We start from the raw sequence: 56,418 nt of genomic DNA, 5'->3' as shown, positions 1-56,418 counted from the left end.
CGCGCCCGGGTGGCGGTGGCCGAAGCCGTCGTCACAGTCGCCCAGGCCCGTGCGGTGAACCCCAGCCGGGTCCCACCGCTGCGACCGTCGATATCGGGAGGCGTACGCCGGGTGGCCGACGAGGTCCGCCATATCGTGGCCGACCGGCCGCGCGCGGTGCTGCTGCGGATCGTGATCACCCTGGGCGTCAGCCTGAGCTTGGTGGCGTTCTATCACCTGACGGGTCTGACCCGCTACGACGCGGGCCGGCTCACCCTGTACCTGTTCGCCGCGGTGGTCGGCAGCGTGGTGTGCACCAACGCGTTGTGCTTCGAGGCCGACCGGGTGCGGCGCGCGCTGGTCGCCGGCGACCCGGTGTGGCGGGTGCTGGTGACCAAGAACCTCGCGATCGCCGCGGCGGTGCTCGGCGCGGGCCTGCCGGTGATCACGGTGCTGACCGTGGCGGGCGACGGCAATTTCGTCGCGATGGTCGACCAGCTGCTCACCATGGTCTTCATCTGGCTGGGTGCCGCCAATGTGTTGTCGGTGGTGTATCCGCTGCGCCACGAACCGATTTCGGCGCGCCTGCACGACGGAACCTGGCTACCGTTCGCGTTCTCCTTCGCCCTGTCCTACGGGGTCGGGCTCACCGTGAACCTGATGATCTACTGGCGGTTGTGGTCGCGCCAGACGGCTTCACGCGAGCTGGTCGGCGGGGACTGGGCGGCCTTCGCCCTGGTGCTGGGCAGCGCGCTGAGCAGTTGGGTGCTGCTGACCGTGTTCGCCGTCACGTGCAGTCGTCATCCCCGGCTGCGTGCCCGACTGTCCCGCGAGATGGTTGCCTACCAGAAGAATTGAGTTCAGTACTCAACACTGCAGGCCGGCAGGTGGCGGCGTCAGCGCGGTCAGGAAGTTCACCACGGCGGTGTCCACACACGCGTCGCCGTTGAACACCACCGTGTGCTGGGTGCCGTCGAAGGTGATCAGCGCGGCATTGAGTTCACGGGCCAGGTCCACACCGGCCTGATACGGCGTCGCCGGGTCGCGCGTGGTGGACACCACCACGGCCTTACCCGCCGGCAGGGGGGACGCGTCATGGGGCACGGTGGTCGGCGGCACCGGCCACAGCGAGCAGATATCGCGCGGCGCATATCCGGTGAACGTCCCGTACTCCATGAACGGCGCGGCCGCGCGGGCCCGCTGATCGGCCTCGGCCCACACCGCCGGATCCTTCGGGTAGGGCCCGTCCACGCAGCGGATGGCGGCGAACGCGTCCTGCTGGTTTCCGTAATGGCCGGCCGGGTCCCGGTTCCAGTACTCGTCGGCCAGCATCAGCAGGTCACCGGCGTCGGTGCCGCGGGCCAGCCCGAGCAACCCACTGGTCAGGTACTTCCAGTAGCGCTTGGTGTAGAGCGCGTTCGCGGTGCCGGTGATGGCATCGGCGTAACCCAGCCCACGCGGGTCCGAGGTGCCCCCGGGACGCAGCACCAACGGGTCGATCAGCTGGTGGTAGCGGTTGGAGAACTGGGCGGGGTCGGTGCCCAGCGGGCAATCGGGTGAGCGCGCGCAGTCGGCGGCGTAGTCGTTGAACGCCGCCTGGAATCCGGCCAGCTGGTTGATGTTCTCGTTGATGGGATCGGTGTCGGGGTCGACGGCCCCGTCGAGCACCATCGCGCGGACGCGGTCCGGATAGCGATCGGCGTAGGCGGCGCCCAGTTCGGTGCCGTAGGAGAACCCGAGGTAGCTGATCTGTTCCTCACCCAGTGCGGCGCGCACCACGTCCATATCCCTGGCCGCGGACGCGGTGCCGATATTGGCCAGGAATTGCGGACCCATCCGGTCCAGGCAGGACTGGGCAAACTGCCGGAAGACATCCTCGATATGCGCCACTCCGGCCGGGCTGTAGTCGGCCAACGGCTCGCGACGGTAGGCGTCGAACTCCGCGTCGGTGCGGCACCGCACCTGCGGGGTCGAATACCCGACACCGCGCGGATCGAAGCCGACCAGATCGAAACCCTGCGCTATCGGGGATCCGGCCAGGGCGACCGCCATCCCAGCGACGGTGTCGACCGCCGACGCGCCGGGGCCGCCGGGGTTGACCATCAGCGTGCCGATCTTCTGCCCGCTGGCCGGGACCCGGATCACGGCCAATTGCGCTTGTGCGCCTTGCGGATTGGCAGCGTTCGGGTCCAGCGCATTCCAGTCCACGGGCACCGCCACGTCGGCACACTGCGCCGTCGGCAGCAGTCGATCGATCTCGGGGCCGGCGCCGAGGAAGCGCTGACAGCTCCCCCACACCGCCGGCCGGCCGTACACCGGTTCGGGTGCCGCCACCGCGGGTGCGCACAGCACGCCGGCCACAATCGGGAGGGCCAGCAGCATTGCGAAAATCCTGCCCGCCAGCCACATGGCGCTCATGGTTGCACAGCCCGCGGGCGGGGTCGCCCGCAGTATCCCGCCGGTGATGATCAGCAACCAGACGGTGACGGGGCCGTTATCAAAGACGCGCGACCGGCGCGGCCCCCTAGCAGCGGCTGCCTTCCGGTGGCACCACCACGTCCACGAGGTATTTGGCGGCGATCCCGTCCACGCAACTGTTGCCCTGGAACACCACGGTGTGCTGGGTGCCCTCATACGTCAGCAACGTGCCGCCCAACTGCTTGGCCAGATCGACACCGGCCTCGTACGGGGTCGCCGGGTCGTGGGTGGTCGACACCACCAGGGTCGGCGGCAGACCGGACGCCTTCAACTCGTGCGGCGTGGAGGTCGGCGGCACCGGCCAGAAGGCGCACGTGCCGAGCGGGGCGTGCCCGGTGAACTCGCCATAGCTCATGAACGGAGCGACCTCGCGGGCCCGGCGGTCCTCGTCAATGACGGTGGCACGGTCGGTGATGGGCGGCTCGTCGACACAGTTCACCGAGATCCGGACATCGGTCGAGTTGTTGTAGTGACCGTCGGCATCGCGGCCCATGTACAGGTCCGCCAGCGCCAGCATGGTGTCGCCGCGGCCCTTCTTCAGCTCGGTCAGCGCCTGGGTCAGGTGGCGCCACAGGTTCGGCGAGTACAGCGGCAGGATGGTGCCGACGACGGAGTCGCTGTAGCTCAGCCCGCGCGGATCCTTGGTCGGGGCCGGCTTGTTCACCAGCGGGTCGACCAGCGAGTGGTAGACGGCGACAGCCTTGGCGGGGTCGGTGCCCAGCGGGCAGTCCGCCTTGGTCGCGCAGTCGGCGGCGTAATTGTCGAACGCGGTCTGGAACGCCTTCGCCTGGCGGATATCGGCTTCCACCGGATCGGCGTTCGGGTCCACCGCGCCGTCGAGAATCATGGCGCGCACCTTGTCCGGGAACCGCTCGGCGTACTCCGCTCCGATCCGGGTGCCGTACGAGTAACCCAGGTAGGTCAGCTTGTCATCACCGACGGCCTGCCGCATCGCATCGAGATCTTTTGCCACGCTTACGGTTCCGATGTTCTCCAGGAACTCGTCGCCCATCTTGTCCTGGCAGCGGGCGACGAAGGCCTTGGTCTCGGCCTCGATATGAGCCACCCCTTCCGGGGTGTAGTCGACCTGCGGGTCGGCTCGAATCCGGTCGTTGTCCTCATCGGAGTTGCACCACAGGGCCGGCTTGGACGACCCGACACCGCGCGGGTCGAAGCCGACCAGGTCGAAGCGCTGACGCACCGAGTCGGGCAGGGTGCCCACCATCGACACCGCGGCGTCCACCCCGGACTCCCCCGGCCCGCCGGGGTTGACGAACAGGGTGCCGACCTTCTCACCGGTGGCCTTGAAGCGGATCATCGCCAGTTGGGCGACCTCGCCGTCGGGCTTGTCGTAGTTCACCGGAACGGACAGGAAGCCACAGTCGGCACCCGACGGGATGCGCGCTTCACCCGAGCCCGCCTTGCACGGTGACCATTGCACCGGGCTTCCGGGCCGGGGCGCGGAGATCACCGCTCGCCCGTCGACAACATTGCTGCATCCTGCGACAAGGAGCAGCACCATGGCGGCCGCGACGACGCCGCGCGTGAGCTTCATGGCTGACCATGCTGCCATGCGCCGATATCGGCGCTGGTGAGCGCTACCTAGACGCGGTTGGTCGCGTCGAGCAACTCATCGAGGGCGAGGGCGAAGTCGTCGGCCATGTCCCACAGATCGGGCAGCAGCTCGGGACAGGAGATGATGCCGATGTCGAGCTTGCCGTTGAGCGACATGACCGTGATGTTCAGCCCCGACCCATGGAAGATCGGACCGAGCGGATACATCGCCTTGACCTCGCAACCGAGCAGATAGAGCGGAACCTGCGGGCCGGGCACGTTGGAGACCACCAGGTTGTGCACGGGTGCCGCCGCCGACAGGTTGCTGCGGGCGTAGACACGCATCGCGATACCGAACACGGCGGGCGCGGCGAACTGCGACCAGTCCTGCAGCAGTGTCGCGCCGATCGCGGAACTATGCTGCTTGGCAGTTGAATTGGCCGCCGAGATGGCTTTCAGCCGGTCCACGGGGTCTTCCACGTTGGTGTGCAGCGAGGAGAACATCCCCGACACCTGATTGCGGCCGGGCCGGTCGGATTTGTCGTGCACCGACACCGGGATCATGGCCACCAGCGAGGATTCCGGTAGTTCGTCGCGGTCGAGCAGGTAGCGGCGCAGCACCCCGGACACCAGTGCCATCACCACATCGTTGACCTTGACCCCGAAATGGGCTCGCACCTTCTTGATATCGCCCAGGTCGAGCTCGGCGAACGAGATGTTGCGATGCCCGGTGACATTGGCGTTGAAGGTGGTTTTGGGCGCGGCGAACGGCGCGGCCATGGTGAGCCCCTTGGTGGCCCGGCGCGCGGTGTCGATGACCGTGGACAGCGTGGAGGGCAGCATGTTCACCAGCTTCAGCGGCCGGGTGGCGAACGTGAGGGCGCCGTTGACGGCGATCTCCAGTTCGGATGCGCTTCCGGCCCCTTGCACGGGGTCCGGCGGCGGGGCGTCGGGTTCGGTGCTGCACAGCGTCGACATCAGATTGGCGCCGGTGACGCCGTCGACGGCGGCGTGGTGCACCTTGGTGAGCAGGGCCAGTTTTCCGCCGGCGTGCGCGTCGGTGCCCGCGATGTTCTCGATGACCCACATCTCCCACAGCGGCCTGCTGCGGTCCAGCGGCAGCGACGCGATATGCCCGCAGATCTCGGCGAGTTCGGCGCGCCCACCGGGTGCCGGCAGTCCGATCCGGTGCAGATGGCGCTGCACGTCGAAATCGTTGTCCTCCACCCACACCGGATGATCGGGGTTGAACCGGCTGTCGGCGAGCTTCTCCCGGAACTCCGGCATCGCCTTGATCCGCATCGCCAGCTCGTCGCGCAGCCGGCCGAAGGTGTAGCCGCCGGGCATCGTGGCGGTGTCCAGTTCCAGGATCGAGCAGACGTGCAAAGGCTGCGCCGCGGTTTCGAGGTAGAGGAAACTGGCGTCGAGACCGCTCAGTCGTTGAAGTGCGCGCCTTTGCATGACGCCGATGGTAGGTCCGCGCCGCGACGGTGTGAGGAAATCCACTTAACCCGGCGTTCAACTTCACGTGCCCGAGTGGCAGACTTGTCGCTGTCAGAAGACCCGGGGACCGCTCACGGCCTCGAGGATCTACCCGACAACACACATCGAAGGACAATGATGTCTGAGCAGTCCGTTTATGGTGGCACCAGCACGCCCGTGAAGGTCCGCACCCACCATCTGCATAAGTGGAAGTCCGAAGGCCACAAGTGGGCCATGCTCACCGCTTACGACTTCTCCACCGCCCGAATCTTCGACGACGCCGGTATCCCGGTGCTGTTGGTCGGCGACTCCGCCGCCAATGTCGTCTACGGCTACGACACCACGGTGCGGGTGACCGTCGACGAACTGATCCCGCTGGTCAGCGCCGTCGTCCGCGGTGCGGCACACGCGCTGGTGGTCGCCGACCTGCCGTTCGGCAGCTATGAGTCCAGCCCGGCCCAGGCACTGGCCACCGCGACCCGTTTCATGAAGGAGACCGGCGCCCACGCCGTCAAGCTCGAAGGTGGCGAGCGGGTGGCCGAGCAGATCGCCACGCTGACCGCGGCCGGTATCCCGGTGGTCGCGCATATCGGCTTCACCCCGCAGAGCGTGAACAGCCTGGGCGGCTACCGCGTTCAGGGCCGCGGCGACGCGGGCGATCAGACCATCCACGACGCGATCGCGGTGGCCGAGGCCGGCGCGGTCGCCGTGGTGCTGGAGATGGTGCCCGCCGAGCTGGCCACCCAGATCACCGGCAAGCTCACCATCCCGACGATCGGCATCGGCGCCGGTCCGAACTGCGACGCGCAGGTGCTGGTCTGGCAGGACATGGCCGGGATGACGTCGGGCAAGACCGCCAAGTTCGTCAAGAAGTTCGCTCAGGTCGGCGACGTATTGCGCAGCGCGGCAACGCAATACGCCGATGAGGTGGCCAGCGGAGTATTCCCGGCCGAGGAACACTCGTACTGAGTCAGGAAAACTCGGGCGCCCGCTTGCCCAGGAACGCCGCGATGCCTTCTTTCCCGTCGGCAGAGGAGGCATTGCCGGCGATATGGCGGGCCTCATGCTCCAGCTGGGCTTCGTAGCCGGCCGAGTACGTGCTCAACAGCAGCTTCTTGACCGCAGAGTTGGATCCGCGCGCACCGGCGGCCACCTTGGCGGCCAGCGCCTCCAGCCACTGGGGCAGCTCGGCGTCGGGCACCACCTCGGTGACCAGTCCCCACGCCAGTGCCTCGGACGCCTTGAGCACCCGGTTGGTGATCATCAGGTCCTGGGCGCGGCGCAGTCCGACCAGACGCGGCAGCACATACGACGCGCCACCGTCGGGGCTCAGGCCCGCCTTGGTGTAGGCCATCGTGAACGATGCCGATTCGGCGGCCAGCACCAGATCGCCCGAGACGCCGAGGGAGAATCCGGCACCGGCGGCCACCCCGTTCACGGCGGTGATGAGCACGGCATCCATCCGCGCGAAGGTGGACATCGCCCGGTGCAGGTCGTCGGCGATGCCCTTGACGAACACTCCGGGATCGGGCGCGGCGGCCATCGACTTGAGGTCCCCGCCCGCGCAGAAGAACCGTCCCGCCCCGGTGAGGGTGACCACCTTCGTCGCCTCGGTGTCGCACAGCGAGGCCGCGACCGCCAGCTCGCGGGTCATCGCGTCGTTCATGCCGTTGGCCGCGTCCGGCCGGTTCAGCACGATGCTGGTGACGGGCCCCGACTGAGCGAACTTCAGCGTTTCGAATTCGGTCATGTCGCACACCGTATTACGTCGCCACGGCGGCGTGTAACGCGAGGCGGGTTTCGGCGGCGGCCCGTAGCGCACCGAAATCACCGTCGTAGCCGAGCGTGCGCAGCGCACCGTCGGCGCTGATCCACGGTTGTTCGGGCGGGCAGGCCCCGTCATCGGACCGGCGGTTGATGGCCGATTCGACGAGCCGGAACGGGAGGTCGTCGGCATCGGCCGGACCGCCGTATTCGGCGATCACGGCCGCGGCCAGCGCCCGGTAGCGCTCGCGCAGTTCGGCGCGCCGGCGGCGGAACTGCGCGAACCGGTCCACGCGGAGCTCGGGCAGCAGATACAGGGCGCCCAGGTTCCAGGTGCCGCGGCACAGCTGCGCGACGTCGGACACCATCAGCGTGTAGAGCTGGTTCACCGCCGGGCCGCCCTCGGCGACCAGTTCGGTGGCCAGTTGCAGCGGCGCCTCCACCGTGCCGGCCAGCAGCGCATCGAGGATGTCGTCCTTGGTGGCGAAGTGGTGATACAGCGAGGCCTGGCGCATCCCGACGGCATCGGCGATCCGCCGCGTCGAGGTGTTGGCGTAGCCGTGTTCGGTGAACAGTTCCGCGGCGGCATCGAGAATCTCGTCGCGCGGGGTGCGTCCCGGGCGACGCGGTTTCTCGAGCCTCGGACGTCCACGACCCTCGCTGCTCATGGGGCCATTGTGGCATCCGCCGCTCGAGGTGCCATATTTCCTGTCATTTGATAGAAATAACTCCGAAGCTTGTACATGCGGACGTAACAGACCCGTCACCAGCACGGAATGCCCGCCATCAAAACTTTCAAGTGACAGTTAAGGAGGCCGAACATGGCAGACACGAACTCGACCGAAGGGGCACGGTCACACGCCCGCGCCCAGGCCGCGGCGGCGCAGCTGCGAGTGCCGCCGACACCCGCGGGCGTGACCGAACTGCGCTGGGCTGAAGCCGTCCCGGCCGGGTCCTATGCCACCAAGGTGTTGGGCCGGGGCACCCGGCTGCGACTGGCCGATCCGGTCGGCGGCGCGTGCGCGCACCTGTTGCTGTTCCGCGCCGACGCCCCGTGGGAGCGGCTCAACGTCGCCGACACGGTGAAGGTGCCGTGGCAGGCCTACCTCGGGGCCGGCCATCCCCTGCTCTCCGATCAGGGCCGGGTGCTGGCCACCGTCGTCGCCGATACCTCGGGCCACCACGACACCCTGTGCGGGCTGCCCCCGGCCGGGCAGGCCCAGATGCTGCTCGGCGTGCACAAGCACGGCCTGGACATCCGCGATGTGGCGCCCTCGGTGTCGTTCTTCAAAGGTGCTCGGGTGCAAGCCGACGGCGGACTCGTCTTCACCGGCAGCGCCGGGCCCGGTGGATCCGTCGACCTGCTGATCCATCTGCCCGTCGTGGTGGTGCTGGTCAACACCGCGCACCCGCTGGACCCCGAACCCGCGACCACCGACCTCGATGTGCTGGCGTGGCGGGCCGACGACGAACTGACCCGCCCGGTCAACGACGACCCCGAATATCTGCGCGCCCTGTTCAACACCGAAAGCGCCTGGGCCGCTGCACAGAACAGTGCCTTCTAACCGAGACGAGGACCGTATCACCATGACCACTTTCGACGTTGCCGCCTGCGCACCGTGGTCGGCCATCGTGCCCGCCGGCAAGACGTTGCAGATCATCGACCTGTTCGGCAACCAGGCCGTGGACACGCTGTTCTACGGGGTGACCGCCGGCCGGCCCGACCCGGCACTGCGCTACAACGCGCAGACCACCGTTGCCGCGCAACGCAATATCTTCCTGTCCACCGGTTCGGTGTTACGCGCCTCCGACGGCACCGCGCTGATGACCCTCGTCGACGACGAGGTCGGCAACCACGACACCATCGCCGGCGCGTGCTCGAAGGAATCCAACACCCTGCGCTACGGCCATCACACCGTGCACCAGCACGCGTGCGCGGAGAACTTCCTGGCCGAGGCCACCAGATGGGGAATGGGCAAGCGCGACATCGTCTCCAACGTGAACTTCTACATGAATGTCCCGGTGGACGACGACGGCACCCTCGGCATCGTCGACGGGCTGTCGGCACCCGGCAAGACGCTGACCCTGCGTGCCGAGATCGACACCTTGGTCCTGGTGTCCAACTGCCCGCAGATCAACAACCCGTGCAACGGGTTCAACCCGACGCCTGTGCAGATGGTGATCTCGTGACGATCGAGGTGCTGCGGCCGGGCATGCTGACCACGGTGCAGGATTGGCCGGGGCGAGTCGGCTACTGGCACATCGGCGTTCCGCCGTCGGGCCCGATGGACGATCTGTCCTTCCGGATCGGCAACCGGGTGCTCGGCAACGACGAGGGGCTGCCGGGCCTGGAGTGCACGCGCGGCGGACCGGCCCTGCGTTTCCCCGCGGGTGGCCGCGTCTGCGTGACGGGCGCACCGGTGCCGGTCACGCTCGACGGCGCGCCCGTGCCGCAATGGCAGTCGGTCACGGTGCCCGCCGGCGGACTGCTCGATGTCGGCATGCTCTCCGGCCCCGGGATGCGTTGTTATGTGCTGATTGCCGGGGGTCTGGTCGAGCCCGAGTATCTGGGCAGCACAGCCACATTCACCTTGGGGACGTTCGGCGGGCATGACGGCCGGCCACTGCGCGAGGGCGACACCCTGGCCACCGGAGTCGATCCCGGCCCGCACCAGGACTGGCCCGACCGCGATGCCAGAGCCGCCATCGAGGAGCAGCCCAGCATCGGGCAGCGCTGGGAGATCGCGGTCACCGAGGGCCCGCACGGCGCACCGGAGTTCTTCACCCGCGAGGACATCGACACCGTGGTGGGCACCGACTACACGGTGCATTTCAACTCCGACCGCACCGGCGTCCGGCTGGAGGGCCCCAAACCGCACTGGGCGCGCATGGACGGCGGTGAGGCGGGTCTGCATCCGTCCAACATCCACGACAACGCCTACTGCGTCGGCGCACTCGACTTCACCGGTGACACACCGATCCTGCTCGGGCCCGACGGTCCGAGCCTGGGCGGATTCGTCTGCCCGGTCACCGTGGTCGGCGGCGACCGGTGGAAGCTGGGTCAGCTGGCGCCCGGTGACACCGTGCGCTTCGTGCCGGTGCGGGCCGACCGGGCGCCGTCGCTGCGCACCATCGACTCGGACCGGCGGGCGTCGCTGCCGGCTGTGCTGTCCACCGGCGGTGACGGTGATGACGGCCTGCTGAGCCGGTTCACCGCCGCCGACGGCACCAAGGTCACCATGCGCCGCGCCGGCGACGGCGGGGTCCTGGTCGAATACGGCGATATGGTGCTCGACCTCGCCCTGCGGGCCCGGGTGCACGTGCTCTACGAGCACCTGCTCTCCCGGCAGATCGCCGGGATCACCGAGCTCACGCCGGGTGTGCGCTCACTGCAGGTGCAGTTCGACCCGGCCGCGCTGCCGATGGCCGAGGTGCTGGATCTGATCGCCCGGGCCGACGAAAGCCTGCCCGCGGCAACCGAACTCGTCGTGCCCAGCCGGACCGTGCGGCTGCCGCTGTCCTGGGACGACCCGGCCACCCGCGAGGCCATCGAGCGCTACATGCACGGCGTGCGCGCCGACGCGCCGTGGTGCCCGTGGAATATCGAGTTCATCCGGCGGGTGAACGGCCTGGCCGATGTGCAGCAGGTCTACGACACCGTGTTCGACGCCGACTATCTGGTGCTCGGCCTGGGCGACGTGTATCTGGGCGCGCCGGTGGCCACTCCCCTGGATCCCCGCCACCGGTTGGTGACCACGAAGTACAACCCGGCGCGGACCTGGACCCCGGAGAACGCCGTCGGGATCGGCGGGGCGTACATGTGCATCTACGGTATGGAGGGTCCGGGTGGCTACCAGTTCGTCGGGCGTACCACCCAGGTGTGGAACCACCGGCATCCGGCCGACTCGGCATCCTTCGAGCCGGGCACCCCGTGGCTGCTCCGCTACTTCGACCGGATCAGCTTCTACCCGGTGAGTGCGGACGAGTTGCTGGACCTGCGCGCCGATATGGCGGCCGGTCGCGGGCAGGTGCAGATCGCCGACGGGCAGTTCGACCTGGGCGGCTACCGCGACTTCCTGGCCGCGCACGCCGACTCGATCGCCGAGTTCCGCGCCCAGCAGGCAACGGCGTTCGGCGCCGAACGCCGGGCCTGGGACGCCGCCGGAGAGTTCCGCCGGGCGGGCTGAGACGTTTGTTCACCTCGATGTGGCACCCTGTTCACGACTTCCAGCCAGACCGAAGGTGAAAATGCCTGCTGCCAAGCCCAAGACGTCCCGCTACACCGAGGTGGAGCGCAAGTTCGACGTGCTCGAGACCACCGTGTCACCCTCATTCGAAGGGCTGGCCGCCGTGACACGGGTGCAGCATTCACCGACCCAGACACTGGAAGCGGTCTACTACGACACCGCGGACTACGACCTCGCCGCGCACAAGATCACGCTGCGCCGCCGCACCGGCGGCACCGATGCCGGCTGGCATGTCAAGCTGCCAGCCGGCCAGGACACCCGCACCGAGGTGCGGGCCCCGCTGGAGGACTCCGTACCCGAGGAGATCCGCGATGTGGTGGCGGCGATCGTGCGGGACCGGCCGCTGGCGGCGGTGGCCCGCATCTCCACGCAGCGCTCGGTGTCGCTGCTGTTCGGCGTCGACGGGACGCCGGTCGCGGAGTTCTGCGACGACAGCGTGACGGCCACGGCGCTGCGCCCGGACAGCGAGCCGCAGGCGTGGCGGGAGTGGGAGCTGGAACTGGTCGGCGACGCTGCGACCGAGGTGCTGGAGCGCTTGGCCAACCGACTGCTCGACGCCGGCGCCGCCCCGGCCGGACACGGCTCGAAACTGGCCCGGGTGCTCGACGTGGGAGCGCCGGAGAAGGCGCCGGCCCCGCTGGACCCGGTGCACCGCGCCGTGGCCGAGAACGTCGAAGCCCTGCTGGAGTGGGACCGCGCGGTGCGCGCCGACGTGTGGGATTCGGTGCACCAGATGAGGGTGACCACCCGCAAGATCCGCAGCCTGCTGGCCGAGGAGGCGGGCACCGACAACGCGTGGATCCTCGACGAACTCAAGGAGCTGGCGGCGGTGCTGGGCGTGGCCCGCGATGCCGAGGTGCTGGCTGAGAAGTACGAGCGTGCCCTGGATGCGCTGCCGGCGAACCTGGTGCGCGGACCGGTGCGGGAACGTCTGGTCGACGGGGCCAGGCAGAAGTACAAGGCCGGCTGGCGGCGCTCGCTCGCGGCGATGCGCTCGGAGCGCTATTTCCGTCTGCTCGACGCACTCGAAGCCGTGGTGGCCTCCCCCAGCACCACCGCGGAAGGCGAGCCCGCGCAGGTGACCGTCGAGGGCGCCTACCGCAAGGTCGCCAAAGCTGCCAAGGCCGCGAAGGTCGAGGGCACCGACGAGGCGCTGCACCGGATCCGCAAGCGCGCCAAGCAACTTCGCTACACCGCGGCCGCACACGGGGAGACCGCCGTCGCCACCGGCGCCAAGACCATTCAGACGCTGCTCGGCGATCATCAGGACAGCGTGGTCAGCCGCCATCACCTGCTCACGCAGACCGATGCCGCACACGCCGCGGGCGAGGACACCTTCACCTACGGGCTGCTGTATCAGATCGAGGCCGAGATCGCGCTGCACGCCGAGGACGAGATCGGCGCCGCCCTGAAGTCGCTGCGCAAGGCAGTGGGACGGTGACGGGGCGCCGATAGGGGCGGACGAGTTGGCCTGTAAGCCGGATTCTGTGCTCGGCTCCTCGTTGCCGAGGTGCCAAGCGGCGACCATCCATCTGGACACACCGTCGCCGGGTGCCTCAAGCGGCCTACCCGCAAGCTCGGGCGAGCAGCCCTCGAACGCTCGCGCAGCCGCAACCAGGTTGCGGCCTTCTTGGCCTTGCTTCGGGTGGGGTTTGCCTAGCCGCCCCGGTCACCCGGGGCGCTGGTGCGCTCTTACCGCACCGTTTCACCCTTACCGTCTCCGGCGGTCTGTTTTCTGTGGCACTTTCCCGCGAGTTTCCTCGGATTGCCGTTAGCAATCACCCTGCTCTGCGAAGTCCGGACTTTCCTCGAATTTCTCCGCGGTCGCCCGGCCAACTCGTCCGCGCGGGTTACCTTAGCAACATGGCGCAGGTACCTCCAGCCCGCTATTTACTGCGGGCTAAGGGTCTGGCCGATATGAGCGCGTTCGCGCGACCCTAGAAGGGTGGCGGATTCGCCTCGGCGCGGGCGCGATTGAGCGCCCGTTCGCGGGCGATGCGGTAGGCCCGCTCATGCGCCCGGGGTCGTGCGCGGGTGGGCATCGCCAACCCGCGGGTCGGGGTGGGTGGGGGCGCTTGGGCGCGGGTGAGCAAGCCGGTGCGGGCGGCCAGCTGCGGGAAGAACAGCGCCCCATCGGGTGTGCTCTGGTACACCCGACCGGCCGGTGAGATGAGTGTGAGGGAACCGTCGGGCCCCTGTATGTCGGACCACCCGGTGTAGAACGTCTTGACCAGATGATGGGTCCGGCAATACAGCTTGGTGTTCGACGGATGGGTGACACCGGCCGGCCACGGGACGGTGTGATCGATATCGGACACCTCCGCCGGCGCATTGCAGCCGTACCACCGGCACGTCAGATCCCGGGCCCGCACGAAATCGGCCAACCGCGCCGAGGGCCGGTAACCAGGTTCGGTGGGCAACGCCGGTGGCCGCGGCACCGGCGTGCACCGGGCCCGCGCCGCCATCTGGCGCACCTGTTCGGCCGGGATCGCCCCGTAGCCCGGCAGCAGCCCCGGCGTCTCACTGTCACCCTCGACGGTGGCCTGCTCGGCCAGCACATGGATGACGATGCTGCCCGCGGGCGCCTCAGCGGTACCGGCCGGGCATTCGGCCGAGCCGCACATGCATGCCAGCCGGGTCGCGCCTTCGCTGAGAGCACGCAGCGCGTCGGCGCGACGTTCGGCATGCGAACGGGGGTCGTTCGGGCAGACGGTGCGCGCCAGCTCATCAAGCCTCTTGTCGAACACGGCGGCATCGGCCGCGTCGGCAGTGCCGATAACGTCGGCCAGCCCGTTGCCGGCGGGCGTCACGTCGATACGGCGCTCGGCGCGGCGCTGTTTGGCCACCCGGATCGCCTCAGGGTCGACCTCCAGCACCAGCCAGTCGACCAACTCGGCGACCCTGTCCCGTGAACGCGCCGCCCAGCCCGGCGCCTGGGCGGCCACCCGCTCATCGACGATCCCGAGCAGATCGGGATCGACGATCAACGCGGTGCGCGCCGCGATCGCGGTGAAATGCCCGTACTCGAGATCACCGGCCAGGAAGACCTCAGCCAGCCGCGGCAGCCGTTCGATCAATGTCCGGCCGTGCGCCATCTCCGTGGAGGCCCGTTGCCGCCCGATCCCGAGCTCGGTGGCCACCTCGACGGCCACCAATTCCCAGTCGTCGACCACCCAGTCCTGGTGGGTGTTGCCCAGCTCAGCCATCCGAACGCCGGTGTAGCGACCCAGTGCGATCAACCGCCGCGCCGTCGCAGCCCGCTCAGCCCGCAACTCCCCGTGCGCGGTGACGAGATGCGAGTCGAACATGTGTTCGATGGTACTGCGACCCTATGACAAGTCCCCGCGCTCACGCGCGATCCGCACCGACACCCTGGGCAACCGCTGTCCGGGGCGCCGTGCCACCGCGTAGTCCCAGGCCAATCCCTGGCCGAGCTGCCAGCCACGCCACCGCGCCAGCAGGCACATCAAGGCACCCACCGCGGTGCCCACCAGCGCTCCGGCGGTCGACAGCCCGGCGTACCAGAAGCCGATGACCACCGCGCTCGCCACCACGGCACAGCTGGCGTACAAGGTGTTGCCACCGAAGATCTGCGGGATCCGCTGGACGAACAGGTCCCGCAGCGCACCTCCGCCGACCGCGGTGATGGTGCCGAGCAGCAGGGCCGGCAGCCAACCCAGGCCCAGCGACAACGTCTTCTGCGCGCCGACCGTCGCCCAGCAGCCCAGCGCCAGCGCGTCGATCAGCGGGAACGAGACGTTCCACAGCCGCCCGCGCACCGGCAGGACGAAGGCGACCGCCGCCCCCGCGATGGCCGTCAGCGCGTAGAGCGAATCGGTGAGCGCCACCGGCGGCCCGTGCTGCAGCAGTGTGTCGCGGATGATGCCGCCGCCGAGCCCGGACAGCAACGCGAGCGCCGCGAAACCCACGGGGTCCAAACGCTTGTCGCGGGCCACCATGCCGCCGAGGATCGCGTTGGTGAAGACACCCGCCAGGTCGAGGGCACGAAACAGTTCGACGAACACGCCTGAGGGTATCTACGACCGGCGCCGCAACACCATCACGTTGTCGACCAGGTGACCGTGCTCCCCGTCTGGACCCGTCGCCTCCCGCTCGACGGGTTCGGCCCGCAGCCGATCCCAGCCGTGGCCGAGGTCGAGCGCGGCCAGCACCTCCTCGACACTGGGGAACGGATAGTCCTTGTGCTTGGACCACGGCGGTGCGGCCCCGTGATCGACGATCACCAACCGCCCGCCCGGAGCGACGGCAGCGGCCGCCCGGCGCAGCACCGCAGTGCGGTCCAGCGGCACCGTCGAATGCAGGAACTGTGCCGACACCAGGTCGAACTCACCGGCCGGAAAGGTCTCGGTCAGATCATGACGCTGAAAGTCGATGCGCTCCAACAGTTCACCGGCGTCCTTGGCGGCCCGGTCCAGCGCCACACCGGAGATGTCGGTGGCCACCACCTGCCAGCCGTTGCGGGCCAACCAGATCGCGTCACCGCCCTCACCGCAGCCCAGATCCAGGGCGCGCCCCGGTGGCAGCGCGCCGGCGATATCGGCCAGGTGCTTGTTCACCCGACCGCTCCAGACCCGTTCGCGTTCCCCGTAATGCCGGTCCCAGTGCCGCTGCGCGGTCGAGGGGAACACCGGCCACGGCGTACCGGGCAGACCGACATCGTCGGTCATCAGGCTCTGCATCACCGCGGCCCCCGCCATCGATCCGGACGCCACCGCCGCGGACACCTGAGGCATGCCGGGACACAGGTCGCCGGCCGCGAACACACCGGGCACCGAGGTCCGTTGCATCGGATCGACGGCGACCGCGTCGACGGCCACCGGCGAGGGCGGCGCCAGGGCGAGCCCGAGCTGCGCCACCAGATCGCCGCGTTGGCGCAGGCCGACCGAGGCGAGCAGTCCCCGGCGCGGCAACCGGCCACCGTCGGCGAACACCACGGCGGCCAATTCACCTTCTTCGGAATGCAATTGCGCGATCGGTCGCTCGTCCACCTTGATCCCGGCACCTGCCAGCAGGTCGAGCTGACCGGTATCGAGTCCGGCGGGCCCGTCGGACAGCACGACGATGTCCTCGGTCCACCCGCGCAGCAGCAGCGCGACGTGCACGGCGCGGTCCCCCTGCGCGAGCACGGCCAGCGGTTGATCGCGCGCCTCCCAGCCGTGACAGAACGGGCAGTGGAACACCGACCGGCCCCACAGTTCCGCCATGCCGGGGATCTCCGGCATCTCGTAGTGCATGCCGGCGGCCAGCAGTACCCGACGCGCCCGAATGCGGCTGCCGTCGGCGGTGGTCAGCACGAAGTCCGCGCCGTCGCGGACCGCGGTCACCACCGTCGCCGACCGCACCTCGACGCTGGGGTACGCGCCGAGTTCGGTGCGTCCGATCTCATAGAGCTGCGCGGGCGGGCGGCCATCGTGTCCGAGCAGCCCACCGATCCCGTGTGCCGCGCGGTTGCTCTGTGCGCCGGCGTCCAGCAGCAGGGTGCGACGACGGGCGCGGCCCAGGACCAGCCCGGCGCTCAGTCCCGCGGCTCCGCCGCCGACGATGATGCAATCCCATGTGGTGTCCATGCTTCGAGCTTGCCGACACCCCGCATCGATGCCAAGCTGATTTGCCATGCAGGCAAAGTCTGTGGACGACACCGTCCGCAAACGGCTGCGGGATCTGCGCACCCAGCAGGGGCTGACCCTGCAGGACGTCGCCACTCGCGCCGCCATCGATGTGTCGACACTCAGCCGGCTGGAGTCCGGCAAGCGCCGGCTGGCGCTCGATCACCTGCCCCGGCTGGCCTCGGCGCTGGCGGTCAGCACCGACGAGCTGCTGCGCGAACCCGAGTCCGAGGACCCCCGCGTCCGCGGCAGCTCACATACCCGCCACGGCGTCACCTACTGGCCGTTGACCCGCAACGGCCCCACCGGCGGTCGGCACACGTACAAGGTGCGGGTCAGCGCCAGACGCAACAAGCCGCCCGCCGAGTTCCCCGTGCACGAGGGCCAGGACTGGATGTACGTGTTGTCCGGCAAGCTCCGGCTGATCCTCGGCGAACGGGATTTCACCATCGAACCCGGTGAGGCCGTGGAGTTTTCGACGTGGACGCCGCACTGGTTCGGCACCGTCGACGGCCCCGTCGAGGCGATCATGATCTTCGATGTGCACGGCGAGCGGATGCACCTGCATAGCTAGTTCAGGTAGGCCGTGCCTCGCGGACCCGTATCGCGGCCAGTGCGTTCTTCATCGCCTCACCGAGGATGCGCGTGTCGCCGTGGACGCGCGCCAGCATCACCGCGCCCTGCAATGTCGCCAGAATTGACCGGCTCAGGCTCTCGACATCGGCATCGGGGCGCAACTGCCCTCGGTCGGACATCCTGCGCAGCCCTGCTGCCAACAACGATTCCCAGCGATCGAACGCGCCGGCGAGGCTGTCGGCGTAGGCGTCATCACCCTTGAGCTCGGCAGCCATCGATCCCAGCGGGCAGGCGAACGGACCGCCCGGAGCCCGGTGCGTCTCGACGATCTGATCGACCCACCGCTGCAATCCGGCCCACGAGTCCACTCGGTGAATCTCCGGCTGCGCATCCAGTATCAGTTCCAACTGCCGGCCGATCACCGCGCGAACCAGATCCGCCTTGTCGGTGAAGTAGTGGTACAGCTGGGACTTACCGCAGCCGGCGGATGCCAGCACATCGTCAAGGCTCGTTGCGGCGACGCCCTTCTCGTACATTGCCGTCGCGGCCGCGTCGACGATCGCCGCGCGGCTGCGACGTCCTCGCTCGGTGGCCGGCAGCGCTGACCGCCCCGGCTCGCTCGTGCTCGACACCGAATGAAGATATCGCGCCGTCGCCGGCGCGAGGTGAGGAGTCGACGCGTACCGGCAGAGCGATGACGAAACAGTGACACTGCGGGCACGGCCGCCGAATCGCCGGACGCGCACCGATCAGGTCACGTACAAATGAACCGGACAGTACAGTCAGCCTCAGGGAGCCGCACTCCCTGCATCATCGAAACGAGTGCCATGTCAGTTGCCGTCGGTGCAAAGTTCCCGGTCGGGGTCGAAGTCGAGACATCACACGGTCCGGTCTCCATCTCACAGCTGTTGAGCAAAGGACCGGTCATCGTCGGATTCCATCGAATGTGGTGCCCATTCTGCCAACAGGCGGCCCGCGACCTCGTCGCGGTGAGTGACAGATTGGCGGCGATCAACGCGACCGTCGTCCTTGTCTACCGGGAAAGCGTCGCGGAAGTTGACGACTCATGCAGTGAGCGTGGGATTCCATTCCGCTGCGTCAGCGACCAGCATCGTGCGCTGGAGATTGCCGCCGACGTCGGACGGTTCTCACCCGCTCGGTACCTGGCGTTCTCCCCGATGAAGGTGTTACGCGCCCTGCAGTCAGGCAGCCGCATGGGCATGAGTTCGAGGTTCCTGCAAGGACGAGGAACGTTCGTCCTGGACAGCACCGGACGGGTGGCCTATGCACACCGCAGCGTGACCGCCGCCGACATTCCGAACATCGCCGATGTCGTCGCCGCCGCAGAAGCGGTCGCAGGCGGCCGCCCAGCCCCGTGATCGCCGCCTGAACATGCAATTATCCAGAATGTACTCAGCAGTACAACATTGATCGACAACACGTCAGCACCACCGAGCCAGAAAGGCACACCATGACCCCAGCGGAACAACCAGAGGCAGAGACGGCATCCGACGAGACCGCCGCACTTCTCCAGGTCTTCGTGACAGAACAGCTCGCCTTGGAGGCCTCGGGCACACCGACATCGGTGGCAGCGCCGGGTTTTCGAGTCCCCACGGTCTCGCTATTGGATGTCGACGGCAGGCAGGTGACATCCGACGCCTTGTTGGCCGGCACCCCCGCCGTCATCGTCTTCTACCGCGGGGCGTGGTGCCCCTACTGCAATATGGCACTGCGGACGTACGAAAAGGATCTGGTGCCGGCACTGCGGGCCCGGGGCGTGCGCCTCATCGCCGTCAGTCCACAGACACCGGATGGTTCGATGTCCAGCCGCGACATCAACGAGCTGAGCTTCACGGTCGTATCGGACCCGGGCAATCAACTTGCCGCCGCATTCGGGATTCTCACCCAGCCCAGCGCCGAAGCCCATGCGGCCCAACTGTCCTTAGGACTCGACCTCCGCGAGACCAATGCCGACGGTGGCCTCGGATTGCCGATGCCGACCGTCGCACTCGTCGACGAGGACCGCTTGCTGCGCTGGATCGATGTTCACCCCAACTACGCCAAGCGAACCGACCCTCGCGAGGTCCTGGATGCCCTCGACCGCACCCTGGCTACCACACCCCCCGCGAACGCGACCCCGGCACTGTCGTCTGTGACGTCTCGCATGGCCGATCTGGCCGAGACCCTCGGGGTCAAGTCCTGCCTTGTCATGCGTTCCGACCCCGGCTCGATGGTGGTGGCCGCAACGGCCGGACAGGGAGCAGCGCACTACCCCGTCGGAGCCGCCGGGCAGAAAGCCGCGCTCACCCCGGAGGCGGTCCCGCTGTACTGCGAACATGTCGTCGACAGTGGCGAGGCGGTGTTCATCAGCGACTCCCGCGACGATCAGGTATTCGCCGGCAACGAGGATGAAGTCGAGTTCGGCCTGACCAACTACCTGGGCTTACCGGTACGGAACGCCGCCGGCGAGGTCGTCGGCACGGTGTGCGTGCTCGACGACTCCGCCCGCGACTACGACGATCAGGCGCGACGGGCGCTCGACGCCCTTCGATCCGACGTGGAGGCGATCATGGCGCAGGACCCGTCGGCCCTGTCCACCTGATCCAGCGCTGAATTCAGAGCGGGTTCCGCCCGGCCAGCGCGACGAGCCTCTCGGTCGGCGTCGCGCTGGCCCCAACCTCCACCTCGGCACCGAAGAGGCCGTTCGGCCGCAGGGCCGGGACCAGCTGCGATCCAACGGCTTCTGCCAACGTGGCCTCGGGTGCGGTGAACTCGACCGTCGCGCCGACGGCGCCGGCCAGATCCCAACTGTGGATCAGAGTCGAGTAGGTGATGATCCCGATGGCCTGTTCGGCGGCCATCGACCCCAGAACGGTGCCGACCGGCTGCTCCCAGTCCACGATCGAAGCCCACGCCCGGTGCGAGCGCTCGACGGCCCGCTCCACCACATCCAGCGGGTCGGGGCCCAGGATGTCGATCCCACTGAAGAGCTCCTCCTCCGTCGGACCACCTTGGCCATCCACCGCCGCGGAGAAGGCGTCGATCGAGGCGACCGTATGGCTGACCAATGACCGCACATTCCAGTCGGCGCAGGGGCTGGGCCCATCCCAGTCGGCGGGGCCGAGCCCCGAAACCAACGTCACCAGACGCCGGTCGGCCTGTTCCAGCAATTCGATCGAGCCCATCTACATCTCCTTTATAACGGTAATCAGATTTGATTACCGTTAGTTTCTAACGCATCGCCCTAACGGTGTCAATGCTGAGATATCGTTAGCAAGGTGAGGGAACCGTCGAGGCTGGACAGCGCGCAGGCACTTGGGTTCCCCGTGGCCGATGAGCCCCTCGCGGTGGACCTCGCCGACACGCTCATCACCGCGACCGACCCCACCACGGATCTGCTTGCCGATGAGGCGACCTGCCGCCGCTGGTGGGACCTTCAACGTGATCGACTCCCCGAGGGCACCGGAATACCGTCGCTTTCGGCGACCACCGAACTGCGCCAAGCGGTTCGGGACATTCTCGACGCTCACGTCGGCGGCACCGCACCCAGGCAGACCAGTATCGACCGGGTGAACGTGGCCGCAGGCGGCGTGGCGTCGACGCGCAAGCTTGTGCGGACCGACAGCGGATGGGCGTCCGAGACCACGCTCGTCACACCCGACGAACCCCACCAACTGGCGTTGGCGGCGGTCGCCGAGAGTCTGATCGAGATTCTCGCCGGACCCACGCCACACCGCTTGCGGCGGTGCGCGAACCCGACGTGCAGCATGCTTTTTCTGGCGCAGGATGCCCGCAGGAGATACTGCACCCAGAACATCTGTGCCAATCGGGCTCGGGCAGCCCGGCACTACCGCCGCCACCACCACTGAGCGGCGCTACCGCGGGATCAGATGGTCGGCAGGTACGCCGTCTGGTTGACCAGCCGCACCGAGGCCAGCCCGTCGGGGTAGAACTCCGCGATGCTCAGCGAGGCGAGGTCCAGATGCAGCCGGTACAGAATGCCGGCGCTGCCGTCCAAGGCAAGGCGCAGAAGCGTTTTGATCGGCGTCACATGCGACACCACGAGCACCGTGGACCCGCCGTGCTCGGCGACGATCCGGTCACGCGCCCGGCGCACCCGGCGCGCGACGGCGTCGAAACTCTCCCCGTCCGGGGGTGTGATGCTGGTGTCGCGCAGCCACCGACCGTGCAGCTCCGGATCCCGTTGCACCGCTTCGCCGAACGTCAACCCCTCCCAGGCCCCGAAATCGGTTTCGATGAGGTCGTCGTCGACGGTGACGTCCAGACCCAACGCCTTCGCCGCGGCCGCCGCGGTCTCATGGGCCCGCTGCAGGGGTGAGGAGATGACGGCGGACACCCCGCCCTGCTCCCCCAGGTAACGCGCCGCCGCATCGGCCTGGGCGCGACCCAGTTCGGTCAACGGCGGATTCCCGCGACCCGAGTACCGCCGGTCCACCGACAGTTCGGTCTGGCCGTGCCGCAACAGCATCAGCCGGGTGGGCTCGCCGCGCGCACCGGTCCAGCCGGGTCCCGAGCTCGCCCCGGCGGGTGTGTCCGCCGGGTCGTCCTGCGCGGCGTCCATCGCCTCGTTGGCCAGCCGGTCGGCGTGGGAATTGCGGTCCCGCGGAATCCACTCGTAGCTCACCGCGTCGAACTGGCGGGCCGCCTGGGTGGCTTCGCGGTGCAGCTCCAGCAGGTCGGGATGCTTGACGCGCCAGCGGCCCGACATCTGTTCCACCACCAGTTTGGAGTCCATCGACACCGCCACCTCGGTGGCGCCGACCTCGGCTGCCGCCGTCAAACCTGCGATCAGACCCCGATATTCGGCGACATTGTTGGTCGCCATGCCAATCGATTCGCGGCGTTCGGCCAGCACCGCGGAATGGTCCGCGCTGAAGACGACCACACCGTAGCCCGCGGGTCCCGGGTTGCCCCGCGAACCACCGTCGGCCTCGACGAGAACCTTCACGGTTTGATCCGCAACAGGATCGCCCCGCATTCCGGGCAGCGCAGCACCTCGTCCTCGGCGGCCGCCGAGATCCGGGCCATCTCACCGCGGTCGATCTCGATCCGGCAGGCGCCACATCGCTTGCCCTGCAACAGACCGGCGCCCGGGCCCCCCTTGGCCCGCTGCTTCTCGTACATCGCGACCAGGTCGGCATCCAGACCGGAGGTCAGCTCGGTGCGGCGCAGCCCACCGACGTGACGGGCCTGGTCGATGGCGACCAGCGCCTCATCGCGCGCCAATTGCGCCGCAGACATATCGTTGTGCAGGGTGTCGATGCGGGCGAGCGCCTCGGACCGCTGGGCCTGCAACGCTTCACGGCGCTCCATCACCTCCAGCATCGAATCCTCCAACGCGGACTGGCGGCGCTCCAACGTCTCCAACTCGTGCTGCAGTTCGGAGAGCTGTTTGGGGTTCACCTCGCCGCCGTCGAGCAGCGACCGGTCCCGGTCCTCACGCTGCCGGACCCCGTCGATCTCGCTCTCCAGTTTGGCGACCTGGCCGTCCAGGTCCTCCAAGGTGATGCTCAGCACGGCGAGTTGGTCGTTGGCGGCCCGGTGTTCGGCCTGCGCCTCGTCGAAACGCTGCTGCTCGGCGAGGTTGCGGGCCCGGTGCTCGACTCGGCTCAGCTCGGCGTCCAACTCGACCAGCGTCAACAGCGAACGCTGTTGGGTGAGTGCAGCTTTCATCAATGGTGTCCTTCTTCGATATTCCATGGGTCGGTGCGCACCGTGCTCACGCGCACCGGAAGTTCAGCGCCGAAACGTGTGGTGAGCAGGGCGGCCGCCTGTCCGCACCACGGGTATTCACTGGCCCAGTGCGCCACATCCACCAGAGCGGTGCCGAACTTGCGGCGGTGCTCGTCGGCCGGATGGTGGCGCAGATCCGCGGTCACGTACACCTGGGCATCGGTGCGGGCGACCGTGTCCAGCAGCGAGTCGCCCGCGCCACCGCACACCGCCACCCGCGAGATCAGCGCTTCCGGGTCACCGGCCGCCCGTACCCCCCAGGAGGTGGCCGGCAGCCGGCCACGCACCCGGGCCACGAACGCCGACAGCGATTCCGGTTCGGGCAGGGCGCAGATCCGCCCGATACCGACCCCGGAGGGCAGCGGCGCCAGGGCGAACACATCGAAGGCGGGTTCCTCATACGGATGGGCGGCGCGCAATGCCGCCAGCACCCGCGCACGCACCGCCGACGGCGCGATCACCTCGACCCGGTCCTCGGTCACGTGTTCCAGGGTGCCGACGGTGCCGATGGCGGGATCGGCGCCTTCCCGCGGCAGGAACTGCCCAGTGCCACTGGAGCTCCAACTGCAGCAGGAGTAGTCGCCGATCTGGCCCGCCCCGGCCGCGAACAGCGACACACGTACCCGCTCAGCGTCTTCGGCGGGAACGAAGACGACCCACTTGTCCAGGCCGGAGCGGGACTCCGCCGGGGCCAGGACGTCCTGCACCACCAGCCCCAGGGCGTCGGCCAGCGCGTCGGAAACCCCGGGCAGCGCCGCGTCGGCGTTGGTGTGCGCGGTGAACAGCGATCGCCGCGAGCGGATCAGCCGGTGGATCAACGATCCTTTGGCGGTGCTCGCCGCCACCGTGTCCACGCCGCGCAGCAGCAGCGGGTGGTGCGCCAGCAGCAGACCGCCCTCGGGCACCTCGTCGACCACCGCCGCGGTGGCGTCCACCGCGATGGTCACCGACGTCACCGGCTCCGACGGGTCACCGCACACCAGGCCCACCGAGTCCCAGTCATGGGCCAGCGCGGGCGGATACGCGGCGTCGAGGACCTCGATCACGTCGGACAGCAGGACACTCACCGCAGGATCTCCCAAAAACCCGACACCAACGCCGGCCACTCCGGCCGGACCGCTGCGCGCAGATAGTCACCCTCGAGCCCCACGAAGGTGTCGCAGCGGCGCACCGCAATCCCCTTGCTGTCCAACTGTTTGCGGGCCAGTTCGGCGTCGGCGACGCGCATCAGGACGAACGGGGCGCTGCCGTCGACCACCTCGATGCCCGCCGCCCGCAGTCCGGACACCATCTCGGTGCGCAGTGCCGCCAACCGGCGGGCGCCGGCCTCGGCCTCGGCGACGGCCTCCGGTGCACAGCATGCGGTCACGGCTTCGAGCTGTAGCGTGCCCAGCGGCCAGTGCGCCCGCCGGACGGTCAACCGCTCCAGCACCTCGGGCGCGCCCAGCGCATAGCCGACCCGGAGTCCGGCCAGCGACCACGTCTTGGTCAGGCTGCGCAGCACGACGACGTCGGGCAACGCCAGCCCGGCCACTGATTCGGGCTCCCCCGGCACCGCGTCGGCGAACGCCTCGTCGACCACCACGATCCGGCCCGGGCGGCGCAGCGCCAGGATCTGCTCACGGGTGTGCAGCACCGAGGTGGGGTTGGTCGGGTTGCCGATGACCACCAGGTCGGCTTCGTCGGGCACTCGGGCGCCGGCCAGTGAGAACGGCGGCGCCAGCACGACGTGTTCGGTCGGAATGTTCGCGGCGCTCAGCACCGCTTCGGGTTCGGTGAACGACGGGGCGATCAGCGCGGCCAGGGTCGGCGCCAGCTGCGGCAGCAGCGCGAACCCCTCCGCGCCCCCGGCCAGCAGCGCCACCTCGTCCATCCCGCGGCCGTGCCGCTCGGCGACGGCACGCACCGCCCGGTCGGTATCGGCCGCGGTGGGATAGTGGCCCAGATCACCCAGCCGCGCACCCAACCGGTCCACCAGCCACGACGGCGGCCCCTCGGCGCGCACGTTGACCGCGAAGTCCAGCATGCCGGGCGCGACGGCCTGATCGCCGTGATAGCGCGCCGCCTGCCGGACCCTGTGAACCACAGCACGACAGTAGTGCGCCGCAGGACACCACAGGTACATCGGCGACAATGGACGGGTGACTGACACGGTGATCGAGACCCCGCAGCTGGTGTTGTTCGACCTCGACGGGACCCTCACCGATTCCGCGGACGGCATCGTGGCCAGCTTCCGGCATGCGCTGGACACCGTCGGCGCGCCGGTACCCGACGGCGACCTGGCCGGCCGGATCGTCGGGCCGCCGATGCACCACACGCTGAGCGAGATGGGGCTCGGCGACCGTGTCGAGGCGGCGATCTCCGCCTACCGCGCCGACTACACCACCCGCGGCTGGGCGATGAACAGCCTGTTCGACGGGATCCCGACGCTGCTGGAGGATCTGCGCGCCGCGGGCGTGCGCCTGGCCGTCGCCACCTCGAAGGCCGAGACGACCGCGCAGCGCATCCTGACCCACTTCGGCCTGGACGGCTATTTCGAGGTGATCGCGGGCGCCAGCTCGGACGGCAGCCGGTCCGCCAAGGCCGATGTGGTGGCGCATGCCCTGGCCCAGCTGAGCCCGCTGCCCGAGCGGGTGCTGATGATCGGCGACCGCTCCCACGATGTGGAGGGCGCCGGTGAGCACGGTATTGACACCGTCGTCGTCGGCTGGGGTTACGGCGGCACCGATTTCGACGGCCCCGACGCTCCCGCGCCCCTGCACCGGGTGCAGACCATCGCCGACCTGCGGGAGGTGCTGGGTGTCTGACCGGCGGGCAGGAGCGCAGCGACCGGGGGAACAGCTTGTGCATGTCACCTTCATCTGCTCGGGCAACATCTGCCGGTCCCCGATGGCCGAGAAGATGTTCGCCCACCAGATCTCCGAACGCGGCCTGGCCGAGGTGGTGCGGGTGACCAGCGCGGGTACCGGTGGCTGGCACGCGGGCGAGCCCGCCGACCGGCGCACCAATCAGATACTGCGCCAGCATGGTTACCCGACCTCACACAGTGCGGCCCAGATCGACGACGACCACCTGGCCGCCGACATGGTGATCGCGATGGGCCGCAACCATGCGCGCTTCCTCAAGGAGATGGGGGTGCCGCCCGAGCGGCTGCGGATGATGCGGTCGTTCGATCCCCGCTCGGGCGCCTTCGCCCTCGATGTGGAGGATCCGTACTACGGGTCGCTCACCGACTTCCAGGACGTGTTCGACGTCATCGACGCGTCGTTGGGTGGGCTGCACGAGTGGGTCGACGAGCGGTTGGGTTCTGGGCGATGAGGCGCTGGGCGTTCCTGTTCCGGCCCCAGTGGCTGGCACTGTTCGTCGTGGTGGTCGCGTTCGCGTGGCTGTGCTTCACGGTGCTGGCGCCCTGGCAGTTGGGCAAGAACACCAAGACCTCTCGGGAGAACTCGCAGATCGCCAGCTCGCTGTCCGCGGACCCGGTACCGCTGACCAGCGTTCTGCCCCATCAGGATTCATCGGCTCCTGATCAGCAGTGGCACCGGGTCAGTGCCACCGGGCACTATCTGTCCGAAGCACAGGTGGTGGCGCGGCTCCGGTCGGTCGACGGCGATCCCGCCTACGAGGTGTTGACCCCGTTCGCGGTGGACAACGGGCCGACGGTGCTGGTGGACCGCGGCTATGTCAAACCGGTCCAAGGCACTGCGTTGCCGCCGTTCGCCGCCCCGCCGGCCGGCCCGGTCACCATCATCGCGCGGCTGCGCGATGCAGAGCCGATGCTCACCGGCAAGGATCCGTTCCGGGCCGACGGTGCGCAGCAGGTGTATTCGATCAATCCGCCCCAGGTGTCGCAGGTGACCGGGGTGCCCCTGGCCGGTTCGTATCTGCAGTTGGTGGACAACCAGCCCGGCGGCCTCGGAGTGATTCCGCTGCCGCACCTGGATGCCGGGCCGTTTCTGTCCTACGGCATCCAGTGGATCGCCTTCGGCATCGTCGCGCCGATCGGGCTGGGTTATTTCATCGTCGCCGAGGTGAAGGCCCGCCGCCGGGAGAAGGCCGCAGACAAGGCCGACGCCCAGCCCGACGTGCCCGACCTCACGCCCCAGACGACCGAGGAGAAGCTCGCCGACCGATACGGGAAGCGACGCTGACCGCAGCCACGGTGGCCAGCGCCTGTACGGCGCGCGACAGCCGCACCGCCCGGCGCAGATCGCGCGCCTGGGGTGCGGGACCGTCACCGAGGGTGGGGCGCATCTCGAGGCGGTGCGCGTACTGGGTGGGTCCGCCCAGCTGCACGCCCAGCGCTCCGGCGAACGACGCTTCGGCGACTCCGGCATTCGGGCTGGGATGCTTACCGGCGTCGCGGCGCCACGCCCGCCACGCCTCGGCGGGCGCGCCGGACACCGCGACCACGCACAGCCCCGTCGCACGCGCCCCGAGATAGTTGACCGCGTCATCGAATCGCGCTGCGGCCCAGCCGAACCGCTCGTACCGCGGCGAATGGTGACCGATCATCGCGTCGAGGGTGTTGGCGCCGCGGTACACCAGCAGCCCGGGCACCCCGGCCACCGCGCCCCACAGGATCGGCGCCACCTGCGCATCGGAGGTGTTCTCGGCCACCGATTCCAGGGCCGCCCGCGCCAGGCCGTCGGCGTCCAGTGCGGCCGGGTCCCGGCCGCACAGGGACGGCAGTAAGGCCCGGGCGCGAACGAGGTCGTCCCCGCCGAGCCGATCGGCCATCTGCGCACCCGTGCGGGCCAGGGAGGTTCCGCCCAGCACCGCCCATGTGCTGGCCGCCGTGATCGCGAAGGTCCACGCCGGGCCGCGTCGCGCCGCGGCCCGTTCGGCCGCCACCCCGAGCACGCCCAGTGCGCCGAGCAGCACGGCAGTGTGGACGACGCCGGCGGACCGGCGGTCGGCGTAGGTGTGTTTCTCCAGGGCCGCGGCGGCCGTGCCGAAGGCTGCCACCGGGTGGCCGCGCTGCGGATCGGCCCAGCACAGGTCGGCGAGATAGCCGGCCGCCAGTCCGGCCGCACGGGCAGTGTGTTCAAACACGATGGGGAGCGTCTCACAAGGTGCTCTACTCGAGTACATGAGGCTGGGACCACCGCGCCGTCCGCGACGCGTCATCGACCTGCTCAATCCGGCCGCGGCGCTGGCGCCCGCCGCGAACGTCATCATGCAGTTGTCGCTGCCCGGCGTCGGCCATGGGGTGTTGGAGAGCCCGGTGGACAGCGGCAATGTCTACCTGCATCCGTTCAAACGGGCCCGCACCACCGGCACCTACCTGGCGGCGGCCACCTACGGCACCGACGCCGACCGCGCGCTGATCCGAGCCGAGGTGGACCGCGTCCACGCGCAGGTCCGGTCGCGCCCGTCAAGCCCGGTGCGCTACAACGCGTTCGACCCGAACCTGCAGTTGTGGGTGGCGGCGTGCCTGTACCGCTACTACATCGACCAGCACGAGTTCCTGTACGGGCCACTGGATGACCAGTCGGCCGACGCGATCTACGCCGACGCCCGCACCCTGGGCACCACGCTGCAGGTGCGCGAGGAGATGTGGCCGGCGGACCGGGCCGCGTTCGACGACTACTGGAAACGCACACTCGACGATCTCCGGATCGACGAACCGGTGCGTGAGCACCTGCACGGGGTGGCATCGGCGGCGTTCCTGCCGACGCCACTTCGGCAGTTGGCTGGGCCGCCGATCCTGTTCGCCACCAAGGGATTTCTGTCGTCGCGATTCCGCGCCATGATGAATCTGGATTGGACACCGGACGACCAGCGCCGGTTCGCCTTGCTGTTGATGGGACTGCGCATCGCCGATCGCGTCGTGCCGCGGGAGGTCTGGCAGTTCGGTTATCGGTTGTACCTGTGGGATATGCGGACCCGGGCGCGCCTGGGTAAACGAGTGGTCTGAAAGGGGTAGTCATGTCATTCGCGGCACTGAACCATGTGGCGGTCACGGTCAGCGATATCGGCGTCAGCGGCCCGTGGTACCGGGCACTGATCGGGTTCGATCCGGTGCTCGACGAGCACACCGACGCCGGCTTCCGGCATCTGGTGTGGGCGCTCGACGGCGGCACGCTGTTCGGTATTCACCAGCACGACCAGGCGATCGAGCCGGGTGAATTCACCGAGTTCCGGGCCGGGCTGGACCACGTGGGGTTCGGCTGCGCGTCGCGCTCGGAGCTGGAGTCATGGGCCTCGCGGCTCGACGGGCTGGGCATTGCGCACGGTGGCGTGGTGGATGCGCATTACGGGTCCGGGCTCAGCTTCCGGGACCCCGACGGGATCGCGCTGGAGTTCTTCGCGCCGCCGGAATAGTCCGCGCGCATTCCGTCGATGAAGAGTCCGACGAGCCGCCGGTTGTGGTCCATTGGCTCGGATGCGTGCTCCCGGCGCACATTGACCAGCAGGATCCGCGCGAACAGCGATGGTTTCTGCTAAGAGCCGACGTGCAGCCGAACCCGCACCTGGTCGCCATCGTCGATACCTTCGGGACGACGTAGCGCGATCTTCAGCGGTACCAGATAGACGCCGTCCTTCGGGATCAGCGATGTCGTCACCTCGGTGTCGCCGATGCGCACCCGCGCAGGAATGACACCCCAGCCGTAGGTCAACTCGCCGAGGTGAGCCCGCAGGAAGTCGTCGACACGTGCAGGTGTGGCGACGAAGAAATACGGTGCGGGGCCACGCCACTGGAACACCTCGGCCTCGAACTCCCAGTCCACGGCTCCACGCTAAGGCTGCGGGAACTTCGGCGCGCGCGGAACCGAACCGCCGACCGCTGGTGTGGCTATGGCACATGCCGCCGACGAGGACGCAGCACCACATGATTGCTTCCTGATGGGGCACCGTAGGGTCGGCGAGATATTCGTCTGTTGCGCGTCGGGGCCACCGTCGCTCCGATGGGCCGGGGGGCCACGATCACGATGACTGTGCTGCTGCTGACGTTGACGGGGTTCGCCTTGCTCGACTCCCTCAGCGTCCTGAACATCGGGGTCGTCTCCGCGGTGGTGTATGGGAGCCGGTTGAACCGTCAATCGGCCTTGCCTGGTGGCGTCAGCTTCATTGCCGGCGTCTTCACGGTGACCACCGTCTTCGGCCTGGGCGCCGTGCTTGGCCTGGGCCTGCTCACGGATCTGACCAACTTCAACCTGACGCCCACCCTGAGGTATTGGGGGGAGTTTCTGGTGGGACTGATCCTGATCGGCTTGGCGTTCTTCCCCCTGGTCGCCCAATCCACGGCACCGGGATGGGCGATGGCGGCGATGCGTCAGCGGCCCTGGTTGCTCGGGTTTGTGGGCGCTGCAGTGGGCTTAGGCCAGGCTCCCACGGCCGTGCCCTATCTGGCTGGGTTGGCCATGATCGCCGCACGCCAACCCCGACCACCGGAATGGCCGATCCTCGTGATCGCGTACTGCGTCATTGCGTTGCTGCCGTGCATGCTTGTTCTTGCGCTCTCGACCAGCCGAAGTAAACGGGCCGATCGCGCCCAGCGTCTCTTGGTGCGAACCTTGACCCGATACGGGCCCATCGGAGTCCGCGTTCTCTTCCTCGTTGCCGGGGTCGCGTTGATTTCCGACGCAATCGTGCACCGCAACCAGTGGTGGTAGCACTCCGGAAGCGTGAGTATCGACGCCCTGACGTCTCCGTTAAAGTCAGCGACGCCTCTGCTGGCGCTCACCTTGGCTTGCAGATCAGAGAGCGTCATTTGCCCGGCTGGCTGTAGATCATGAATCCGTAACGTTGCAGCGGCTCCAGCATCGGAGAAACTGACCAGCCGTTGCTTTGCACACGTTCCTCAGCACGGGTGGCAATAACCAGAAGCTGCCCACGATCAGCGCCGAAGCAGTACCACTGAAATCCGTTTCGTGCGAGGTCGCGCTGCATCGGCGGCTCCGAACGATAGCGAGCCACCAGCAGGAACGGGTCGCTGGACTCGCGATTTCGTGACCGGCACTGCGCGCTGAATGTTGAATCCCGCAATGTCAGTCCCTGCGTGGCAAACAGATACAGGTGGCCCAGTCCCTGGAAACGGCTGCCACCAATGCTGATTCGTCGAAGCTGTGGCTCGCACACGGAGGACAGCCATTCCGCCGGAGTCCCAGAGACGGCGTTCACATTCTCGAACCTCGGATCCTGCTTGGGACCGAAAATTACGGGAGTACCCGCGATTAACCGGGCGGGCATTGCGGTGACGATGGTGACGCTTGCCAGAAGTAAGCAGCCCAAAACCGCCGCCAGTCTCGCCGCCAGACGTGTCGCTGTCATCTCGAACTCCTCTGAGCCACAGGCTACGCCACCTTATCCGGAGTTTGCTGCGCCGCGGGGCTTGACCCTCGCACTGCGCCGACGAAGTCACCGTGGTCGCCGGGGGCGGACCGCTTACGCTGCTACAGCAAGAGATGGCCGATGCCCTGCCCGGTGTTGCACTTCGACGAGGCGATTGTTGTCACGAGCGGGGTTGAAAAGTTCCGCATCGCCTTCCCGCGGCGACCTTATGTTCGAGATCGCCAATGCTGCCGTAGTGCGTAACGAACGAAGGCGGTATCCAAGTGGAACTCGACTCCCGGGCCCAGAACAATCTGAAGACCTCCCCGGTTGATCTCTTCCCCACCGAGCGTTTCAATAACGCCATGCCTGCTCACACCGCCGTCCTGGTGACCGGAATGTCAGGCGTGGGAAAGACGACCGCCCTAGACGAGTTGGCGCGACGTGGGTACACCACCGTCGACACCGACGACGCCCACTGGATTGACATCGTCGATGGGGAGCCGCTGTGGCGCGAACCGCTCATCAACGACCTACTGAGTCGACCGCGTCAGACACCAATATTCATCCAGGGCACCGTCGCCAACCAGGGCGCCTTTTACCATCGCTTCGACGCGATCGTTCTGCTCAGCGCACCGCGTGACCTCATCTTCGATCGTGTCGCTAGGCGTACCAACAACCCGTTCGGTAAGACGCCACAACAGCGCCAGCGGATCGCCGACGACATTGCCGAGGTCGAGCCGCTACTTCGGCAAGCGGCCACACACGAGATCCAGACAACCCGGACGCCGGCCGAAGTCGTCAATTTGTTGATCGACATCGCAGTGGGCCAAGCAACAGCGCATTGAGGACATCAAGATTGGAATCCCCCGACTCGGAGACAATCGGGACATGCCCTCACTAACTGCCGACATCAGCGCAGCCAAAGTGCTCGCACGCCGACCACAGCCCACTCCGGCCAACCCATGAGTGGCCGAGAACTCACCCCAGCTGAGATCACCGGGCTTTGGAATGCGTGGACCCCGGCCGAAGTGTCACGCCAACTCTCCTCCGTCACTGCGCCGTGGTGCGTCACCGCCGGATGGGCGCTAGATCTATTCACCGAAGGCGCAAAACGTGAGCACGACGACATCGAAATCGCGGTGCCAGCATCACGATTCGGCGAGATCCAGGAAGCGTTACTCGATTTCGAATGGGACGTAGTCGGTGATGGCCGGGTCTGGCCGTTCCCTGAACAACGCGACACCCATTTTCAAACCTGGCTCCGGGAACCTGCAACGGGGATCTACCGCGTCGACGTCTTCCGTGAGCCAACAATCGCTGGCAGATGGGTCTGCCGACGCGATACCTCGATCACCCTGCCCTACGAACAAGTCATCCTTCGGAACCAAGATGGCATCCCATACGTCATTCCTGAGGTGGCATTGCTGTTCAAGGCTAAACATCTACGGGACAAAGACCAGACCGACTTCCGCAACGTGCTCCCAGCAATGGACGCAACCAGAAGAACTCGACTTCACAAATGGTTGTCTCAAGTTCACCCCAGCCACCCCTGGATCAAAACTCTGGACGCCCAGAGGTAACACCCAGGGACGGGCCAGTCTCGGAGAACCGTCCTGGATCAGCATCAGGAAACACCGAAGAGACGAATCCCGTTGATCGACTTCGCATGTTCAACGGCGTAGCCACAGAAGTCGCGAGATCACACCATCACGTCCAGTGTGGCTGCAAGCGCCCCGGACGGGAACGGTGTTTCAAGGTGGCCGCCGTGCAGGTGCCAGTAATGGTCGTTGATCAGTGCGGCCGTGGGCGCGAGTCGTCGGACGATGTCTGACAGTGGTCCCGCCCCTTCTCCGAGCGTATCGGCGCGGGGCAGGTCCCGAAGCCACGCGTTGCGGGCACGAGCATGCGGAAAAGCCATGGTCTTGCCCAGAATCGCGTTGGCCAGTTCGGCCGCACAATATGCGACGTCGTGATCGACGTGGGTGGCAAGGAAACGCCGCTCTGCGTCGTCAAGCTGAAAGTGAGCTGCCGCAGCAAGGCCAAAATCGGACACGATCAGGTTTTGACCCGTCGTCAAAATGTTGTCGAGGTGTACATCGAAATGCACCAAGCCACAGGCACGCATGCGTTGGGTAACGCCGAGCAGTTGATCCACAACACCTTTAGCAGACACGGCCACATCCATTGCGCCGCAATCCCATCTGCTGTCAATCCAGTCACGTAGCACCACCGCAGTCGCGCTTCGACCTCCGCCGTGCCCGTCTTCGACGATCCAATCGCTGACCATCTCGTGGGTCGCGACTTCTCGCCAGGCGTTGAATCCAGCCGATCCTTCTCCGACCCCGTAGCGGTACGACCGCGGAAGACCGAACAGGTTGCTCGTGTTGTCGGGTCCGGCATCCAGTTCACGATCGGACACACTGATTGCCTTCACGAGGTGGGCAGGTGGCGGGCACCGACTTCGGCGCAACCTCATCGCGATCGGGGCAAGGACCAACCTGCGAAGGCCACCGATCAGCTTCCGGGGTTCGTCCGCGACGTGCGCTCAACGCTCCCCTCGGGTGAGGGTAGAGTTCAACCGCCGCGGAAGACAACCGTCGGCTGCTGAATCCCCGTCGAACGGAAAATTGTGTCAGACCAACAAATTCCGATCGCGCAAGCCCGCGGCTCCGATGAGCCGAACATCTCGACACTGGTGGCGCTGAAGTCCCCGAGACGACTGAAGACAGAGGTACTTGCCGGTCTGGTCGTGGCGTTGGCGCTCATCCCAGAGGCGATCTCGTTCTCGATCATCGCCGGTGTGGATCCACGGGTAGGGCTTTTCGCGTCATTCACGATGGCCGTGACCATCGCCGTTGTCGGTGGCCGCCCGGCGATGATCTCTGCCGCGACGGGATCGATCGCCCTGGTGATCGCACCGGTGGCGCGCGAATACGGAATGGATTATCTGATCGCGACCGTCCTGCTCGCGGGCGCGTTGCAGATCGTGCTGAGCGTGCTCGGGGTGGCGCGCTTGATGCGGTTCATCCCCCGCAGCGTGATGGTCGGATTCGTGAACGCACTGGCAATCCTCATCTTCGTGTCGCAGCTGCCCCACCTGATCGGGGTGCCCGCTTTGGTGTACCCGTTCGTGCTCGTCGCCGTGGCGATCATCGTGCTGCTGCCCAAGATCACCACTGTCGTTCCCCCACCGCTGGTCGCGATCGTTGTCCTGACCGCGGCGGTCCTGGCGTTCTCCGTGCACATCCCCAACGTCGCCGACGAAGGAAAGCTACCCGACAGCTTGCCGGCATTCGTGCTGCCGCATGTCCCGTTCACCGTGCAGACGTTGTCCATCATCGCTCCCTACGCGCTGGCGATGGCTCTGGTCGGACTTCTGGAATCGTTGCTGACGGCAAAATTGGTCGATGACATCACCGACACCCACAGCGACAAGACCCGCGAGAGCACGGGGCAGGGAATCGCCAACATCGTCACCGGACTGTTCGGCGGAATGGGCGGCTGCGCGATGATCGGCCAGACCATGATCAACGTCAAAGTCTCAGGTGCCCGCACCCGCATCTCCACCTTCCTAGCCGGGGCATTTCTCTTGGTTCTCGTCGTCGGCCTCGGCGACATCGTCGGACTGATCCCGATGGCGGCGCTGGTCGCCGTGATGATCATGGTGTCGGTGGGCACGATGGACTGGCACAGCATCGCCCCGTCAACGCTGCGCCGAATGCCGCGCAGCGAGACGGTGGTCATGCTGGCCACCGTGATCGTCACGGTGGCCAGCAACAACCTGGCCTACGGTGTCATCGTCGGTACCCTGACCGCGATGGTGCTGTTCGCGCGTCGTGTGGCGCATCTGGCCACCGTCGAGAAAGTCAGCTCAACAAGTGATTCCGCCGATCCAAGCGCCGAGGGCACGGCGCACTATCTGGTGCGCGGCGAACTGTTCTTCGCCTCGAGCAACGACCTTGTCTACCAGTTCGACTACGTCGGTGATCCGCACCGGGTGGTGATCGACATGTCCGAATCGCACATCTGGGATGCCTCCAGTGTCGCCGCTCTCGACGCCATCACCACCAAATACCGGCGAAAGGGTAAGCAGGTCGAGATAATCGGCCTCAACCAGGATTCGGCCGATCGACATGACCGACTGTCAGGTCGATTCGGCGACGAGAGTTGAAGCGCCGACGATGCCGTGAGACGGACTCGCCGTCGTCAACCTGTGCCCGGGTTCGGTGGCAGCTCCCGTAGTGCGGCATCGGGGTCGGGGCGTCCAGCGGGCAGGTTGTCAGGGGGCTCTATTCGCAGCATCCGCGCAACCGGTACGTCAGTCGACGAGTGCAACACGATCGACAACGCGATGGTGACCGCAACGAGGTCGAACACCAGCTCACGATCTACGATCCCCGACTGGAGCGCGAGCAGCCCGTAAACCACCGATGCGAATCCCTTCGGTCCGAACCAGGCCGCGGTGAGGCGTTCGCTACGCGGCAGCTGGGTACGCAGCAACGAGAGCAACATCGCTGCCGGTCGGACCACCACGATGGCCACCGCGGCGAACAGCCATTCCTGCCAACCGAGATGAGACAGACGGTCCGGTGTGATCAACGCTCCGAATACCAGAAGAGCGGCGAATTTCGTCAACTCCGAGAGCAATTCACCGAATGGTTCGAAATGCTCAGCCGCGACATGGTCGAGGGTGGCCAGCGTCGACCCTGCAGCGAATGCTGCCAGGTATGGGTTGGCATGCGTCAGATGACATCCCGCATACACCAAGACGGCGATAGCCATCGGTCCCAGCGGTTGCAGACGCGGCTCGGCGGTGAGGATCTTGGTTCTCCAAGCCAATGTGACTCCGGCTGCCACCGCGGCACCCATGACGAGGCCCGACAACAGTTCGATGCCCACCTCGGCCAGATTTGAATGCTCATGTTGGGCCATGGCAAGGAAGATCAAGACGAATGGCAGGGCCAGACCGTCGTTGAGACCGGACTCGACATTGAGCAGCCGCCGAAGACGCAGCGGAACATCGGATCTACCGACCAACGCGGCCGCGAACACCGGATCCGTCGGAGAGAGTATGGCGCCGATGAGAAAGGCTGTCGGCCAATCCAACCCGGCGAGATAGTGCGCTGGAATCGCGATTCCGACCATGGTCAACGGCATACCGAAGCCCAACGCCCGGCCGGACAGTGTCCAATTTTCCTTCAACGCAGCCACATTGGCACGCTGACCGTCGGTGAACAGCACTGTGAACAGTGCTACGTCGGCGAGCAGAGAGACAATCGGGTCATCGGGGCCGATCGCCACGATGCCAAAGCCCCCGGGCCCGATCAATGCGCCGGCGACAAGGAAGAGCAAGGCCGTCGACAGAACTGTTCTGGCGGCTACACCCGAAAGCGAGACGCTGACCAAAAGGACCAGACCAAAGGCCAGCACAAGCACCACGTCGGACCCCCATGCTCATCGTTTCCCGCCGCCACCGACGGTGCGACTGCCGACCAGAATTGCCGGCGCCCCAGCAAAACCTTGCCGCACGTCGCCGCAGCAGGCAAACCCGTTCGACCGTCACCCGCGGATCCTAAGCATGCACGCTGGTGCAGCAATTGCACATTGCAATGATCATGGGCCGAACCACCCGCACCACCACAGCCAGCCGCATCGTTGCACCTCAGCGCGGCATGGGGCGGCTGGTGGCTGCGGGGAGCCGGGCGCCGACATGCTGGTCGGGGTGGCGTTGATGATGATCTTGATTGTCATCATCGCCCGGGTCGCGTCCGACGAGACTGAGCCAACCGTGCCGCGGCTGACGACGTTTGCGGACTGTGGTATCCGGGTAGCCGTACCACTATCAGCTCGCGGGAATTGTAGTAGCGCGATTGCGACGGCCCTGAGGACATCCACGACGCAGTCAGATCGGCCTCTGAACAAAGGAGTTCGCCATGCTCGCAACCATCCTCGGCGCCATTGTCGTCGGGTTGATCATCGGTGCGCTCGCCCGACTGATCATGCCCGGCAAACAGAACATCGGCGTCATCATGACCGTGACTCTGGGTGCGCTGGGATCCCTGGCAGGTACATGGCTGTGTTATCAGTTCGGCTACAGCAACGAAAACGGTGGCTTCGCAATCATTCCGTTCTTGGTCGGCATCATCGTCGCCGTTGTCTTGATCGCCATTTATCTGGGCGTCACCGGTCGCCGGGGTGCGCGACGGTAGCTCGACCACATCGCGGCAGTGAACGCGGGTCGATTACCATCTCCGGCAACGCTTCCGCGGTGATTTCATTGCGGCGGCCAGCGGCCGTCAAGGGCGTCCTCGACCCGTATCGCGGCGTCGCGCATACGGTTCCGCTCGGCAGCGTCAAACGTTTGGCGGGCGGCGACCGCCCGGGTTCGCTCGAGCTGATCGTGTATCGCGCTGCGATGCTCCGGTTGGTCGGCGCACCAGGCCAACTCCCGTAGCAGCGCGAACACCCGATCGAGGACCGCGACATCGCCCGCGCCGTAGTGCCTCGGCGCTCCGATGGCCAGCTCGAGCAGTTCGGCCAGGCCCGGGCGCCGCAACACGACCCGAACTCGGTCCTCGTCGTCGAGCAAGCACTTAGGTCCCAGCGTGTGTGCGGCGAACTCGCACAACAATGCCGCACTATGTCCCAGCGTGTGAATGGCGGTGGTGGGGTCGTTGATTCCCGGCGACAGGGCCTTGGTCGCGACATCGGTCAGTTGGCGCAGTCCATAGCCGAGGTCATCGACCGAAGTCCGCTCGAACCCCGTCGCCACCGCGCGCGCGACCCTCGCCTGCAATTCCTGGACGCGCTCCTTGTCCAGGACGGGCTGCGACGCGAGCGCCCACGCATACCCGATCGGCGTGCGAGCGATCAGCGAGCTACCCGGCTCGCGGTCGATCAACACCACGGTCCCGGTGTCCTGCGCAGCGGCCAGCAGCGCGACTTCGTCGACTCGAGTGAGAAACCCCGACGCGCCCGCCGTCAACAGAACCGCGTCAGGTGGTGGTGTCGGCGGGGCGCCGATCGGTATCTCGGCGGAGGGGTCCAGGAGGCGCCGCATCGTCGCGCCGGCCTCGACATGCACGGTGCTCACCATGGACTCGACGCGAATCTCGCGGACCAGATGCGCAAGGAACAAGACCAGCGTCAGCACGCTCGTCATGGCCAGCAGATAGGCCAGGGTGACCGACAGCTGTGGAACGAACTCCACGTCCCCGGGTCCGGCGCGGACGGTACGCAATACGGTCAGGGCGAAGGCGAAGGTGGCAAGCAGCAGCGCCAGGCTGCCCTGGACGAATCGGTCACCGGTGAAGGTGCGCAGCAATCGCGGCGAGAACTGGCTACTCGCCAACTGCAGTGTCAGCACCGTGAGCGAAAAGGTCAGCGACGTCACCGTCATCAGCGATCCTGCGATGACGGTCAGCACTGAGCGTGCCGCGTCAGCGTCACCGCCGAAAAGATGATCGCTCAGTGCTGGTGGCAGCCCCCGGCCGTACAGTTCCTCGAGATTCGTGAGCGCCACTCCGACCCCGATCGCGGCGACCACCGCAGCCGCCGGGATCGGCCACAGCCGGCTGTGCAGGGCATCCGCAAACGCAGCCCATCGACGCGTGATGGCGTTCACTTTCCGGACTCAGTCCTGGTGCGTGACAAGCCGACGGACGACATGCGCTTTGACCATCGCGGCATCTACCGGGTCCTCGCTGCGCTGGGAGCCGGGCCGGGCGGGCGGGCCGAGGTTCGGTGGGTTTCTTCTCTCTCCGCTGGAAGCTGGCGCTGCGGGGGCGACAGTATCCCGCGATCCGAAGCTAACGCCGACATAGAGCCCCCTGTTTGACACCCGCGTGATCCCGATGCCACCACCGTAACTTTCCGACGCGACGAGCAGGTTCGCTATGTTGCGATCGATGTGACCACAACCAGGTACATCCATTGAGCCCTAACGACTCTCGTGGTGGTCGGGTGCTGGCCGACAGAATCAGCCATCTCCTGGGCACGCACCCGGTCAGTCACACGATGCGCAATCGCCCCGATCAGGGGCCCAATGAACGTCCCGGAGCCGCCGCTTATCAGCCCGGTGACCTTCGACCACCTCGAGATCGTCCACGACCGCGCTGGTGGTCCGCCTGCGGGAGCGGATGAATCTGCCAACGCCGCCGATCAGAATGACCCAGATGGCACGCCGCCGTCCGGGGCCCCGGACGGACTTTCGATGGTGGGCGCGGACGGTATCGAACCGCCGACCGCTGGTGTGTAAAACCAGAGCTCTACCACTGAGCTACGCGCCCCGTCGCAGGCACGGTACACGCCCACGAAGGCCAGTACTAAATCCGCAAAGCGGCCAGCGCGTCCCGCCAGACGGCCGCGTCGCGCACCTCGCCGGGCTGCTTGCACTCGGCGAACCGGATGATCCCGGACCGGTCGATCGTGAAGGTGCCCCGGTCGGCGAAGCCGGACCCCGTATTGAACACCCCGAACTGCTCAGCGACGGCGCCGTGCGGCCAGAAGTCCGACAGCAGGTCGAAGGTGAACCCGCTCTGCTTGGCCCACACCTTGTGCGTCGGCGGCGGCCCCACCGAGACCGCGAGCGTGACGGTGTCGGCGGTGTTGTACACCTCGGGATGGCTCTGAATCTCGCCCAGTTCACCGGCACAGATCGGGGTGAAGGCGAGCGGAAAGAACACCAGCAGGACGTCGCGGCCGCGAAACCCCGACAAGGTGACGGGCTGGCCGTGCTGGTTCTTGAGGGTGAAGTCGGGCGCGGCGAGGCCCGCAGTCAGCATCGGTGCACCGCGAGATTGCGGTTACCGCGACGATGTGCGAGTGCGGGCCGCAATAACGGCAATCTCGGCGCCAACCGGGCTATCGGCTCTTCGCCTTGGACTTCGGCTGCACCAGCCGGCTGGCAATCCAATCGCCCAGGTTGGCCGACGACGTCTGCATCAGCCCGGCAGTGGGCGCCGACTCGGCGATCTCCGCGGGCTGCACGTGACCGGGCTTGCCCGTCTTCGGAGTGATGACCCAGATGACACCGTCGTCGGCGAGCGGCGTGATGGCGTCCATCAGCCGATCTACCAGGTCACCGTCGTCATCGCGCCACCACAACAACACCACGTCGACGACCTCATCGGCATCCTCATCGAGGAGTTCGCCGCCGGCGACGTCCTCGATATCGGCCCTAATATCGTCGTCGGTGTCTTCGTCCCACCCCAACTCCTGAACGACCTGATCCTTCTCGATGCCCAGTTTTCGGGCGTAATTCGGGTCAGAGTCCGTCCCCGCGACCACCGTCTGTCCTCCTTCAAGCTTTTAGCGTTTCCGAGTGCGCTCGGCCTATATTCGCACGCCGGGGCCTATCAACCGAGACTTGGCGGCAAGGTTTATCGATATGCCTTATCGCACAGGTTCAGCGCGGCGTCCTTCGCATCGTTGAGTCGGCCGACTCCGTCGTTGAACGCATCCGGCCCGACATCGCCCGCAATCGACGACGCCAAGGCCCGAGCCGCACCCACCCACTCTGTCAGAGCGCTCTTCAGGTCCGGACCCAGCGGGTCGGAAATGCTGTGTTCGACCGCGTCGGCGCTGTGATTGAGCGCGTCGATCGCCGGGCGCGCGGCGCCGGCGACGTCACCGTTCTCGTTGTACGCGCCGACGTAGTCGTTCACCGCGGAGATGGCGTCCACGCTGCTGGAGCTGAGCGCCTCGCAGGAGCTGTGGATGGCACTGGTCGTGACCGACTTCTGTCGCTCGGATTCCTTCGAGCTGGAACTCTCCGCCGACTCGGCGGCCGAGGCCGACACCGACGCGCGATAGACCGGCGCATCGGCCTTGTCCACCGTGGCGGTACCGCTGGTCACGCTGGTGCACCCGACCACGATCATCGCCAGAGCGGCCAGACAACCCAGCACCAAGGCGCCGATTCGTATCCGGACCAGCACCGAAGACCCCCGCCAACTGTTGCGCATTGCTGCCAGACGTTACCGGTTCGGGCCGTCAATCGCCGGATCATTCGGTTACCGAGCGGTAGGCCACCCTGCGCGGTGATGTGGGGCACGATAGAGGCACGATAGTGACGCCACAAGCAACCAAGCACTACGAAGCACCGCCAACCAAGGAGCCCAAGTTGACCACCGAGTTCGCGCGCCAAGACCTGGCCCAAAACTCTGGTACCACAGGCGAACCCGATCGCGTCCGCGTGATCCGCGAAGGTGTCGCCTCCTACCTCCCCGATATCGACCCCGACGAGACCGCCGAATGGCTGGAATCGTTCGACGCACTCCTGGAACGGTCCGGCCCGGCTCGCGCGCGCTACCTGATGCTGCGCCTGCTGGAACGATCGGGTGAGCAGCGTGTCGCCATCCCCGCGCTGACGTCCACCGACTACGTCAACACCATCCCCACCGAGCTGGAGCCCTGGTTCCCCGGTGACGAGGATGTCGAGCGGCGCTACCGGGCCTGGATCCGCTGGAATGCGGCCATCATGGTGCACCGTGCCCAGCGGCCGGGAGTCGGTGTGGGCGGCCATATTTCGACCTACGCCTCGTCGGCCTCGCTGTATGAGGTCGGCTTCAACCACTTCTTCCGGGGCAAGTCCCATCCCGGTGGCGGCGACCAGATCTTCATCCAGGGCCACGCCTCCCCCGGCATGTACGCCCGCGCCTTCCTCGAAGGCCGGCTGACTGCCAACCAGTTGGACGGTTTCCGCCAGGAGCACAGCCACGCCGGCGGCGGCCTGCCGTCCTACCCGCACCCGCGCCTGATGCCCGACTTCTGGGAGTTCCCCACGGTGTCGATGGGCCTGGGCCCGATGAACGCCATCTACCAGGCGCGGTTCAACCACTACCTGCACGACCGGGGCCTCAAGGACACCTCGGACCAGCATGTGTGGGCGTTCCTGGGCGACGGCGAGATGGACGAGCCGGAGAGCCGCGGCCTGATCCAGGTGGCGGCCAACGAGGCGCTGGACAACCTGACCTTCGTCGTCAACTGCAACCTGCAGCGCCTGGACGGGCCGGTGCGCGGTAACGGCAAGATCATCCAGGAGCTGGAATCGTTCTTCCGCGGCGCGGGCTGGAACGTCATCAAGGTGGTGTGGGGCCGCGAGTGGGACGCGCTGCTGCACGCCGACCGGGACGGCGCCCTGGTCAACCTGATGAACACCACGCCCGACGGTGACTACCAGACCTACAAGGCCAATGACGGCGCCTACGTGCGGGACCACTTCTTCGGTCGCGACCCACGCACCAAGGCACTGGTGGATCCGATGACCGACAGCGAGATCTGGAATCTCAAGCGCGGCGGCCACGACTACCGCAAGCTCTACGCCGCCTACCGGGCCGCGATGGAACACAAGGGCCAGCCCACGATCATCCTGGCCAAGACCATCAAGGGCTACACGCTGGGGCACCACTTCGAGGGCCGCAACGCCACCCACCAGATGAAAAAGCTTGCCCTGGAAGACCTCAAGGCCTTCCGCGATGTCACCCGGGTGCCGGTCAGCGACGCCGCGCTGGAAGAGAACCCCTACCTGCCGCCGTACTACCACCCGGGGCCGAACTCGCCCGAGATCCGGTACCTGCTGGATCGGCGGCGCACCCTGGGCGGTTTCCTGCCCGAGCGCCGCACCAAGACCAAGGCCCTGAAGCTGCCCGGCCGCGACGCCTACAAGCCGCTGAAGAAGGGGTCCGGCACGCAGGCCGTGGCCACCACCATGGCGACGGTGCGCACACTCAAGGAACTGTTGCGGGACAAGGAAATCGGCCCGCGGATCGTCCCGATCATCCCGGACGAGGCCCGCACCTTCGGTATGGACTCGTGGTTCCCCAGCCTCAAGATCTACAACCGCAACGGGCAGCTCTACACGGCCGTGGATTCCGAATTGATGTTGGCCTACAAGGAATCCGAGGTCGGCCAGATCCTGCACGAGGGCATCAACGAGGCCGGTTCGACCGCATCGTTCACCGCGGTCGGCACGTCGTATGCCACCCACAACACCACGATGATCCCGATCTACATCTTCTATTCGATGTTCGGGTTCCAGCGCACCGGTGACGGTCTGTGGGCGGCCGCCGATCAGATGGCCAAGGGATTCGTGCTGGGCGCCACCGCGGGCCGCACCACGCTGACCGGCGAGGGTCTGCAGCATGCCGACGGGCATTCCCTGCTGCTCGCGTCCACCAACCCGGCGGCGGTGACCTATGACCCGGCCTTCGCCTACGAGATCGCCTACATCATCGAAAACGGTCTGCAGCGGATGTACGGGGAGAACCCGGAGAACATCTTCTACTACATCACCATCTACAACGAGCCGTACGTGCAGCCCGCCGAGCCGGAGAACTTCGATCCCGAGGGTCTGCTGCGCGGCATCTACCGCTACCGGGCGGCCGCCGAGAAACGCACCAGCACCGCCCAGATCCTGACCTCCGGCGTGACCATGCCGGAGGCGCTGCGGGCGGCCGACCTGCTGGCTGCCGAATGGGATGTGGCGGCCGATGTCTGGTCGGTGACCAGCTGGGGCGAGCTCAACCGGGACGGCGTGGCGGTGGAGAAGCAGCGGCTGCGGCATCCGGATCAGCCGGCCCCGACCGCCTATGTCACCCAGGTGCTCGGCGACACGGCCGGCCCGGTGGTGGCGGTGTCGGACTGGATGCGGGCGGTCCCGGAGCAGATCCGGCCGTGGGTGCCCAACACCTACGTCACGCTCGGCACCGACGGGTTCGGTTTCTCCGACACCCGCCCGGCCGCGCGCCGGTACTTCAACACCGATGCCGAATCGGTCGTGGTGGCCGTGCTGGAGGCGCTGGCCCGCGACGGGGAGATCGATCCGTCGGTGGCCGTCGCCGCGGCCAAGCAGTACCGCATCGATGACGTCTCCGCGGCCGAGGTGTCCTACGCCGACACCGGGAGCGCCTAGCCCAGTCCGTTTGTGCGGTTTCATACGCCTCGCCCGGCGTGTCGCGTATGAAACCGCACAAACGCGGTGCGTCTCTCACAAAAGAGAAGCGTAGATTTTATCCATGCCCGACAAACGGACCGTTCCGCCCGCATCGACGCTGGATGTGCTGCAGAGCGTGCCGGAGTCCGCGCTGCGCCGGCTCAAGCAGTATTCGGGCCGGCTGGCCACCGAGGCCGTGCACGCCCTGGAAGAGCGACTGCCGGGCTTCTCCGACCTGGAGGCCTCCCAGCGCGCCAGCGTGCAGCTGGTGGTCCAGACCGCGGTCATCAACTTCGTCGAGTGGATGCGCGACCCCACCAGCGATATCAGCTATACCGCCCAGGCTTTCGAGGTCGTCCCCCAAGACCTGCGCAGACGGGTGGCGCTGCGCCAATCCGTCGAGATGGTGCGGGTCACCATGGAGTTCTTCGAGGAAGTGGTGCCGCTGCTGGCCCGCACCGACGAACAGCTGACCGCCCTGACCGCGGGCATCCTGCGCTACAGCCGCGATCTGGCCTTCGCCGCCGCGACGGCGTATGCCGATCAGGCCGAGGCGCGGGGCGCCTGGGACAGCCGGATGGAGGCCAATATCGTCGACGCCGTGGTCCGCGGGGACGCCGGCCCGGCCCTGCAGTCCCAGGCCGCCGCCCTGAACTGGGATGCCACCGCATCCGCCACCGTGATCGTGGGCTATCCCCACCCGGACCGCCTGGACCTGGTCAGCGGCGATGTGCACGACGTGGCATTGCGCAACGGCCGTACCGCCCTGTCGGATGTGCACGGCACCTGGCTGGTCACCATCGTCTCCGGGCCGCTGTCCCAGACCGACCGCTTTCTCTCGGAGCTGATGAAGGTGTTCGGCAACGGCCCGGTGGTGATCGGCCCCACCGCGCCGAGCTTGCTGACGCTGCACCGCAGTGCTGCCGAGGCCATCTCGGGGATGCGTGCCGTCACCGGCTGGGGTGGTGCGCCGCGACCGGTGGCCGCTCGCGAGCTGCTGCCGGAACGGGCGCTGCTCGGCGATGCCATCGCGCTGGCCGCACTGGAGACCGAGGTGATGCGCCCCCTCGGCGATGCCGACCCCGCATTGACGCAGACCCTCGACGCGTATCTGGACTCCGGCGGCGCCATAGAAGCTTGCGCACGCAAATTGACGGTTCATCCAAACACCGTCCGCTACCGCCTGAAACGGATCACCGACTTCACCGGCCGCGATCCGACGGTCCCGCGCGACGCGTACGTGTTGCGGGTGGCCATCACGGTGGGTCGGCTACGGCGTGATTCAGGCCACTTCAACGGGTCAAACGGCAGTACGAACGGGACATTCTCAGGCCAATCGGCGAATACGGACAGCCAGATTCCGACGTGACAGATCGCAGCCTGGTCTCGGCGCGGTCGCATCACGTGCACTTTTGTGGAAACTCCACAAAAGAATAAGACAAGGTTCATAATCTCTTACACGGCACAGAGACGACTTCACAGTGTTTTCTTAGAGCCGTGCTTGCATTGCTTGCTCCCGGACAGGGATCCCAGACCCCCGGCATGCTCAGCCCATGGCTGGAGTTGCCCGGGGCTTCCGAGCGCCTGGCCGCATGGTCGGCGATCAGCGGACTGGACCTGGCCCGGCTGGGCACCACCGCCACCGCCGAGGAGATCACCGATACCGCGGTGACCCAGCCGCTGGTCGTGGCCGCCACCCTGCTGGCGCACGAGCACGTCACCAAGGCCGGCCTGCTCTCCGGTGATGCGGCCATCGCCGGTCACTCGGTCGGCGAGATCGCGGCCTACGCGATCGCCGGTGTAATCTCCCCCGACGACGCCATCAAGCTGGCCGCCACCCGCGGCGCCGAGATGGCCAAGGCCTGCGCGCTGGAGCCCACCGGGATGGCCGCCGTGCTCGGCGGCGACGAAGCCGCTGTACTTGAAGCCCTCGCTCGATTTGACCTCATCCCCGCCAACCGCAACGCCGCCGGTCAGATCGTGGCCGCCGGTGCGATCGCCGCGCTGGAGAAGCTCGCCGAGGATCCGCCGGCCAAGGCCCGGGTCCGGGTCCTGGCCACCGCCGGCGCCTTCCACACCCACTACATGGCGCCCGCCGCCGAGGGCTACGCCGCCGCGGCCGCGGAGGTGGCGACCGCCGAACCGACCAGGACGCTGCTGTCCAACGCCGACGGCAAGCCCGTCGCCGACGCCGCCGACGCGATGGCCAAGCTGGTCGCCCAGATGACCCGGCCGGTGCGCTGGGACCTGTGCAACGAGACCCTGCGGGGTCTCGCGGTCACGGCGATCGTCGAGTTCCCGCCCGCCGGGACGCTCGTCGGCATCGCCAAACGAGAACTGAAAGGCACACCGACCTATGCGGTGAAAGCCCCCTCAGACCTGGATGGGCTCGCCGAGCTCTGATCCCCGGGTGTCATAACCGAAGACGTTCCACCAACACTCCGACAGCCGGAGTGGAGCAACCGAAGAAACAGAAGGAGCCATCGTGGCCGCCAGTCAAGAAGAAATCATCGCCGGTCTTGCCGAGATCATCGAAGAGGTCACCGGTATCGAGCCGTCTGAGGTGACGATGGAGAAGAGCTTCGTCGACGACCTGGACATCGACTCGCTGTCGATGGTCGAGATCGCGGTGCAGACCGAGGACAAGTACGGCGTGAAGATCCCGGACGAGGATCTGGCCGGCCTGCGCACCGTCGGTGACGTCGTCGGCTACATCCAGAAGCTCGAGGAAGAGAACCCCGAGGCTGCCGCCGCGCTGCGCGATAAGTTCTCGAAGTGACCCGACCTTCCACTGCTAACGGCGGTTTCCCCAGCGTTGTGGTGACCGCCGTCACGGCGACTACTTCCCTCGCTGCGGACATCGAGGGCACGTGGAAGGGCCTACTGGCCGGCGAGAGCGGAATCCGCGTCCTCGAGGACGATTTCGTCACCAAGTGGGACCTTCCGGTACGCATCGGCGGCCATCTCGTCGAGAACCTCGACGAAAAGATGACCCGGCTGGAGATGCGGCGTATGTCGTATGTCCAGCGGATGGCCAAGTACATCGGCAATCAGTTGTGGGACACCGCCGGTCGGCCGGAGGTCGATCCCGATCGTTTCTCGGTCGTGATCGGCACCGGCCTCGGTGGCGGCGAGAAGATCGTCGAGACCTACGACGCGATGAACGAGGGCGGCCCCCGCAAGGTGTCGCCCCTGGCCGTCCAGATGATCATGCCCAACGGCGCTGCCGCCGTCATCGGTCTCGAACTCGGGGCCCGTGCCGGCGTCATCACCCCGGTCTCGGCGTGTTCCTCCGGCTCCGAGGCCATCGCCCACGCCTGGCGTCAGATCGTCATGGGTGACGCCGACATCGCGGTATGCGGTGGCGTCGAGGGCGGTATCGAGGCGCTGCCGATCGCGGCGTTCTCGATGATGCGCGCCATGTCCACCCGCAACGACGACCCGGCCGGTGCGTCGCGTCCGTTCGACAAGGACCGCGACGGGTTCGTGTTCGGCGAAGCCGGTGCGGTGCTGATCCTGGAGACCGAGGAACACGCCAAAGCCCGCGGCGCCAAGCCGCTGGCCCGGGTGCTCGGTGCAGGCATCACCTCGGACGCGTTCCACATGGTCGCTCCGGCGCCGGACGGCGAGCGGGCCGGCGCGGCGATCAAGCGCGCGCTGGAGACGGCAGGCCTGTCGCCCAAGGACATCGACCACGTCAACGCACACGCCACGGCCACCCCGATCGGTGACACCGCGGAGGCCAACGCCCTGCGCGTCGCCGGGGTGGAACATGCCGCGGTATACGCACCCAAGGGCGCACTGGGTCACTCCATCGGCGCCGTCGGCGCCCTGGAATCCATCCTGACGGTGCTGGCTCTGCGCGACGGCGTCATCCCGCCGACGCTCAACTATGAGACGCCCGACCCCGAGATCGATCTCGATGTCGTTGCGGGCGAGCCTCGATACGGCGAATACCAGTACGCCATCAACAACTCATTCGGGTTCGGTGGCCACAATGTGGCACTGGCCTTCGGGCGGTACTGAGTAGGTAGGAAAGGAAAGCTCAGTTCATGGCGGGAGTCTCGACGGGGAACGGTCTGCCCAACGTGGTGGTCACTGGCATTGCCATGTCGACCGCGTTGGCGACCGATGCCGAGAACACCTGGAAGAAGCTGCTCAATGGGGAGAGCGGGATCCGGAAGCTCGAAGATCCATTCGTCGAGCAGTACGACCTTCCGGTCCGCATCGGCGGACATCTCCTGGAGGATTTCGAGGACGACCTGACGCGCGTCGAGAAGCGCCGGCTGTCCTACCTCCAGAAGATGTCGACGGTGCTGGGGCGTCGGGTCTGGGAGAACGCCGGGTCTCCCGACGTCGACTCGCGCCGGCTGATGGTGTCGGTCGGCACCGGACTGGGCTCTGCCGAGGAACTGGTGTTCGCCTACGACGGGATGCGGGAACGCGGTCTTCGGGCCGTCTCCCCGCTCGTCGTGCAGATGTACATGCCCAACGGGGCTGCGGCCGCCATCGGTCTCGAGCGCAAGGCCAAGGCCGGGGTGAGCACCCTGATCTCGGCCTGCGCCTCGGGTTCGGAAGCCATCGCCAACGCCTGGCGCAACATCGTGCTCGGTGAGGCCGATATCGCCATCTGTGGTGGGGTGGAAACCCAGATCGAGGCGGTGCCGATCGCCGGCTTCGCTCAGATGCGCATCGTGCTGTCCAACAGCAACGACGATCCCGAAGGGGCCTGTCGCCCGTTCGACAGGGACCGCAACGGATTCGTCTTCGGTGAGGCCGGCGCCATGCTCGTCATCGAGACCGAGGAGCATGCCAAGGCCCGCGGCGCCAACATCCTGGCCCGCATCATGGGCGCCAGCGTCACCTCGGACGGCTACCACATCGTCGCGCCGGATCCCAACGGCGAGCAGGCCGGCTACGCCATGAGCCGGGCGGTGCAGCTGGCCGGGCTGCAGCCCTCCGATATCGATCACATCAACGCGCACGCGACCGGCACCAGCGTCGGTGACGTGGCCGAGGGCGTGGCGATCAACAAGGCCATGGGCGGCCACCGCCCCGCGGTCTACGCACCCAAGTCGGCACTGGGTCATTCGGTCGGCGCAGTCGGAGCGGTCGAGTCGATCCTGACCGTGCTCGCCTTGCGTGACGGCGTCATACCGCCCACGCTGAACCTGAAGAACCTGGATCCGGAGATCGACCTCGACGTGGTGGCCGGGGAACCGCGGCAGGGCAACTACCAGTACGCCATCAACAATTCGTTCGGTTTCGGCGGGCACAACGTCGCCCTCGCCTTCGGCCGATACTGACGACGCGCTCACCGCGAGACCAAGGAGAACCCAGATGACGACCATGGCCCCAGAGACGGCTGCCGAATCCCTTGATCCTCGCGATCCGCTGCTGCGGTTGTCGACGTTCTTCGACGACGGCACCGTGGAGCTGTTGCACGAGCGCGACAAGTCCGGTGTGCTGGCCGCCTCCGGTGCCGTGAACGGGGTGAAGACCGTCGCGTTCTGCACCGACGGCACCGTCATGGGTGGTGCGATGGGCATCGAGGGTTGCGCCCATATCGCCAATGCCTACGACCTCGCCATTGAGGAGCAGACCCCGATCGTCGGTATCTGGCACTCCGGCGGCGCCCGGCTCGCCGAGGGCGTCAAGGCGCTGCACGCGGTCGGCCTGGTGTTCGAGGCGATGATCCGCGCCTCGGGTTACATCCCGCAGATCTCGGTGGTCGTCGGCTTCGCCGCCGGTGGCGCCGCGTACGGCCCCGCGCTGACCGATGTCATCGTGATGGCGCCGGACAGCAAGGTGTTCGTCACCGGCCCGGACGTGGTGCGCAGCGTGACCGGTGAGGACGTCGACATGGTGTCCCTCGGCGGTCCGGAAGCCCATCACAAGAAGTCCGGCGTGTGCCATATCGTCGCCGACGACGAGCTCGACGCCTACGAGCGTGGCCGTCGCCTGGTCGGGCTGTTCTCCCAGCAGGGCCATTTCGACCGCAGCAAGGCCGAGGCCGGCGATACCGACCTCAAGGCCCTGATGCCCGAGTCGGCGCGGCGCGCCTACGACGTGCATCCGATCATCGAAGCCCTACTCGACGACGACGCCCCGTTCGAGGAGTTCCAGTCCCGGTGGGCTCCGTCCATCGTGGTCGGTCTGGGCCGGCTGGCCGGGCGCTCGGTCGGCGTCATCGCCAACAACCCGCTACGCCTGGGCGGCTGCCTGAACTCCGAGAGCGCCGAGAAGTCGGCCCGTTTCGTGCGGCTGTGCGACGCGTTCGGCATCCCGCTGGTGGTCGTGGTGGACGTGCCCGGCTACCTGCCCGGTGTGGACCAGGAGTGGGGTGGCGTGGTGCGCCGCGGCGCCAAGCTGCTGCACGCGTTCGGTGAGGCCACCGTGCCCCGGGTCACCCTGGTGACCCGCAAGATCTACGGCGGCGCGTACATCGCGATGAACTCCCGTTCGCTGAACGCCACCAAGGTGTTCGCCTGGCCGGAGGCTGAGGTCGCCGTGATGGGCGCCAAGGCCGCCGTCGGCATCCTGCACAAGCGCAAGCTGGCAGCCGCCGCTCCCGAAGACCGCGAGGCCCTGCACGAGGAACTCGCGCTGGAGCACGAACGGATCGCCGGTGGCGTCGACTCCGCGATCGAGATCGGCGTGGTGGACGCCAAGATCGATCCGGCGCACACCCGCAGCGTGATCACCCAGGCACTGGCCGAGGCCCCGCACCGGCGCGGCCGGCACAAGAACATCCCGCTGTAAGCACTGTCCACGAATGGCCTGGGAGGATCTCCCGGGCCATTCGTCGTTTCGATGAGTTTTGCCGGCGGACCGGGTCTACTGGTCATGGTGCAGCTGCTGAAAGTCCAGAACTTCAACGTCTCAGAGGACGGCTTCGGTGCCGGCGAGGGGCAGAGCTTCGAGCGGCCGTTCGGCCACGCCGACCCGGGCACCATGTTCGCGTGGGCGGGTGCGACGGCCAGCTGGCCCAACCGCACCGACCCCGGCGGTACCCGGGGCCTCGACGATTACCTCACCCGAGATTTCGCGAACAACATCGGCGCGGAGATCATGGGACGGAACAAGTTCAGCCCCCATCGCGGCCCGTGGGCGGATCAGGACTGGCTGGGCTGGTGGGGTGACGAACCGCCGTTCCACACCCCGGTGTTCGTGCTGACCCATCACCCACGCCCGTCATTCACCTTGTCGGACACCACCTTCCACTTCGTCGACGCTGACCCGGCGTCTGTGCTGGAGATGGCCCGCGGGGCCGCCGGGGGCAAGGATGTGCGGCTGGGTGGTGGGGCGACCACCATCAGGGAGTTCCTCGACGCCGATCTGGTCGACACCCTGCACGTCGCGGTGTCGCCGTTCACCCTCGGTAGCGGATCCCGGCTGTGGGACTCCCCCGACGAGCTGCGCGACAGATTCCATTGCGATGTGGTGCCCAGCCCGAGCGGTGTCACCCATCACCTGTTCTGGCGGCGCTGAGGGTCTGGTACCCGCGCTTCAGTCGACGAGGAACTCCGCCGCGACGGCGGCCGCTCGTGCGCGATCGGCCGCCACCAGTCCGATCCGGGTCCGGCGGTCCAGGATGTCCTCGGCCGTCAGGGCGCCCTCGTGGGTCACCGCGAACTCGAACTCCGCACGCAGCACGTCGATGCCGTCGGCGACCGGTTCGGCGGGTTGGGCGCAGGTCGCACCGGCGAGCACCTCCACCGCCTCGGCGCCGAACCGGGCGATTAGTGAATGCGGCAGTCCGGCAACGGCTTCCCGGGTAGCGCCGACCAGCGGCAGGTTCCTGGTCCGGCATGGTGCCGCCGTGAGGCCGCGCAGCGCGACGGCCCGGTCCAGCACGTCTTCGGCCATATAGCGGTATTCGGTGAGCTTGCCGCCGATCACGCTGATCACCCCCGACGACGATTCGGTGACGGCGTGTTCGCGGGAGACGTCGGCGGTCCGGCCTTCCCCGGTGTCGATCAGCGGACGCAGTCCGGCGTAGGCACCGAGCACATCCCCGGGCTCCAAGGCGGTCTGCAGCGCGGTGTTCACCGTGTCGAGCAGGAACGTCATCTCCTGCGGGGTCGCCTGCGGGACATCGGGAATCGGCCCGGGCGCCTCCTCGTCGGTGAGTCCGAGGTACACCCGACCGAGTTGTTCGGGCATTGCGAAGACGAAGCGATTCAGCTCACCGGGGATCGGAATGGTCAGGGCGGCAGTGGGATTACCGAACGCCGCGGCGTCGAACACCAGGTGGGTACCCCGGCTGGGCCGCAGCCGCAGGGACGGATCCACCTCGCCCGCCCAGACCCCGGCCGCGTTGATGACGGCGCGGGCGGTGAGCCCGAAGGTCTCGCCGGTGAGTTCGTCGGTCAGTGTGACCGACGTCCCGGTCGCCGCCGACGCCGACACCCGGGTCAGGATGACGGCACCATGTCCGGCGGCGGTGCGAGCGACCGCGGTGACCAGCCGGGCGTCGTCGATCAGCTGCCCGTCGAAGGCCAGGAAGCCGCCGTCGAGGCCGTCGCGGCGCACCGTCGGGGCGAGTTGTACCGCGCGGGCGGCGTCCACCCGGCGCGACCGCGGCAGGATCGAGGCCGACGTACCGGCCAGCTTGCGCAGTCCGTCCCCGGCGACGAATCCGGCGCGCACCAGCGCGCGGGAGGCCCGGCTCATCGACGGCAACAGCGGCACCAGCTGCGGCATCGCCTTCACCAGGTGAGGGGCGTTGTGCGACATCAAGATTCCGCGTTCGACGGCGCTGCGCCGGGCGATCCCCACATTGCCGGTCGCCAGGTAGCGCAGGCCGCCGTGCACCAACTTCGAACTCCACCGGCTGGTACCGAAGGCCAGGTCGTGTTTCTCCACCAGCACCACGGACAGGCCACGGCTGGCCGCATCGAGTGCGATACCGGCACCGGTGATACCGCCGCCGATCACGACGACGTCGATCAGTGCGGTGTCGGCGAGCGCGGCGAGTTCGGCGCGGCGGCGCGCGGCGTTGAGTGCGGTACTCATGGCTTGAGGTATCCGTTCAGGGCGTGTTGGAGTTCGACGGCCAGCGCCTCGGTGTCCAGGATCGGGGCGACCATCTGCGCGGACTGCACCGCCGACTGGGTGATCAGCAGGCACATGGCGGCCAGCTGCCGGGGATCGCCGGCGCGCACGCTGCCGTGCTCCTGGGCCAGCTTGAGCTGACCGGCGAGCGCGTCGATCAGGATCTGCTGGCTGGTGCCCAGGCGCTCGGCGATGTACACCATGGCCAGCTCGGGCGCGGTGTGCAGCACCGACATCACGATCTCGTCCTGGCGCAGCCGCTGCGCCACCGCCACCATCCGCGCCACCAGGTCGGCGCGCCCCACCCCGCGCTCACCCACGTCCACCAGCACCCGGGTGACCCGGGCGGTGAGCAACGCGGCCAGGATCGACTGGGTGTCGGGCCAGCGCCGGTAGACGGTCGGCCGGCTCACGCCGGCGCGGCGGGCGATCTCGGCAAGGGTCACCCGTTCGATGCCGAACGCCAGCACACAACTGGCGGCGGCATCCAGGATCCGGTCGGCCAGCGATTCACCGCCGTCGTCGTTACTGATTGACATCATGTGTAATACTGTAACGCATGATGAAGTGGAATGCCTGGGGCGATCCCGCAGCGGCCAAACCGTTGTCCGGCGGGATCCGGGCCCTGCTCAAGCAGGCGCTGGGCATCGAGGAATCGGACACTGCCGACATCACCGCCGAGCAGGTGACGCTCAGCCCGTCCCGGCTGACACCCGCCGATCGCGCATCGCTGGAAGCGATCGTCGGAGCCGGCCACTACCGCGTGGACGACCAGGACCGGCTCCTGCGGGCCGGCGGCAAGTCCACTCTGGACCTGTTGCGGCGCAAGGACACCGGCGTTCAAGATGCCCCCGATGCGGTCCTGCTACCGGGTTCCGAAGAGGAGATCGCCGCCATCCTGGAGTACTGCGCGCGGCAGCGCATCGCCGTCGTCCCGTTCGGCGGCGGCACCAGCGTGGTGGGCGGCCTCGACCCGGACCGCGGCGGCCTGGCCGCGGTGGTGTCGCTGGATCTGCGCCGGTTGGACCGGCTGCTCAGCGTCGACGAGATCTCCGGCGAGGCGGTGCTGCAGGCCGGTGTCACCGGACCCGACGCCGAACGGCTGCTCGCCGAGCACGGCTTCTCCCTCGGCCACTTCCCGCAGAGCTTCCAATTCGCCACCATCGGCGGGTTCGCCGCCACCCGGTCCTCGGGCCAGGACTCGGCCGGCTACGGTCGCTTCGACGATATGGTCCGCGGTCTGCGCGTCGTCACGCCCGCCGGTGTACTCGATCTCGGCCGGGCCCCGGCCTCGGCGGCCGGCCCCGATCTGCGCCAGCTCATCGTCGGTTCCGAAGGCGTCTTCGGGATCATCACCGCCGTCCGGGTCCGGGTGCATCCGGTACCCGAGTGCACCCGCTACGAAGCGTGGTCGTTCCCGGATTTCACCACCGGCGCCGCCGCGTTGCGCGCGGTGACCCAGACCGGCACCGGCCCGACGGTGATCCGGCTGTCCGATGAGGTGGAGACCGGGGTCAACCTGGCCACCACCGAGAGCATCGGGGAGCAGCGCGTGACCGGCGGATGCCTGGCGATCACCGTGTTCGAAGGGTCGGCGGCGCACGCGGAGAGCCGGCACGACGAGACCCGTGCGGTACTGGCCGCCCTCGGTGGCACGTCGCTGGGCGAGGCCCCGGCCCGGGCCTGGGAGCACGGCCGCTTCGGTGCCCCCTACCTGCGGGATTCCCTGCTGGCGGCGGGTGCGCTGTGCGAGACGCTGGAGACCGCCACGTCGTGGTCGAACATCCCCGCGCTGAAGGCCGCGGTCACCGACGCCCTGACCGGCGCACTGGCCGAATCCGGCACGCCGGCGCTGGTGATGTGTCACATTTCGCACGTGTACCCCACCGGAGCCTCGCTGTACTTCACCGTCGTGGCCGCCCAGCGCGGCAACCCGATCGAACAGTGGAACACGGCCAAGACCGCAGCGTCGGAGGCGATGGTCCGTACCGGGGCGACCATCACCCATCATCACGCGGTCGGCGCCGACCACCGCCCGTGGATGCGCGACGAGATCGGCGATCTGGGCGTGGAGGTGCTGCGTGCGGTGAAGGCGGTGCTCGACCCCGCGGGAATCCTCAACCCCGGCAAGCTGATTCCGTGAACAGGATCACCGTCCTGACCAACCCCGCGTCGGGACACGGCAACGCACCACATGCCGCCGAGCGCGCGATCGCACGATTCCAGCAGCGCGGGATCAACGTGTGCGAGATCGTCGGCACCGACGCCACGCACGCCCGCCGGCTCGTCGACGACGAACTCGCCCGCGGCACCGACGCGCTCGTCGTGGTCGGCGGCGACGGCATCATCTCGGTGGCGCTGCAGGCACTGGCCCTCGGTGACGTCCCCCTGGGGATCATCCCGGCGGGTACCGGCAACGACCATGCCCGTGAATTCCACATCCCCACCGGCGATCCCGAGGCGGCCGCCGACGTAGTAGCCGACGGGAAGACGCAGACCGTCGATCTGGGCCGCATCGTCGATGCCACGGGTGCGGTCACGTGGTTCGGAACGGTGATGGCAGCGGGCTTCGATTCGCTGGTCAGCGACCGCACGAACCGGATGAGCTGGCCGCACGGCCGGATGCGCTACAACGTCGCCATGGTCGCGGAGCTGTCCCGGCTGCGGCTGCTGCCGTTCCGGCTCA

55 protein-coding genes, 1 tRNA gene, 1 other RNA gene and 1 pseudogene (2 of these 58 cut by a window edge) are annotated in these 56,418 nt (G+C 67.5%); 30 read left to right on the top strand and 28 right to left on the bottom strand.

Translation table 11 applies throughout. The features are described from left to right. Positions 1-837: the 3' portion of an ABC transporter permease gene (locus FHU31_RS21855; protein WP_167162388.1), read on the top strand. 222 nt of this gene lie to the left of the window's left edge; only the last 837 of its 1,059 coding nucleotides appear in the window; its start codon lies beyond the left edge, outside the window; it ends in the stop codon at positions 835-837. 9 nt (positions 838-846) lie between these two features. Here the strand turns inward: FHU31_RS21855 and FHU31_RS21850 are convergent, their stop codons facing one another. From FHU31_RS21850 to FHU31_RS21840, 3 genes are all read right to left on the bottom strand, one after another. Continuing rightward, on the bottom strand, positions 847-2,397 hold the full coding sequence (locus tag FHU31_RS21850) for an alpha/beta hydrolase (RefSeq protein WP_167162386.1): 1,551 nt from the start codon (positions 2,395-2,397) through the stop codon (positions 847-849). Between the two features lie 106 nt (positions 2,398-2,503). Next, the gene (locus tag FHU31_RS21845; protein ID WP_208411136.1) at positions 2,504-4,012 is read right to left on the bottom strand and encodes an alpha/beta hydrolase; all 1,509 of its coding nucleotides are present in this window, start codon (positions 4,010-4,012) and stop codon (positions 2,504-2,506) included. Between the two features lie 47 nt (positions 4,013-4,059). Beyond that, the gene (locus FHU31_RS21840) at positions 4,060-5,472 is read right to left on the bottom strand and encodes a WS/DGAT/MGAT family O-acyltransferase (RefSeq protein WP_167162383.1); all 1,413 of its coding nucleotides are present in this window, start codon (positions 5,470-5,472) and stop codon (positions 4,060-4,062) included. A gap of 159 nt (positions 5,473-5,631) precedes the next feature. Between FHU31_RS21840 and panB the strand changes: the two genes are divergently transcribed. Continuing rightward, the gene (gene panB / locus FHU31_RS21835; RefSeq protein ID WP_167162381.1) at positions 5,632-6,462 is read left to right on the top strand and encodes a 3-methyl-2-oxobutanoate hydroxymethyltransferase; all 831 of its coding nucleotides are present in this window, start codon (positions 5,632-5,634) and stop codon (positions 6,460-6,462) included. A gap of 1 nt (position 6,463) precedes the next feature. Here panB and FHU31_RS21830 read toward each other — a convergent pair whose 3' ends face one another. Both FHU31_RS21830 and FHU31_RS21825 read right to left on the bottom strand, forming a co-directional pair. Then, positions 6,464-7,243 (bottom strand): enoyl-CoA hydratase/isomerase family protein, encoded by a 780-nt coding sequence (locus FHU31_RS21830; RefSeq protein ID WP_167162379.1) that lies wholly within the window; start codon positions 7,241-7,243, stop codon positions 6,464-6,466. A gap of 13 nt (positions 7,244-7,256) precedes the next feature. Continuing rightward, positions 7,257-7,925: a TetR/AcrR family transcriptional regulator gene (locus FHU31_RS21825; protein WP_167162377.1), complete on the bottom strand. Its 669-nt coding sequence runs from the start codon at positions 7,923-7,925 to the stop codon at positions 7,257-7,259. Positions 7,926-8,078: 153 nt separating this feature from the next. Between FHU31_RS21825 and FHU31_RS21820 the strand changes: the two genes are divergently transcribed. The 4 genes from FHU31_RS21820 (at position 8,079) to FHU31_RS21805 (ending at position 12,945) form a co-directional block, all read left to right on the top strand. Next, positions 8,079-8,822: a DUF1989 domain-containing protein gene (locus tag FHU31_RS21820; RefSeq protein WP_167162375.1), complete on the top strand. Its 744-nt coding sequence runs from the start codon at positions 8,079-8,081 to the stop codon at positions 8,820-8,822. Between the two features lie 22 nt (positions 8,823-8,844). Continuing rightward, positions 8,845-9,447 carry an urea amidolyase associated protein UAAP2 gene (locus tag FHU31_RS21815; protein ID WP_167162373.1) on the top strand — a complete coding sequence of 201 codons (603 nt, stop codon included), beginning with the start codon at positions 8,845-8,847 and terminating at the stop codon, positions 9,445-9,447. 23 nt (positions 9,448-9,470) lie between these two features. After that, positions 9,471-11,444, top strand: a complete 1,974-nt coding sequence (locus FHU31_RS21810; RefSeq protein WP_208411279.1) for a 5-oxoprolinase/urea amidolyase family protein — start codon at positions 9,471-9,473, stop codon at positions 11,442-11,444. A gap of 61 nt (positions 11,445-11,505) precedes the next feature. After that, positions 11,506-12,945: a CYTH and CHAD domain-containing protein gene (locus tag FHU31_RS21805; protein WP_167162369.1), complete on the top strand. Its 1,440-nt coding sequence runs from the start codon at positions 11,506-11,508 to the stop codon at positions 12,943-12,945. A gap of 17 nt (positions 12,946-12,962) precedes the next feature. On the opposite strand, the gene rnpB is transcribed toward FHU31_RS21805, so the two are convergent. The 5 genes and pseudogenes from rnpB to FHU31_RS32285 form a co-directional block, all read right to left on the bottom strand. Continuing rightward, positions 12,963-13,344, bottom strand: an RNA gene (gene rnpB, locus FHU31_RS21800) — RNase P RNA component class A. Between the two features lie 97 nt (positions 13,345-13,441). Further along, positions 13,442-14,812 carry an HNH endonuclease signature motif containing protein gene (locus FHU31_RS21795; RefSeq protein WP_167162367.1) on the bottom strand — a complete coding sequence of 457 codons (1,371 nt, stop codon included), beginning with the start codon at positions 14,810-14,812 and terminating at the stop codon, positions 13,442-13,444. A gap of 21 nt (positions 14,813-14,833) precedes the next feature. Next, the gene (locus FHU31_RS21790; RefSeq protein WP_263987750.1) at positions 14,834-15,529 is read right to left on the bottom strand and encodes a trimeric intracellular cation channel family protein; all 696 of its coding nucleotides are present in this window, start codon (positions 15,527-15,529) and stop codon (positions 14,834-14,836) included. 12 nt (positions 15,530-15,541) lie between these two features. Then, positions 15,542-16,192 (bottom strand): methyltransferase domain-containing protein, encoded by a 651-nt coding sequence (locus FHU31_RS32290; RefSeq protein ID WP_457920352.1) that lies wholly within the window; start codon positions 16,190-16,192, stop codon positions 15,542-15,544. Between the two features lie 93 nt (positions 16,193-16,285). Next, positions 16,286-17,092 (bottom strand): annotated as a pseudogene (locus tag FHU31_RS32285) (NAD(P)/FAD-dependent oxidoreductase); the annotation flags it as partial. A 46-nt stretch (positions 17,093-17,138) separates the two neighbouring features. On the opposite strand from FHU31_RS32285, the gene FHU31_RS21780 reads away from it, so the two are divergent. Further along, positions 17,139-17,705, top strand: a complete 567-nt coding sequence (locus tag FHU31_RS21780) for a helix-turn-helix domain-containing protein (protein WP_167162362.1) — start codon at positions 17,139-17,141, stop codon at positions 17,703-17,705. 1 nt (position 17,706) lies between these two features. Here the strand turns inward: FHU31_RS21780 and FHU31_RS21775 are convergent, their stop codons facing one another. Next, positions 17,707-18,339, bottom strand: coding sequence for a TetR/AcrR family transcriptional regulator (locus FHU31_RS21775; protein ID WP_263987751.1), 633 nt, complete (start codon positions 18,337-18,339; stop codon positions 17,707-17,709). Positions 18,340-18,534: 195 nt separating this feature from the next. Between FHU31_RS21775 and FHU31_RS21770 the strand changes: the two genes are divergently transcribed. Together FHU31_RS21770 and FHU31_RS31620 are read left to right on the top strand one after the other, a co-directional pair. Then, positions 18,535-19,086 (top strand): redoxin domain-containing protein, encoded by a 552-nt coding sequence (locus FHU31_RS21770; protein WP_167162361.1) that lies wholly within the window; start codon positions 18,535-18,537, stop codon positions 19,084-19,086. A 92-nt stretch (positions 19,087-19,178) separates the two neighbouring features. Continuing rightward, positions 19,179-20,309: a redoxin domain-containing protein gene (locus FHU31_RS31620; RefSeq protein ID WP_234901547.1), complete on the top strand. Its 1,131-nt coding sequence runs from the start codon at positions 19,179-19,181 to the stop codon at positions 20,307-20,309. 13 nt (positions 20,310-20,322) lie between these two features. Here the strand turns inward: FHU31_RS31620 and FHU31_RS21760 are convergent, their stop codons facing one another. After that, positions 20,323-20,892 (bottom strand): TIGR03086 family metal-binding protein, encoded by a 570-nt coding sequence (locus FHU31_RS21760; RefSeq protein WP_167162359.1) that lies wholly within the window; start codon positions 20,890-20,892, stop codon positions 20,323-20,325. A gap of 93 nt (positions 20,893-20,985) precedes the next feature. Between FHU31_RS21760 and FHU31_RS21755 the strand changes: the two genes are divergently transcribed. Continuing rightward, positions 20,986-21,576, top strand: coding sequence for a CGNR zinc finger domain-containing protein (locus FHU31_RS21755; protein WP_167162357.1), 591 nt, complete (start codon positions 20,986-20,988; stop codon positions 21,574-21,576). Between the two features lie 17 nt (positions 21,577-21,593). On the opposite strand, the gene FHU31_RS21750 is transcribed toward FHU31_RS21755, so the two are convergent. Genes FHU31_RS21750 through cobC form a run of 4 tightly spaced genes read right to left on the bottom strand, consistent with a single transcriptional unit; the run spans position 21,594 to position 25,586 of the window. Then, the gene (locus FHU31_RS21750; RefSeq protein WP_167162355.1) at positions 21,594-22,676 is read right to left on the bottom strand and encodes a bifunctional RNase H/acid phosphatase; all 1,083 of its coding nucleotides are present in this window, start codon (positions 22,674-22,676) and stop codon (positions 21,594-21,596) included. Continuing rightward, the gene (locus FHU31_RS21745) at positions 22,673-23,401 is read right to left on the bottom strand and encodes a zinc ribbon domain-containing protein (RefSeq protein WP_167162353.1); all 729 of its coding nucleotides are present in this window, start codon (positions 23,399-23,401) and stop codon (positions 22,673-22,675) included. The genes FHU31_RS21750 and FHU31_RS21745 overlap by 4 nt, the downstream gene beginning before the upstream one ends. Further along, positions 23,401-24,528: a Nif3-like dinuclear metal center hexameric protein gene (locus FHU31_RS21740; RefSeq protein WP_167162350.1), complete on the bottom strand. Its 1,128-nt coding sequence runs from the start codon at positions 24,526-24,528 to the stop codon at positions 23,401-23,403. Before FHU31_RS21740 ends, FHU31_RS21745 begins: the two co-directional genes overlap by 1 nt. After that, positions 24,525-25,586: an Rv2231c family histidinol phosphate aminotransferase CobC gene (gene cobC / locus FHU31_RS21735; protein ID WP_234901607.1), complete on the bottom strand. Its 1,062-nt coding sequence runs from the start codon at positions 25,584-25,586 to the stop codon at positions 24,525-24,527. Before cobC ends, FHU31_RS21740 begins: the two co-directional genes overlap by 4 nt. Before the next feature lie 16 nt (positions 25,587-25,602). Between cobC and FHU31_RS21730 the strand changes: the two genes are divergently transcribed. From FHU31_RS21730 to FHU31_RS21720, 3 genes are read left to right on the top strand one after another with little or no spacing between them, the layout of a single operon-like run. Beyond that, positions 25,603-26,268, top strand: a complete 666-nt coding sequence (locus tag FHU31_RS21730; RefSeq protein ID WP_263987752.1) for an HAD-IA family hydrolase — start codon at positions 25,603-25,605, stop codon at positions 26,266-26,268. After that, complete coding sequence (locus tag FHU31_RS21725; protein ID WP_308206685.1) at positions 26,261-26,779, top strand: low molecular weight protein-tyrosine-phosphatase; 519 nt, start codon at positions 26,261-26,263, stop codon at positions 26,777-26,779. The genes FHU31_RS21730 and FHU31_RS21725 overlap by 8 nt, the downstream gene beginning before the upstream one ends. Beyond that, complete coding sequence (locus FHU31_RS21720; protein ID WP_167162346.1) at positions 26,776-27,612, top strand: SURF1 family cytochrome oxidase biogenesis protein; 837 nt, start codon at positions 26,776-26,778, stop codon at positions 27,610-27,612. Before FHU31_RS21725 ends, FHU31_RS21720 begins: the two co-directional genes overlap by 4 nt. Here FHU31_RS21720 and FHU31_RS21715 read toward each other — a convergent pair. Then, on the bottom strand, positions 27,557-28,516 hold the full coding sequence (locus FHU31_RS21715) for a cobalamin biosynthesis protein (RefSeq protein WP_263987753.1): 960 nt from the start codon (positions 28,514-28,516) through the stop codon (positions 27,557-27,559). The genes FHU31_RS21720 and FHU31_RS21715 overlap by 56 nt on opposite strands. A gap of 37 nt (positions 28,517-28,553) precedes the next feature. Between FHU31_RS21715 and FHU31_RS21710 the strand changes: the two genes are divergently transcribed. Both FHU31_RS21710 and FHU31_RS21705 read left to right on the top strand, forming a co-directional pair. Beyond that, positions 28,554-29,381 (top strand): oxygenase MpaB family protein, encoded by an 828-nt coding sequence (locus tag FHU31_RS21710; RefSeq protein WP_167162342.1) that lies wholly within the window; start codon positions 28,554-28,556, stop codon positions 29,379-29,381. Between the two features lie 11 nt (positions 29,382-29,392). Next, positions 29,393-29,788, top strand: coding sequence for a VOC family protein (locus FHU31_RS21705; protein ID WP_167162340.1), 396 nt, complete (start codon positions 29,393-29,395; stop codon positions 29,786-29,788). Positions 29,789-29,907: 119 nt separating this feature from the next. On the opposite strand, the gene FHU31_RS21700 is transcribed toward FHU31_RS21705, so the two are convergent. Continuing rightward, positions 29,908-30,195 (bottom strand): DUF1905 domain-containing protein, encoded by a 288-nt coding sequence (locus tag FHU31_RS21700; RefSeq protein ID WP_167162338.1) that lies wholly within the window; start codon positions 30,193-30,195, stop codon positions 29,908-29,910. Positions 30,196-30,396: 201 nt separating this feature from the next. Here FHU31_RS21700 and FHU31_RS21695 point away from each other — a divergent pair, with 201 nt between their 5' ends. Next, positions 30,397-31,080: a GAP family protein gene (locus FHU31_RS21695; protein ID WP_167162958.1), complete on the top strand. Its 684-nt coding sequence runs from the start codon at positions 30,397-30,399 to the stop codon at positions 31,078-31,080. Positions 31,081-31,174: 94 nt separating this feature from the next. On the opposite strand, the gene FHU31_RS21690 is transcribed toward FHU31_RS21695, so the two are convergent. Beyond that, entirely contained in the window at positions 31,175-31,738 is a 564-nt protein-coding gene (locus FHU31_RS21690; protein WP_167162336.1) for a hypothetical protein, read from the bottom strand. Positions 31,739-32,022: 284 nt separating this feature from the next. Here FHU31_RS21690 and FHU31_RS21685 point away from each other — a divergent pair, with 284 nt between their 5' ends. Both FHU31_RS21685 and FHU31_RS21680 read left to right on the top strand, forming a co-directional pair. Then, positions 32,023-32,586, top strand: a complete 564-nt coding sequence (locus FHU31_RS21685; RefSeq protein ID WP_263987754.1) for a shikimate kinase — start codon at positions 32,023-32,025, stop codon at positions 32,584-32,586. A gap of 117 nt (positions 32,587-32,703) precedes the next feature. After that, complete coding sequence (locus tag FHU31_RS21680) at positions 32,704-33,321, top strand: nucleotidyltransferase domain-containing protein (RefSeq protein WP_167162334.1); 618 nt, start codon at positions 32,704-32,706, stop codon at positions 33,319-33,321. A gap of 119 nt (positions 33,322-33,440) precedes the next feature. Here FHU31_RS21680 and FHU31_RS21675 read toward each other — a convergent pair whose 3' ends face one another. Beyond that, positions 33,441-34,160 (bottom strand): protein kinase family protein, encoded by a 720-nt coding sequence (locus tag FHU31_RS21675; protein ID WP_167162332.1) that lies wholly within the window; start codon positions 34,158-34,160, stop codon positions 33,441-33,443. A 231-nt stretch (positions 34,161-34,391) separates the two neighbouring features. Between FHU31_RS21675 and FHU31_RS21670 the strand changes: the two genes are divergently transcribed. Continuing rightward, entirely contained in the window at positions 34,392-35,912 is a 1,521-nt protein-coding gene (locus FHU31_RS21670) for a SulP family inorganic anion transporter (protein ID WP_263987784.1), read from the top strand. Positions 35,913-35,947: 35 nt separating this feature from the next. Here the strand turns inward: FHU31_RS21670 and FHU31_RS21665 are convergent, their stop codons facing one another. Beyond that, entirely contained in the window at positions 35,948-37,180 is a 1,233-nt protein-coding gene (locus tag FHU31_RS21665) for a cation:proton antiporter (protein WP_167162330.1), read from the bottom strand. 494 nt (positions 37,181-37,674) lie between these two features. Between FHU31_RS21665 and FHU31_RS21660 the strand changes: the two genes are divergently transcribed. Beyond that, entirely contained in the window at positions 37,675-37,950 is a 276-nt protein-coding gene (locus FHU31_RS21660) for a GlsB/YeaQ/YmgE family stress response membrane protein (protein WP_167162328.1), read from the top strand. A 65-nt stretch (positions 37,951-38,015) separates the two neighbouring features. Here the strand turns inward: FHU31_RS21660 and FHU31_RS21655 are convergent, their stop codons facing one another. The 5 genes from FHU31_RS21655 to FHU31_RS21635 all read right to left on the bottom strand — a co-directional run bounded on the left by FHU31_RS21655 (position 38,016) and on the right by FHU31_RS21635 (position 41,706). Further along, positions 38,016-39,365 (bottom strand): DUF2254 domain-containing protein, encoded by a 1,350-nt coding sequence (locus tag FHU31_RS21655; protein WP_167162326.1) that lies wholly within the window; start codon positions 39,363-39,365, stop codon positions 38,016-38,018. A gap of 589 nt (positions 39,366-39,954) precedes the next feature. Then, positions 39,955-40,029, bottom strand: a tRNA-Val gene (locus tag FHU31_RS21650). Positions 40,030-40,065: 36 nt separating this feature from the next. Next, positions 40,066-40,524, bottom strand: a complete 459-nt coding sequence (locus FHU31_RS21645; protein WP_167162323.1) for a peroxiredoxin — start codon at positions 40,522-40,524, stop codon at positions 40,066-40,068. 79 nt (positions 40,525-40,603) lie between these two features. After that, complete coding sequence (locus FHU31_RS21640) at positions 40,604-41,029, bottom strand: DUF3052 domain-containing protein (protein ID WP_167162322.1); 426 nt, start codon at positions 41,027-41,029, stop codon at positions 40,604-40,606. A gap of 92 nt (positions 41,030-41,121) precedes the next feature. After that, complete coding sequence (locus FHU31_RS21635; RefSeq protein ID WP_167162320.1) at positions 41,122-41,706, bottom strand: Rv2240c family protein; 585 nt, start codon at positions 41,704-41,706, stop codon at positions 41,122-41,124. Positions 41,707-41,864: 158 nt separating this feature from the next. Between FHU31_RS21635 and aceE the strand changes: the two genes are divergently transcribed. The 8 genes from aceE to FHU31_RS21595 all read left to right on the top strand — a co-directional run bounded on the left by aceE (position 41,865) and on the right by FHU31_RS21595 (position 52,166). Further along, positions 41,865-44,654 carry a pyruvate dehydrogenase (acetyl-transferring), homodimeric type gene (gene aceE / locus FHU31_RS21630; RefSeq protein ID WP_167162318.1) on the top strand — a complete coding sequence of 930 codons (2,790 nt, stop codon included), beginning with the start codon at positions 41,865-41,867 and terminating at the stop codon, positions 44,652-44,654. A gap of 103 nt (positions 44,655-44,757) precedes the next feature. Further along, positions 44,758-46,044 carry a PucR family transcriptional regulator gene (locus tag FHU31_RS21625; protein ID WP_167162316.1) on the top strand — a complete coding sequence of 429 codons (1,287 nt, stop codon included), beginning with the start codon at positions 44,758-44,760 and terminating at the stop codon, positions 46,042-46,044. A gap of 128 nt (positions 46,045-46,172) precedes the next feature. After that, on the top strand, positions 46,173-47,078 hold the full coding sequence (locus FHU31_RS21620) for an ACP S-malonyltransferase (RefSeq protein ID WP_167162314.1): 906 nt from the start codon (positions 46,173-46,175) through the stop codon (positions 47,076-47,078). An 82-nt stretch (positions 47,079-47,160) separates the two neighbouring features. Further along, positions 47,161-47,454 (top strand): meromycolate extension acyl carrier protein AcpM, encoded by a 294-nt coding sequence (gene acpM / locus FHU31_RS21615; protein ID WP_167162312.1) that lies wholly within the window; start codon positions 47,161-47,163, stop codon positions 47,452-47,454. Then, positions 47,451-48,701 (top strand): 3-oxoacyl-ACP synthase KasA, encoded by a 1,251-nt coding sequence (gene kasA / locus FHU31_RS21610; RefSeq protein ID WP_167162310.1) that lies wholly within the window; start codon positions 47,451-47,453, stop codon positions 48,699-48,701. Before acpM ends, kasA begins: the two co-directional genes overlap by 4 nt. Positions 48,702-48,727: 26 nt before the next feature. Continuing rightward, positions 48,728-49,981, top strand: coding sequence for a 3-oxoacyl-ACP synthase KasB (kasB, locus tag FHU31_RS21605; protein WP_167162308.1), 1,254 nt, complete (start codon positions 48,728-48,730; stop codon positions 49,979-49,981). Positions 49,982-50,015: 34 nt separating this feature from the next. Then, positions 50,016-51,437: an acyl-CoA carboxylase subunit beta gene (locus FHU31_RS21600; RefSeq protein ID WP_167162306.1), complete on the top strand. Its 1,422-nt coding sequence runs from the start codon at positions 50,016-50,018 to the stop codon at positions 51,435-51,437. Positions 51,438-51,521: 84 nt separating this feature from the next. Continuing rightward, the gene (locus FHU31_RS21595; protein WP_167162953.1) at positions 51,522-52,166 is read left to right on the top strand and encodes a dihydrofolate reductase family protein; all 645 of its coding nucleotides are present in this window, start codon (positions 51,522-51,524) and stop codon (positions 52,164-52,166) included. An 18-nt stretch (positions 52,167-52,184) separates the two neighbouring features. On the opposite strand, the gene FHU31_RS21590 is transcribed toward FHU31_RS21595, so the two are convergent. After that, the gene (locus tag FHU31_RS21590; protein ID WP_167162304.1) at positions 52,185-53,693 is read right to left on the bottom strand and encodes a glycerol-3-phosphate dehydrogenase/oxidase; all 1,509 of its coding nucleotides are present in this window, start codon (positions 53,691-53,693) and stop codon (positions 52,185-52,187) included. Beyond that, positions 53,690-54,274: a TetR/AcrR family transcriptional regulator gene (locus FHU31_RS21585; RefSeq protein WP_167162302.1), complete on the bottom strand. Its 585-nt coding sequence runs from the start codon at positions 54,272-54,274 to the stop codon at positions 53,690-53,692. Before FHU31_RS21585 ends, FHU31_RS21590 begins: the two co-directional genes overlap by 4 nt. A gap of 20 nt (positions 54,275-54,294) precedes the next feature. On the opposite strand from FHU31_RS21585, the gene FHU31_RS21580 reads away from it, so the two are divergent. Together FHU31_RS21580 and FHU31_RS21575 are read left to right on the top strand one after the other, a co-directional pair. Then, on the top strand, positions 54,295-55,875 hold the full coding sequence (locus tag FHU31_RS21580) for an FAD-binding oxidoreductase (protein ID WP_208411272.1): 1,581 nt from the start codon (positions 54,295-54,297) through the stop codon (positions 55,873-55,875). Continuing rightward, positions 55,872-56,418, top strand: the 5' portion of a protein-coding gene (locus FHU31_RS21575; protein WP_167162298.1) for a diacylglycerol kinase. The gene runs 344 nt beyond the window's last position; 547 of the gene's 891 nt are visible here — the first part of the coding sequence; it begins with the start codon at positions 55,872-55,874; the stop codon falls past the right edge of the window. The genes FHU31_RS21580 and FHU31_RS21575 overlap by 4 nt, the downstream gene beginning before the upstream one ends.

It is taken from the genome of Mycolicibacterium fluoranthenivorans, assembly GCF_011758805.1.
Classification (GTDB): Bacteria; Actinomycetota; Actinomycetes; order Mycobacteriales; family Mycobacteriaceae; genus Mycobacterium; species Mycobacterium fluoranthenivorans.
This window is presented reverse-complemented; position numbering and strand designations above follow the sequence as displayed.

What these genes read in the sequence shown, in the direction of transcription:
- FHU31_RS21850 (WP_167162386.1), bottom strand. Translation starts at nt 2,397, where the DNA reads ATGAGCGCCATGTGGCTGGCGGGCAGGATTTTCGCAATGCTGCTGGCC.
- FHU31_RS21845 (WP_208411136.1), bottom strand. Translation starts at nt 4,012, where the DNA reads ATGAAGCTCACGCGCGGCGTCGTCGCGGCCGCCATGGTGCTGCTCCTT.
- FHU31_RS21840 (WP_167162383.1), bottom strand. Translation starts at nt 5,472, where the DNA reads ATGCAAAGGCGCGCACTTCAACGACTGAGCGGTCTCGACGCCAGTTTC.
- panB (WP_167162381.1), top strand. Translation starts at nt 5,632, where the DNA reads ATGTCTGAGCAGTCCGTTTATGGTGGCACCAGCACGCCCGTGAAGGTC.
- FHU31_RS21830 (WP_167162379.1), bottom strand. Translation starts at nt 7,243, where the DNA reads ATGACCGAATTCGAAACGCTGAAGTTCGCTCAGTCGGGGCCCGTCACC.
- FHU31_RS21825 (WP_167162377.1), bottom strand. Translation starts at nt 7,925, where the DNA reads ATGAGCAGCGAGGGTCGTGGACGTCCGAGGCTCGAGAAACCGCGTCGC.
- FHU31_RS21820 (WP_167162375.1), top strand. Translation starts at nt 8,079, where the DNA reads ATGGCAGACACGAACTCGACCGAAGGGGCACGGTCACACGCCCGCGCC.
- FHU31_RS21815 (WP_167162373.1), top strand. Translation starts at nt 8,845, where the DNA reads ATGACCACTTTCGACGTTGCCGCCTGCGCACCGTGGTCGGCCATCGTG.
- FHU31_RS21810 (WP_208411279.1), top strand. Translation starts at nt 9,471, where the DNA reads ATGCTGACCACGGTGCAGGATTGGCCGGGGCGAGTCGGCTACTGGCAC.
- FHU31_RS21805 (WP_167162369.1), top strand. Translation starts at nt 11,506, where the DNA reads ATGCCTGCTGCCAAGCCCAAGACGTCCCGCTACACCGAGGTGGAGCGC.
- FHU31_RS21795 (WP_167162367.1), bottom strand. Translation starts at nt 14,812, where the DNA reads ATGTTCGACTCGCATCTCGTCACCGCGCACGGGGAGTTGCGGGCTGAG.
- FHU31_RS32290 (WP_457920352.1), bottom strand. Translation starts at nt 16,192, where the DNA reads ATGACCGACGATGTCGGTCTGCCCGGTACGCCGTGGCCGGTGTTCCCC.
- FHU31_RS21780 (WP_167162362.1), top strand. Translation starts at nt 17,139, where the DNA reads ATGCAGGCAAAGTCTGTGGACGACACCGTCCGCAAACGGCTGCGGGAT.
- FHU31_RS21770 (WP_167162361.1), top strand. Translation starts at nt 18,535, where the DNA reads ATGTCAGTTGCCGTCGGTGCAAAGTTCCCGGTCGGGGTCGAAGTCGAG.
- FHU31_RS31620 (WP_234901547.1), top strand. Translation starts at nt 19,179, where the DNA reads ATGACCCCAGCGGAACAACCAGAGGCAGAGACGGCATCCGACGAGACC.
- FHU31_RS21760 (WP_167162359.1), bottom strand. Translation starts at nt 20,892, where the DNA reads ATGGGCTCGATCGAATTGCTGGAACAGGCCGACCGGCGTCTGGTGACG.
- FHU31_RS21745 (WP_167162353.1), bottom strand. Translation starts at nt 23,401, where the DNA reads ATGAAAGCTGCACTCACCCAACAGCGTTCGCTGTTGACGCTGGTCGAG.
- cobC (WP_234901607.1), bottom strand. Translation starts at nt 25,586, where the DNA reads ATGTACCTGTGGTGTCCTGCGGCGCACTACTGTCGTGCTGTGGTTCAC.
- FHU31_RS21720 (WP_167162346.1), top strand. Translation starts at nt 26,776, where the DNA reads ATGAGGCGCTGGGCGTTCCTGTTCCGGCCCCAGTGGCTGGCACTGTTC.
- FHU31_RS21710 (WP_167162342.1), top strand. Translation starts at nt 28,554, where the DNA reads ATGAGGCTGGGACCACCGCGCCGTCCGCGACGCGTCATCGACCTGCTC.
- FHU31_RS21705 (WP_167162340.1), top strand. Translation starts at nt 29,393, where the DNA reads ATGTCATTCGCGGCACTGAACCATGTGGCGGTCACGGTCAGCGATATC.
- FHU31_RS21695 (WP_167162958.1), top strand. Translation starts at nt 30,397, where the DNA reads ATGACTGTGCTGCTGCTGACGTTGACGGGGTTCGCCTTGCTCGACTCC.
- FHU31_RS21690 (WP_167162336.1), bottom strand. Translation starts at nt 31,738, where the DNA reads ATGACAGCGACACGTCTGGCGGCGAGACTGGCGGCGGTTTTGGGCTGC.
- FHU31_RS21680 (WP_167162334.1), top strand. Translation starts at nt 32,704, where the DNA reads ATGAGTGGCCGAGAACTCACCCCAGCTGAGATCACCGGGCTTTGGAAT.
- FHU31_RS21660 (WP_167162328.1), top strand. Translation starts at nt 37,675, where the DNA reads ATGCTCGCAACCATCCTCGGCGCCATTGTCGTCGGGTTGATCATCGGT.
- FHU31_RS21645 (WP_167162323.1), bottom strand. Translation starts at nt 40,524, where the DNA reads ATGCTGACTGCGGGCCTCGCCGCGCCCGACTTCACCCTCAAGAACCAG.
- FHU31_RS21635 (WP_167162320.1), bottom strand. Translation starts at nt 41,706, where the DNA reads ATGCGCAACAGTTGGCGGGGGTCTTCGGTGCTGGTCCGGATACGAATC.
- FHU31_RS21625 (WP_167162316.1), top strand. Translation starts at nt 44,758, where the DNA reads ATGCCCGACAAACGGACCGTTCCGCCCGCATCGACGCTGGATGTGCTG.
- kasB (WP_167162308.1), top strand. Translation starts at nt 48,728, where the DNA reads ATGGCGGGAGTCTCGACGGGGAACGGTCTGCCCAACGTGGTGGTCACT.
- FHU31_RS21600 (WP_167162306.1), top strand. Translation starts at nt 50,016, where the DNA reads ATGACGACCATGGCCCCAGAGACGGCTGCCGAATCCCTTGATCCTCGC.
- FHU31_RS21595 (WP_167162953.1), top strand. Translation starts at nt 51,522, where the DNA reads ATGGTGCAGCTGCTGAAAGTCCAGAACTTCAACGTCTCAGAGGACGGC.
- FHU31_RS21590 (WP_167162304.1), bottom strand. Translation starts at nt 53,693, where the DNA reads ATGAGTACCGCACTCAACGCCGCGCGCCGCCGCGCCGAACTCGCCGCG.
- FHU31_RS21585 (WP_167162302.1), bottom strand. Translation starts at nt 54,274, where the DNA reads ATGATGTCAATCAGTAACGACGACGGCGGTGAATCGCTGGCCGACCGG.
- FHU31_RS21580 (WP_208411272.1), top strand. Translation starts at nt 54,295, where the DNA reads ATGAAGTGGAATGCCTGGGGCGATCCCGCAGCGGCCAAACCGTTGTCC.